Below are 57,671 nucleotides of genomic sequence, written 5' to 3'. Positions count from 1 at the left end.
TTCGCGGGCGACTACCGTTTCCAGCTCACCGCGACCCATCGCGATGGCAGCAGCCTCGAGGATACCTTTACGGTTTCGGTATCCGCCGGTGACACCGGCTCCCGGGTGCAATTGCGGGCGGATCGAGCGGTCAGCGAAGGCGCCGATTTTTCCCTGCGCCTCAATGCCAGCCAGTACGCCGGTGGCGTGAACTCCTGGCACTTTGAGCAGCTGTCCGGCCCCCAGGCAACCCTGCAGGAAGACGACTCCGGTGAGCCGGTGATTTTTGTGACGGCGCCGCGGGTAGAAGGCGGGGATCAGGTGCTGACGTTCCGGGGAACCCTGGAAACCACGGCGGGCTCCGTTACCGATATTGCCTATGTGGTGGTGCAGGATCGCCCGGAAGTGACCAGCGAATACTTCTGTGATGGCGATGGCGACTACTGCGGGAAAAGTTCGCCACTGAACAAGGTTTACAGCTACCGCGCAGACAGCCCCTACCGGGACTTTATTGGTGACTGCGTCTATTCCAATCAGCTGGGCGACGACAACCTCTGTACCCTGGGGACGCTGCCGGTGATCGGCATGCAAAGCAGCGCGCCGACGGTGGACCAGATCATGGATCACGTGGTGGTTTCCCACGACTGGATGGGGAGCAACTTCGAGCGCTTCCTTGAGCAGCTCGACCCCCACAGCGATTTTGCCAACCTGTTGCGGGCTACCACTGCCATTGTTATTTCCAGCGATGTGCGCCCGTCATTTTACTGGCAGCTCACCGGTGCCATTTACCTCGACCCGGACAGCCTGTGGCTGTCGCCGGAGCAGCGCGACGTGATCAATGAGCAGCCGGACTACCGCAGCGGTTTTGGCTCCGAGCTGAATTTTGTTACGCCCTGGCGCTACGTAAAAAACAACAACTACGCCTTCTACAACTATTACATCGCCGATCGCTACAGCCGGCCCTTCAGCGAGCTGGAAGCGGATCTGGGCTCACTGCTGTATCACGAGCTGGCGCACGCCAACGACGCTCTGTCCCAGGCAAAAATCAGCAGCGGCCTGGATCGCAACGATATTTTCTTCAACCAGGCCCAGAGTGGCTCGGTGGTGAACGAATCGGTAACCGTGGTGAACCCGATGGTTTCCAGTGAGCTGTATGCGCTGGCGGAAGTGCGTTCCCGCGGTGCCAAGGCGACCACTACCCAGAAGGCCTACACGCCCAGTGATATATCCGGGTTTTTCTTTCCGGATTCCGCCAACGATTTCTACAGCTACACCACCCCCTGGGAAGATACGGCAATGCTGTTTGAAGAGACCATGATGAGCCTGCGCTACGGCATAGAGCGCGATATCGCCGTTACTAATCGGCCGCTGGCGCCGATGTCGGCGGACGATTACAAAGTGGACCGCGGCCAGCGGGGACGTATCGGTTCCGAACGTCTTCGCGCGCGGGCCAGCACAGCGGTGCAGGGGCTTTTACCGGAAGCCTGGGCCGAGGCCGATGCACATCTGAAGAGTATTCTTCCCATGGCGTTGTGCGCGGGCGAGGGCTGGGGGCAGAACCTTAATCCCGCCTGCGAGGGCCAGTCCGGATTACTGCGCTTTGCCGCGCCGATGCCGAGCGGGGCGGTTCCCATGCCCACCGAGCGTCCGCGGAGCTTTTTACCGCCTACCCGGTTTTAACGACAGAACACAAAAAAGATTCGCGAAAAATAACGCGAAAACAGACGACGAGAGGTGTTATGAAACTATTTAAACAGCTGGCCATCGCCAGTGCCCTCCTGACCGCGAGTGCAACAGCCATGGCCAGTGATTCTGAGACCACCATTTTCATGGCCGGTGACTCCACCATGGCCATCAAGGAACTCAAGGATTACCCGGAGACCGGTTGGGGCGTGCCCTTTGCCGTGTTTTTTGACGACGCTATCAAGGTCGACAACCGGGCCATGAACGGCCGCAGCACCCGCACCTTTATCGAGGAGGAGCGCTGGGCCGGCATCATGGGCGAGCTCAAGGCCGGGGATTACGTGATCATCCAGTTCGGCCACAACGACGAGTCGGAACAGAAAAAAGACCGCTACACCAATCCGGAGCAGTACAAGGCCAATCTGTCGCGCTTTATCAACGACGTGCGCCAGGCCAAAGCCGAGCCCATTCTGATGTCACCGATCACCCGTCGTTACTTCGATGGTGAGCACACCATCCAGCACACCCACCCCTACGCGCCGCTGGTGCGGGAAGTGGCGGCAAAAGAACAGGTCGAATTCATCGATATGGAAGTGGTGACCCGGGAATACTTCCAGGCCATGGGCGACAAGGATTCCGCGCTGCGCTTTATGCATATAGCGCCGGGCCTGCACCCGAATTACCCGGTGGGTGTACGCGACGATACCCACCTGAACCACATGGGCGCCCGTGAGGTGGCTCAGCTGGTACTGGCGGAGCTGCGCAAACGCAACCACCCACTGGTCGAGTGCCTGCGCACACCGGACCCCAAGCACCTGGCACTCAAGTACTGATACGTCTGAACACTGTTTAGAAGAGGTTTGAGGAGGGCCGGGCCGGAACAGGTGTCCGGCCCGGTGAGACCGGTCAGATCAGGGGCGCAGCAGGTTGGACAGCTTGGCGTTGGGCCGGCCGGCCTTGCGGAAGATCAGCGCGATTTTGCCGATTTCCTGCACCAGCTCTGCTTTGCTCTGTGTGCACAGCTCGGTGATCAGCTCCTTGCGCACATCGCGGTCGTTGACCGCCAGTTTGACCTTGATCAGCTCGTGGTCGTTGAGAGCGCGGTTCAGTTCTTCCATCACCCCTTCAGTCAGTCCCTTGTCGGCGACCGTCACCACGGGCTTGAGGTTGTGACCGAGGGCGCGTAGTGCTTTTTTACGGTCGGTGCTTAAAGGCATACAATACTCCATCCTTAATTCGGCAGTGGCTGCCGCTGGGGGTGGGCTGGGCTACACGCTATGAGCGGGTCCATGGGAGTCTCTTTCCATGGAAGCCTCTATAGTAGTGAGCAGAGCCCGCAATCATGCGGAAGTGCGTGGTCAGCAGCAGCGATGCGATTGTCCGCCCCTGTCTAACCTAAAAGTTGGCAACCCCAACCTTCAAGCGATGTATTGTAACTGATGGGCCGATCCAAGAGCAGCCACCGCTGGCTGAGAGAACATTTTAACGACCACTACGTCAAACAATCCCAGAAAGAGGGCTACCGCTCCCGTGCCTCCTACAAACTCCAGGAGCTGCAGGAGAAGGACCGCCTGATCAAGCCGGGGATGACGGTAGTGGATCTCGGCGCCGCTCCCGGGGGCTGGTCCCAGGTAGCTGCAGAACTGGTTGGCCACAAAGGCCGGGTTATTGCATCAGACATCCTTGAGATGGATGCCCTGGCGGGGGTTGAGTTCCTGCAGGGGGATTTCACCGAGGAGTCGGTGTTCGAGCAGCTGCTGGAAATTCTCGGCGAAGAGCGCGCCGACCTTGTGATTTCCGATATGGCCCCCAATATGAGTGGAGTGCGTGCTGTGGATCAGCCGGCTTCCATGTATCTGGTGGAGCTGGCGGTGGATATGGCGCGGCAGGTGTTGAAGCCGAGCGGCGCTTTTGTAGCCAAAGTCTTCCAGGGTGAGGGCTTTGACGAACTGATCCGCGACCTGCGCAGTCAATACCAGACCGTGGTCACCCGCAAACCCGGTGCATCCCGTCCCCGCTCCCGCGAGGTCTATGTCGTTGCGCGTGGCTTCAAGGGCTGACGGCGTAACGGACCTGAAGGTTTTGGTGGCGCTGCTTCCGTGTGGTAAAACGGCAGCCTGCGTCGGCTAATTGGACGCCAAACTCCGGATATCTCGACCAGTCCTTCTGGCAGAATGACCGGAGCGACAGATTTACGATTTTCGCCGCCTATACTGGGTGGAATGGAATTACCGGCTGAAGCAATAGCTGAGGCAAAGGAAAGAGGGCAAACCCTTTGAACGATATGGCAAAGAATCTGGTGTTGTGGCTGATCATCGCTGCGGTGCTGCTGATGGTCTTTCAGAACTTCAAGCCGCAAACCCGGGATCAGTCCATCAGCTACTCCGAATTTGTGCAGGACGTGCAGTCCGGCCAAATCAAGGATGTGCTGGTAGATGGCCTGGTGATCACCGGCGAAAAAGCCGATGGCAGCCGATTCAAAACCATTCAGCCGCAGATCATCGACGACGAACTCACCAATGAAATGGTGCGCGGCGGCGTCAAGTTCAACGGCCGTGAGCCTGAATCCCCCAGCATCTGGCAGCAGCTGCTGGTTGCCAGCTTCCCGATCCTGATCATCATTGCCGTGTTCATGTTCTTCATGCGCCAGATGCAGGGCGGCGCCGGCGGCCGCTCCGGCCCCATGGCCTTCGGCAAGAGCAAGGCGCGTCTGTTAGGCGAAGACCAGATCAAAACCACCTTCGCCGACGTGGCGGGTGTGGATGAAGCCAAGGAAGACGTACAGGAGCTGGTCGAGTTCCTGCGTGACCCGTCCAAATTCCAGCGCTTGGGTGGCGCCATTCCCCGCGGCGTATTGATGGCGGGCCCTCCCGGTACCGGTAAAACCCTGCTGGCCAAGGCCATCGCTGGTGAAGCCAAGGTACCCTTCTTCTCCATCTCCGGTTCCGACTTTGTGGAAATGTTCGTGGGTGTGGGTGCGTCCCGCGTGCGCGACATGTTCGAGCAGGCCAAGAAACAGGCCCCCTGCATCATCTTTATCGACGAGATCGACGCCGTTGGCCGTCACCGCGGTGCCGGTGTGGGCGGCGGTCACGACGAGCGCGAGCAGACCCTGAACCAGCTCTTGGTAGAAATGGACGGCTTTGAAGGTAACGAAGGCGTGATCGTCATCGCCGCCACCAACCGCCCGGACGTACTCGACTCCGCACTGCTGCGTCCCGGTCGTTTCGACCGCCAGGTATTCGTTGGCCTGCCGGATATCCGCGGCCGCGAACAGATCCTGAAAGTGCATATGCGCAAGGTACCCCTGGACGAGCGTGTAGACCCGCAGACCATTGCCCGCGGTACTCCCGGCTTCTCCGGTGCCGACCTCGCCAACCTGGTGAATGAGGCCGCGCTGTTTGCCGCCCGCGCCAACCGTCGCATGGTCACCATGGATGAGTTCGAGCGCGCCCGCGACAAGATCATGATGGGTGCCGAGCGCAAATCCATGGTGATGAACGAGAAGGAAAAGACCAATACCGCCTACCACGAGGCTGGCCACGCGATTATTGGCCGCCTGGTACCGGAGCACGATCCGGTGCACAAGGTCACCATCATTCCTCGCGGCCGCGCCCTGGGTGTTACCCAGTTCCTGCCGGAAGAGGACAAATACAGCCTGTCCAAGCGCGCGCTGGAATCCCAGCTGTGCTCCCTGTTTGGTGGCCGTATTGCCGAAGAAATGACCCTGGGTATCGACGGCGTGACCACCGGTGCCTCCAACGATATCGAGCGCGCCACCGACATCGCCCGCAACATGGTGACCAAGTGGGGCCTTTCCGAGAAGCTTGGCCCGTTGCACTACGGTGAAGATGACAGCGGCCAGCCCGGCCACGGTAACCCGATTTCCGGCAAGACCTCCAACGAGATCGACGAGGAAGTGCGCCGTATCATCGACACCTGTTACGACCGCGCGCAGAAACTGCTGGAAGAAAACCGGGATATCCTGGAAGCGATGAAAGATGCGCTGATGGAATACGAGACCCTGGATGCGGAGCAGGTAGATGACCTGATGGCGCGTCGCAAAGTGCGCCCGCCCAAAGACTGGAACGACAACGACTATTCCGGCGGCAACGGCTCCATGGAAGAGGATGCCAGCGAGCCGGAAAAGCCGAAAGACAGCGACACCCCGGTGGGTGGCCCGGTTAACGGCCACTGACCGGAATGCCTGTAAGGCCAGTGGCCACGCAGGTATCTGCAGCACCGATCTAAAAGCGGGCCCCCGGGCCCGCTTTTGTTTCCAGTTCCCTAAATCCCGAGCAATCACCCTGGCGAATCAAACGGCTATGAAGTTGTACTGCGGCAAACACACCCTGGACCTCTCCCGTCCTCAGATCATGGGAATCCTCAATACAACACCGGACTCCTTTTCCGATGGCGGCAGCTACTACGAAGGCCAGCAGCTTGACCTGGACCTGGTCCTCAAGCGCGCCGAGCAGATGTGCCAGGAAGGGGCCAGTATTCTGGATATCGGCGGTGAGTCCACGCGCCCCGGCGCCGACCCTGTGACCGAAGAAGAGGAGCTGGCGCGCGTGGTACCGGTGGTCGAGGCCATCAGCCAGCGCCTGGACGTGGTCATCTCCGTGGATACCAGCACCGCGGCGGTGATCCGCGAATCCGCGGCTGTGGGTGCCGGCCTGATCAATGATGTGCGAGCACTCACTCGCCCCGGCGCGTTGGAGGCCGCAGCGGCCACCGACCTGCCGGTGTGCTTGATGCACATGCAGGGCAAGCCCGCCACTATGCAGGATGCGCCGGTGTACCAGAACGTAGTGGCGGAAGTGCGGTCTTATCTCGATGAGCGGATGCGCGCCTGCGAGGCTGCGGGCATCAGTCGTGAACGGATTATCTATGATCCGGGTTTTGGCTTTGGCAAAACCGACGAGCACCATCTCGAGATGCTGCGCCGGTTGCGGGAATTGGCTCCGGCGGATATTCCGCTACTGGTCGGCATGTCCCGCAAGTCCATGATCGGCCGCCTGCTGGACCGCCCGGTGGACCAGCGTTTGCCGGGCAGCCTGGCACTGGCTATGCTTTCGGCTCAGCGTGGCGCCAATATCATTCGCGTGCACGATGTGTCTGAGACTGCGGATGTGTTACGGCTCCAGGAACTCGTTAATAATTTCTAAGATTTAGCAAATAGTAAGAAGTATAAGATGACAAGAAAATATTTTGGCACCGACGGTATTAGGGGGCATGTAGGTGAGGGAGTAATTACTCCGGAATTCATGCTGCGCCTTGGCTATGCCGCCGGTAAAGTGCTGGGCGCGCAGCAGGGCAAAGGCCGCAGCCGCATCCTGATCGGCAAGGACACCCGGGTATCCGGCTATATGTTCGAGGCCGCCCTGGAGGCGGGCCTGATCAATGCCGGTGTGGATGTCGGCCTGCTAGGCCCCATGCCCACCCCGGCCATTGCCTATCTCACCCGCACTTTCCACGCCCAGGCGGGGATCGTCATCAGCGCGTCGCACAACCCCTATCAGGACAACGGCATCAAGTTCTTCAGTGCCGATGGCAGCAAGCTGCCGGACCAGGTCGAAGCGGATATTGAGGCCGCCCTCGATCTCCCCATGGAAACGGCCAAAGACCTGGGCAAAGCCTGGCGGATCGACGATGCGGTCGGCCGTTATATCGAATTCTGCAAGGCGAGCACCCCCTGGCGATACTCCCTTGAAGGTTTGAGCATTGTGCTCGACTGCGCCAACGGCGCCACCTACCACATTGCGCCAAAAGTGTTCCGCGAGCTGGGTGCGGAAGTGCATGCCATCGGCATCCAGCCGGACGGCCTGAATATCAATCTGGACTGCGGTTCCACCAAGCCCCAGCAACTGCAGAAAGCGGTGGTCGAGCGCGGTGCGGATCTGGGCATTGCCTTTGATGGCGACGGCGACCGCGTGATGTTTGTCGACAAGCAGGGCACCCTGATCGACGGCGACCAGCTGCTGTTCCTCATCGCCATTCACCGCCAGCAGTTCCTCGGTGGCTGCAACGGTGTGGTTGGCACCCTGATGAGCAACTACGGCTTTGAACTGGCGCTGAATGATCGCAAGATTCCCTTTATCCGCGCCAAGGTCGGCGACCGCTACGTGCTGGAGCAGATGTACAAGAATGGCTGGAGCCTGGGTGGCGAGTCTTCCGGGCACATCGTCTGTACCGATGTCACCACCACCGGCGATGGCATTATCTCCGCGCTGCAGGTACTGCGTGCCGTGAGCGATTTCGGCGAACCGCTGGACCAGCTCTGCGCGAAGATGGAGATGCTGCCCCAGCAGATGATCAACGTGCGCCTTGCCAGTCGCGACGGCGTGCTGGATCACGCCGATGTGCTGGCAGCCGTGACCACCGCAGAATCGACCCTGGCGGGCAGTGGCCGCGTACTGTTGCGTCCCTCCGGGACCGAGCCTCTGATTCGGGTCATGGTGGAGGGCAAGGACTCGGCGCTGGTAGAGCAGCTGGCCGGCGACATCGCCAAAGTGGTGGAGCGGGTGGGCAACGCCTGAGCGGACACACTTGTGAATGCTTCCGGGCTTCCGTGAACCAAGCTCCGGAAGCCATTGATAAACCAATAGAAAAACCACGAAATATCCGCAAACGCTGGTTGTATGTTACCGGCAATACCGCTAAGATTTGCGCCCCTTGGAGGAGCACCGATGCGTAAAACACTGGTAGCTGCCAACTGGAAAATGCACGGTAGCAAAGCGTTTGCCGAGCAACTGTTGGCCGAGCTGAACAGCGGACTCAAGTCCGGAGATTGCTCCGCCCAGGTGGTGATCTGTCCGCCTTTTCCCTACCTCAGCGTAGTGGCGGAAGCGGCAGACCAGCTGATTGCGGGTGCGCAGAACCTCAGCGAGCAGTCCTCCGGTGCCTTCACCGGTGAAGTCTCCGCAGAGATGCTGCTGGATTGTGGCGTTCGCTACGTGATCGTCGGTCATTCAGAGCGTCGCAGCCTGTATGGCGAGAGCAGCGAACTGGTTGCGGCCAAATTTGCCGCCGCCAAGGCCGCCGGCCTGATCCCGATCCTCTGCGTAGGCGAGTCCCTCGAGGAGCGCGAATCGGGCAAGACCCTGGATGTGGTCGCCGAGCAGATCCAGGCGGTAAGCGCGCTGGGCCTGGCCGACACCTGGAGTGATGCAGTGATTGCCTATGAGCCTGTGTGGGCCATCGGCACCGGCAAAACAGCCAGCCCGGAACAGGCGCAGGAAGTGCACCAGTTCATTCGCCAGCAGCTTGGTGAAGCAGGTGCAGGCACTCAGATCCTCTACGGCGGCAGCGTAAAAGCCGCAAACGCAGAAGAGCTGTTTGCAAAGGCAGACATTGATGGCGCACTGGTTGGTGGCGCATCTCTGAAGGCCGAAGAATTTATCAGTATCTGCAAAGCAGCTCCCTGAGCCGCATAGCAGGTCAACATTGAAATCGAGCCTCGGCTCATAAGACGAAGGGCCTGCGGCCCAACAGCAGGTTTTCTGGACAATGGAAAAACTGGTTTTAGTAGTTCACATCCTGACTGCACTGAGCATCATTGCTCTGATTCTGCTGCAGCAGGGTAAAGGTGCGGAAGCAGGTGCCTCCTTCGGTGCGGGCGCGTCCCAGACCGTTTTTGGTAGCCAGGGCAGCGGAAACTTCTTTTCCCGCTTGACTGGAATCATGGCGACTGTATTCTTCGTCACCAGCTTCGGCCTGGCCATCCTCGCCAGCGGAAAAAACGAAGCGAACGTAGATGCTGACCTGCCGCAAGTACCTGCAGCAGTAGAGCAGCGCGGCGAAGCGCCGGCAGCGGTTGAAGGCGACATCCCTGAAGTTCAGGAAGAAGCCCCGGCCGCAGACGACCTGCCCGCAGCAGAAGAAGCCCCTCAGGCGGAACTTCCGGAAGCAGGCGAAGAAGTAGAAACTGAGGAACAGCCTCAGTAAGCCGAAAGGCTAAATCAAAAACTGAAAAGTTTTTGCCCAGGTGGTGGAATTGGTAGACACGCTATCTTGAGGGGGTAGTGAGCTATGCTCGTGCGGGTTCAAGTCCCGCCCTGGGCACCATCTTAAAGTAGACGCGCTGAGAGAGGCTTACAGGCTGGCTCAGGAGCGTTTTCAGACACCCCCAAGGGAAACCTTGGGGGTGTTTTCATTTTCAGGCCCTGAAAGGTGTGACACTTCGGTGAGTATTCATCCGGAGGATCTTGTGCCTGCGCCAACCTATCTAGCTAAAGACCGTCACGGCGGTTATCTCTTCCGTATCACCATTCCTGTAAAATTGCTGAATTGTTTTTCCGGTCGGAAGTCAATCCGGAAATCTCTGCGAACCTGTCATCGGCCAACTGCATTACGACGAGCTCGTCTCTTAGCAGTAGGGATGGCCGCACTGTTTGAAGTATTGAGCATGGCAAAGAACCACAAAACGAGGGAGATGATCCTCAAGGGAAAAGTCTCCGCAGCTAAAGGAAAGCTTAATGACGCGTTCGACCAGTTATCGGTGGAGGCGCTCAAGCAATTACATGGTGATGTCTCTGATGTTGGGAGTGAGCTCCGGGAGTTCTTTGCGCTAGCGGACGAGCTAGAAGGGAAGAAGCTGACCCTAGAGTCTCAGCTAAGAGATGTCAGAGAGCGCATGCAGATTCAGGAAGAGCTGAAAGAAGCTGTTAGACGTGACCTTCTGCGCAAGGAAGAGGCTGCTGAGCTCGGCATTCCGATTATTTCGCTAGAGGCTAATAGCCGAACGCACTCAGACGAATGTACTTCGATCAGGCTCTCAGAGGCAATGACTCGTTTTTCCCGGTCCAAGCGAGAGGAAGGGGTGCGGCTCGCCGGGCATGAAAAGGGCCCGAAGGGTAGCCCTTGGGCTGGTTATACACCATACCTCCGGCTATTTTTGGCCGTGGCCGGAGATAAGGCTACGACAGATATATCTTTAAGCGATGTTAGGAAGTACAAGGAGGTTGTTCAGAGATTCCCCAATGCGAACCAACAGGGGACGGCCTCGTTACTGGAATACGATTATGAAACCTTAAAATTCAAGGTCTCTCTTGAAGTCATACTAGATAAAACAGAAGAGTCGGGATTAAAGCTGCTCAGCAGCGGTTCAATCAAAGAGTATTTTTTGCATCTGACAACCTTCCTGATTTGGTTATCAGAAGAGAATGATTATCTTTCCCGGGAGGTATCTAGTAAGGCCAAGAATATCATCAGGCCGTCAAAGGTAATGGCCAGGGCTCAAGGCAATAGGTCAGAAAGTTACAAGAAATTCAGTTCAGATCAACTGTCCGCTATATTTCGCAGTCCCTATTTTGATACCTCTAAGCTTCTATCGCCTCATCAAAATGCTAGAAGGTTGGCTCCATCGGACTTCTGGTTACCTCTCATTGCGCTTTTTACCGGAGCTCGTGGTAATGAGATTGCTCAGCTTCATGTATCCGACTTGTGTCTTGTAGAAGGTGTTTGGTGTATCAATATAAACGAAGAAGAAGACAAAAGAGTTAAGTGCCAGAGCTCTGTTAGACAGGTTCCAATTCATGAGCGTTTGATAAGGATTGGGCTGTTAGACTTCCACGCATACTGTGTTCATGCTGGCCAAGTTCATTTGTTTCCTGAATTGCATGGAGATGGTGAAAGGCGGCTTAAGCCATATAAAAAGTGGGGCCAATGGTTCCGGAGGAATATTCTCCAAAGATATGCAGGGATAGTCCCGGGGAGTGGTGAGGTATTCCATTCGTTCCGGGGAAACTTGATAACGGAGTTGTTAAGGAAAGGTGTTCAAGAGGAGTTGAGAAAGCAGTTGGCTGGTCACTCTATCGGTAATGATTCCCACTCAAAATATACGAAAGGTTGGTCCCTGGCTCAAAGGAGGGAGGCGATAAATAAAGCTACTTATGATGAGGTGGAGTTTGGTCACCTCGAGTGGGGAGCGTATAAAAGAGTTAGAATTGATTCCAGATAGAGAGCTTTAGTTGGGCTAATTTAGTAAGGTTTGCCAATCAATATGATCTACAAGGCTGTCAAATATCTCCCTGTCTAAGACTCTTTTTTTGGCTTTTAGGCGCGCTTCACAGTGGTCTACTGCGCTTCTCATAGTCTGGGCCAGATCTGGGTTGGGTGCTGATGCTGAAAACGGCTCGTCACAATAGCTGTCGGAAATTTTTATGAATCTTTTTTTTGGTGTCCGAGACTTTTTTTTGGCGTCAGTTTCCCAGTACCCACATCTGATTTTGTTCTTTCCATACTGGTAGAATCGTAAAAAGCCAATAACCTCGTTATATCGCCAATCCCCACCGAATTTTCTTCGATATTGATCTGTGGCTAAGCTATCTGACGGATGAGTATTGTTTTTCTCTAAATACTCATCCATTTGGCGATAGTATGTATCCGCATCTAACCTGTAGACAGGGATTTCAAATAGGTCTCTACATGTCAGCATGGTTGCTCTACGTTTAGTAACGGCAGTTCGTGACGACCCCCGCTGTAACGCAATTGATCTGGTTGTTGCCAGGGGAGGTCAATGGAACTACTGGAGGCGGGGGCTGGTTCATATAGTATTGCTGCATCTGCATGCCGCTTTGTTGTAGCTGCTGGCCGAACTCTCCAAGTGCTTGTAGAGCTTGGCTTGATTGCTGTTGATTAATCATTCGCTGCTGCAAAGCTATTTGCTGCTGTATTTTTCTTTGTTGCTCAGCATTCTGCGCTGTTTGCTTCAGCTGCTCCAATTTCTCTGTGTATTCTTTTAGAGCCTGCTGATAAGGCTCCTTAAACTGGTCTCTCCATGAGCAGATCTTGGTGTAAGTATTGCTGTCTAAACCTTCAATTGAATGCTTGCCGTTGCATGCCTTATAGAGGTACTCCCTTTCCACTTGCTTAGCTCTATCGATGATGGTGTTAGCTTCTGCTTGGGCTTGGAGGACAGCGTTATATTTTTGATTTACCACGTTAATATATTCTTGAGGCAATACGACTGGCTCAGGTTGCCCTTCTGTTAACTTAAAATGTCTCACTTGGCCGTTTCCATAGCGTGCGATGATGATGCCTCCCGGCTGTGTTGTTTTGGCATCAAGTGTTTCTACCAAGAAATTTGGAGCTGTGGGGTTAACAACAGGCAAAGTGGAATTGTCTGTAAACCTATATGCAATTGTGTTGTCGGTATTGACAAACACCCGTGTGGAGCTAAAAGGCGAGCTTTGGATGAAGAGGTTGTGCCCTTGATCGTCTATTTTGCCTGCTGAGTAAGAGATGCCGAAGCCATTGAGGCCATTCGTGATAGATTCTCCGTAATATATGCCCTCTGGTATTCTGTTGCCTCTGACACTGTACATAACAGAGTTGTTTACAAAGTCATATGTAACTGTAGGCGCGTTGGCGTTACTACCATCTTGGCCGTAAATTGTTATTTCTTCTGCGTGGTGAGTATCAGATATAGCGATATCTCTTCCTAAGCCGTACGCATATCCGTCTTGGCACTGGCCATCCCAATATGCGCGGAAGTTACTCCTGTTAAGCTGCTCTTGTGTTGTTACTAGCTTGCATGGCTCGCTCTTGTTCACAGGTTGTGTGAAAAGCATTTTCACGGATTTTGCAGCCGGGGTTTCTTGAGTCTCGAGTGATCGCTCAAAAGCCATGGCCTCATCAAAGGAAATCGAACGCGCAGTTGGTGAGTTCTGCCCTGAGCTCGCGCAGCCACTAAGAAGTGCGATGAGACTAAGTGCCTTCCCTATTCGAATAAGTTGCATGCTTGCTCCCCTTGTTTTTTTATTTTTGCCCATTTTTCCTGCATTCCGAACTTTCCTGTCAATAAGTCTATTGGTCGCTCGCGAGCTTTTGATCTAGTCGCTTGACTTGATTGAGGAACTAAATCCAGAGGTCAAACACTTTAATGCTTTAGCTGGATCGGGGCAAAGAAATGTCTTTCCTAACGGGTGGTTTTGTATCAATCGCGGCGGCTGGAGCTTGTCGGTCTCTTTCTTTGTATTGCCTGCTAAGGGAATCAGCGATGAGTCCAGCTTGTCCCTAGGGAGGGGCTAGGAGTAGCTCCCAATGTTTTCCCTTTGAGGTAATCCCCAAAGAGAATTATCTGGGGTTTCTATTTAGGGTTGTCTTCGTTTTTTATAGAGGGTATTCTATTAACATCTTAGAGCTTATATAGAGAATGACCGTGACAAAGTACATATACGCCCGGGTGAGTACAGACGAGCAGAATGCCGACCAGCAGGCTGCGTACCTAGCGGAGAAGTACCCTCACGACTTGGTTGTTCAAGAGAAGTTCACCGGCACCACTTTGGATAGGCCCAAGTTCAAGGCACTACTGGGCCGCCTGAAGCAGGGAGACACTCTGATCGTTAAAGAGGTCTCCAGGATCGGCCGGAACACTGCGGAAGTCCTGGGTGTGACAGAGGAGCTGAAGGCATCCGGTGTACATCTGCTCATAGACCAGCTAGGAGGCATGGATGTAACTAGTCCAGCAGGAGAGATGATCCTCACGGTGATGGCCGGGCTCGCAAAGATGGAGCGCGAGCAGCTCCGAGAACGGCAGCTCATCGGTATCGAAAGGGCAAAGGCTGAAGGCAAGTACAAGGGCCGGAAGCCTGTAGATCCTGCAACAATCCGGACAGCCAAGCTCCTAATTGAGCAAGGCCAGTCCAAAGAGAGTGTGGCGAAGCAGCTCAAGATAGGCGTGAGCACTCTCTATAAGTATTTGGCAAGCTAGGAGATTGAGCAGTGAAGAAGCTCACCCCGGAAGAAGAGGCTCGTATCGTGGCTATGAGAGAGGCCGGTTTTACCTATCCGGTGATAGCGGAGCGAACCGGACGTTCGCTGGCTAGTGTCAAGCGGGTATGCGTGCGCTTCAAGGCCTCCAGAGGGGCTATTGGAGAGGAGATTATTGCTGAAGCCCGGAGAGAGTTAAGGGCTGAGGTCAGCCAGGATGAAGCCATCCAAGCGACCGCGGCAGCAATCCTGATCGATACCCGGCTTCACTGTGAAAGGCTCCGGGAGAAGTTACATGAGGCCGCGGATAAGCTCGCGATTGACTCCCCTGAGGACGCTAGGCAAGCATTCAGAGCACTTAATTCTTACGCCAATAGCATTAAGCTCACAGCCGACGCTATGCGCAGCGCCGCCAAGATTGATACCACCGATTCTTTGGTCGAAGAAGACCTTGAGGTTCTGCCCCTCCGGGTGATGACCCATGATGACTGCCGAGCTTTGAGGGATCAGCAGAGAGCAGAGGATGCGCTACTAAGAGGGGAGGGATCTGAAGAAGAGGGCGAGGTTGTCGAGCTTCACTGATCCCAAACTGAGCCGAATAAGAGCCCATCTGTCATACCTTTAGAAATATAAGGTTTGCTTCAGGTGGGGTCGCTGTGTAATTTGTAGTCAAATTTCAGTTTCTAGATATAAGGTTGTTAATTGTGTCGTGTGAGGTTCAAGCGGCAAATTCCCGAAAAAAGGGGGCGCATAAAAAGCGCGCTAGCCAAGGGCTGCTGCGGGTTTTAGCCCACCCGGAAGCCTACCCTGTAGTTATAGGGAATCAGAGTTACAGGAAATCTCGTAAAAAACTAAAGCTTCCCGCCTGGAAGAATACCCATGAGGTTTCTAAGGCTTTTGCATCTCATCAGGCGATCCTGAACATGAGAGATAAGGGTTATATACCTGTAAAGCTCTCGATCAATCTGAACGATAAGTACACGGCAAAGCTTCACCCAATCAATCGAGGCGAGCTGAAGGACCCGCTTGGTTCTGTTCGAGATTTGATCAGAAAAGCCGTGGTTGAGCAGTTCGGTGATTGCCCGGTTTACTTCTATTTAGCTTTACATGACGTTGCAGGCTCTCCTAAGGAATTTGGCGGGAAGCCCCGCATTCGGCCGCATCTTCATGGACTTCTCGCTGTGCCCCCCCATAAGGGGACATTAACGGCTGCGATGGCCTCCCTGGAGGATGCAATTAAGCGGAAAGTTGCGAGTAAGTATCGTGAGTACGGTCGTAATCGCGCCGTCGAAGTTTCCGATAGGTGGGGGCGTCGTGGGAAAGTTCAAAAAGTGATCAACTTGGGCTGGTATGACTACATATTTTCAGGCTCAAAGAGTTACTTCATTGGACCAATTGCGACGTCTCAGGAGCTTACCCGGGAGGCTGAGCGGCTTTGGTTGGAGTGGCGGAGGCGCTAGACCAATGCTTTACCCTTCGGCATTATCCGCGTGACTTACTTATTACTACATGTCACTGCGGTGTGACACTTTGGTGGGTATCTGAAGACCTTCGGATGGTGGTGGAAACGACTAGGACGCTCTGAGACGTCCTGAGAGCCCTTCTCAGCTCGTGCGGGTTCAAGTCCCGCCCTGGGCACCACATTGAAAGCCGGACTTTTCATGAGTTCGGTATCCTTCCAAAAGCCCCGCACTGCGGGGCTTTTGTGTTTTTGACCATCCTAAATTTAAGCAGCATAGATGAGCTTTTAGTGAGCCTCTAAAAATGCAGGTTCAGTTCAGGCTTACTCTCTCGGACCTTAGCGATTTTCTTGTGCTGAAAGGTGTGAAGCTGCCTCGTCAAATGACTTTCTAACTTCTTCAAATTCCGGGTGGTTGATTTGGCTTCAAGCTCCTGGATTCTATGTTGCTCCGGGGGAGGCGCCTTGCTTGTGGGTGTCTTACCGCCGAGCTTAGCCTCCAGCTGCTTCACCTAGCGGCGAATGGAGGTTGTGCCGATATTCAGAGGACAAGCTGCATCCGATATTGAATACCTTTGCTCCACCACCAATCGGGCATCATCTAGCTTGAACTTGGAGGAAAAGGGTCGACGTTTTCCACTAATTGAACACCCCTGTCTAAGGTGGCAACCTTACCACCTAAATTGGTGTTCGGGATTAGTAGACCACTAGATATATACCCTTGGTTGAGCAATCTAAAAATTCGATGCTTTGACCACAGGTGTCAGATAGTTAGGGTTCAATCACTAGGCTGCAAAAATGGATAAAAATAAGCATAAAGTTGGACTCTATGAGTCGATCATTACTGATTCGCTTAGTCATAGTTTAGCCATTTTGGATGGCGAAGTAGTTTCTGTAAAAACCCAAAAAATTCTTCCTGCTGAAGTAGGCGATCGTTTAGCGTTGCATTTGGGGGGGTTGTAGAGAGGGCGCTACTGACTGTAAGTGAAAAAGATCGGGTCGATGTCGGCGCACATTTGGTGCGTGAGTTGGTTTCTCATGTCCAGAATGCTATTGCTAAGGCGGATGTGTTAGGCGACCGGCCGGTTGAGAGTGGCGAGTTTTTATCATCAATATTACCTTTCAATCCAGATGGCTCTGTGGCTGAAATGGGACGCCCATTAACACCACTGCTTGACACTACATTGTTGACCAATGCGCCCGGTGAACCGCGGGTAGGGCAGCAAATCCTCCATGAAATCGACTCAGCAGATCGTATCGACATTGTCATGGCCTTTATTCGGCGCAGTGGTATCCGGCCATTTATCGACAGATTGAAGAACTATTGTTTGCGGGCAAATAAGCAGCCTAGTCTGCGGGTATTGACGACAATATATACCAACTCAACTGAGTTGGAGGCTTTAGAGCAGCTGCAGGCGGCGGGGGCCGAGATTAAAGTTTCTTACGATACTACGATGGCTCGTCTGCACGCTAAGGCATGGCACTTCTACCGAAGTTCAGGTGCCTCAACGGCCTATATTGGCTCCTCTAACTTGACTCATTCAGCTCAAGTGAGTGGGATGGAGTGGAATGTACGGATCTCGGGCCTACGTAATCCTGATGTGCTTCGTAAGATGAGTTCGATGTTTGATTCTTACTGGGCGGGGGGGGACTTTCGCCCATTTGATCGCGACGAATTCATTAAGGAAACGCAGTCTACCCGGGTATCCGGTCCCACTATTATTCTAAGTCCGATTGAGCTTAGGTTAGAGCCATTTCAGGAGCGGCTCCTTGAGCTGATCACTGTTGCTCGGCGCCAAGGCCATAAACGGAATCTTTTAGTGGCTGCCACGGGTACCGGAAAAACGGTTATGGCGGCGATTGATTATTCGAGGTTAAGAGAGGCTCTACCTCGCGCCCGACTGTTATTTGTAGCCCATCGGGAAGAGATATTAGATCAAAGCATGGCGACCTTTAGGTATGCTCTGCGTGAGCCTACCTTTGGTGAGAAGTGGGTAGGTAAGAGCCGCCCGTTAAGTTTTGAGCATGTTTTTGCATCTATACAATCACTTAATGCAGTGGGCTTTTCTTATCTTGATGCTGATCATTTTGATGTTGTGATTGTTGATGAGTTCCATCACGCAGCTGCTCCTTCTTATAAGAACTTACTGTCTCATGTCGCGCCAGTAGAGCTGTTAGGTTTAACGGCGACCCCGGAGCGTTCCGACGGTCTGTCGATACTTGAATGGTTCGATGGTCGTATTGCTGCAGAGCTTCACTTGTGGGATGCCATTGATCAGCATCGCCTAGCGCCTTTCTCCTATTATGGTATTCATGATGGGTTGGACTTGAAGGATATTCCCTGGCGTAGGGGGGCAGGTTATGACATTAATGAATTGAGCAATCTCTATACATCTAATAATGCCTGGGCTCGTCTAGTAGTACAAGAAGTCACAAAGCGCGTTGATGATCCCCTTTCCATGAAGGCCTTGGGTTTCTGCGTCAGTATTAAGCACGCGCAATTTATGGCTCACCAATTTATTGAGGCAGGAATCGCCGCCGCCGCGGTATGGGGCGATACCCCAGAGGGAGATCGGCGTGATGCACTAAGAATGCTGGCGGATGGGAAAATCCAGATTCTTTTTTCAGTGGATTTGTTTAACGAGGGTGTTGACATACCCGCTGTGGATACTTTGTTACTACTACGGCCAACAGAAAGCGCCACCCTGTTTTTACAGCAGCTGGGCCGTGGATTGCGTAAAAGTAAAGATAAGTTAATCTGTACGGTGCTCGATTTTGTCGGTATGCATCGCCGAGAGTTTCGTTTCGATAAGCGCCTATCTGCTCTTTTGGGTGGTTCTAGAAAGCACGTGCAGTCACAAGTTGAAAATGGTTTCCCCTACTTGCCTGCCGGCTGCCATATGGAGTTGGATGCGGTTGCTAAAGAGATTGTATTAAAAAGTTTGAAATCATCAATGCCTAGTCGCTGGAATGATAAAGTCCAAGAGTTGCGTGCGTTAATAGCGGCTGGAAAAGCACCAGAAATGAGAGTTTATCTCGACGAAACCGGTTTAGCGCTGTCAGATATCTACGCTACAAATAAATCATGGGCAGATTTTTTAGAAGCAGTAAATGCAAATGTGCTAGATGCTGGTCCCAGCGAGAAAGCTTTGCGAAGGGCAATTGGACGCAGTCTACACATTGATGATGAGGAAAGGTTAGATTTTTATCTTAGTATTCTGAAGGCAGCGCAAACGCCAAATTTATCTGTGCTATCAGTGCGCGAACAAAGAATGATGCGCATGCTAGTGGCATCGATGTGTGATCAAATTTTAGATGGAGATGAGTCGCTTAGTCTGGGGGTTGAGTTATTGTGGAAACACCCTCAAGTATTGAGGGAGCTGCGCGAACTGTTCTCATTGCTGCGTGATGAAATCGATCATGTTCACTTGCCGGTCAGCTCGCATGGTGATGTGCCTCTCCAAATTCATGGTCGCTATACAAGAATCGAAATGTTGGCAGCTTTTGGTGTTGGAGACAATGCAAAGACGCGGCCGTGGCGGGAGGGGGTGTTGTGGGTTGATGGTGAGAAAGCGGATATCTTTGTTTTTACTCTCGACAAGTCTGAAGGAAACTTTTCTCCAACGACACGTTATCGTGATTATGCTATTAGCCGTGAGCTAATTCATTGGGAATCTCAGTCGTCAACTGCAGAGGCTAGCCCTACAGGAAGACGCTATTGTAATCATGTTGAGCTAGGAACTTCGATAATGCTCTTCGCTCGAGAAAATGCAGGTGAACGAGCGTTTTGGTTTTTGGGGCCAGCAACTTATGTTAAGCATGAGTCCGAAAAGCCGATGGGTATTACATGGAAGTTAGAGGTTGATCTTCCGGGTGATTTATATTCGACATTTGCGGCGGCTGTGGCCTAAAGAGATTAAATAAAAGCCTCTGAAAATCGTCATTTCAATCTGTTGGGAGCCTTTCAGAAATTTTTCATTCGTTATACAAAATCACACAGAGATCTTGTTGATAACGATGGGGGATGCGCATCTCAATTGACAAAGGGGTTACAGTAGTCACCTTCATCAAAACCGACAAACCCCCTTCTTCTCAAGGATGTGTTTCAGATTTGGGAGAAGCGGTATCCGGTTTTCAGATCCATCGCGAGCCGCTCGTTGTGTAGTGCACACTGAACTTGGCCACCGTATTTCTAGTACTTTTCCATTCAGAATTAGGAAAATTTTTGCAAATTGATAGCCTTGCCTACACGATCTAAAGCCACGCCGGGAGTGATTCGGAACGGGTGGGTTTGATGTTTCAACGGCTGGAGCGGCAAGGCTATTCGTTGCGACTTTAAGCAGATTTACTGTGGGTTCTCAACATTGTGATAAACCGCCTGCACATCCTCCAAATCTTCCAGCATGTCCATAAACTTCTCAAATAACGCCACATCATCCCCACTGATCTGGGTATAGGTCTGCGGCACAAACTGAATCTCGTCTACGTCAAAGTCGATATCACCAAAGGCTTCAATCAACGCCTGCTTGGCTTTGAAGTAATCAGTATGCGGTGCGAATACGGAGAGTTTGCCGTCTTCGTTTTCGATGTCGGTGACATCGACGTCGGCTTCCATCAGTGCTTCCAGTACCGCTTCTTCGTCGTCGTGCTTGAACACCAGGATCGCCAGGTGATCGAAGCTGTGGCTAACGGAGCCTTCGGTGCCGATCTTGGTTTTGGTTTTGGTGAAGGCCTGGCGCACGTCGCCGAAGGTGCGGTTGGGGTTGTCGGTCAGGCATTCGATGATGGCCATGCAGCCGCCGGGACCGAAGCCTTCGTAGCGGGCGCGCGCGAAGTCTTCGCCAGCGCCGCCCTTGGCCTTGTCGATGGCCTTTTCGATTACGTGGGTCGGGACCTGTTCTTTCTTGGCGCGCTCGATCAGGCTGCGCAGGGCCAGGTTGCCGTTGGGATCGACGCCTCCAGACTTGGCGCTCACATAGATCTCGCGGCCGTAGCGGCTGTAGACCCGAGCCTTCATGTTCGAGGTCTTGGCCATGGAATCTTTGCGGTTCTGATAGGCTCTGCCCATGGGGGGATGCTCCAAATTCATTGAGGTGGGCGATTTTACTGGCAGGTAGAGGGAAATTGAAGCCGTTCGCTGTCCGGGGATGTGACGCTGGCTGGCTTTGCAGTCAGCTTGCTTGTTCAATGGATCGGGCCAAAAAAAAGACCGGCCAGAGGCCGGTCAAAAAGACAGGGTAGGTGTTAGTACCCCTTGTGAACGCGGTTGAGCGGGCTGATTGCGTGACTATCAGCCCGCCTGCTGTTTGATTCCGATCGCCTGGCCCGTTTGTGGCTCCTGCGCCTGTAATGCCTTCAACTGGTTCCACTGCAAACCGCGGCGGGTGGCTTTACTGCTATCAGCCCTCTCGCCTGTGCGGTGTTCGGCTACCAGCGTGATCATTTCCGCACTGATGGAAACGGCCACTTCCATGGGACGTTTGCCGGGCACGTCTGAGCGCCCCACCGGGCAGCGGATATTACGGATCTCTTCCTCGCTGAAGCCGCGCTGTTGCAATCGCTGCTGAAAGCGCACCGCCTTGGTCTGGGAGCCGATCAGGCCGATGGAGGCCGGTACCTGTCCTTGGTCCAGTCCCTGGTCCTGTCGATGCTGTTCCAGCAGTTTCCAGCACAGGTCGAAGTCCAGCGCGTGGTTGTGGGTCAGGATCAGCGCGTGGGCGCCGCGACAGAGTTCCGGGGCGTCGCCCGCCGGGTCGTCGGTGTGGTGCACCGTGACATTGGCGGGTACCTGCTGCGGAAAGGTTTCCGCGCGGGAATCCACCCAGGTGATCTGCCAGGGCAGTTGCCCGACGACGGTCATCAGTGCCTGAGCTACGTGGCCGGCACCGAACACCACTAAATGCGCTTCGCTGCCGCCGTGGGCTTCCAGTAGCACAGCGACGCTGCCGCCGCAGCACTGGCCGAGGCTGGCGCCCAGTGGGAAGTGCGCCAGGTCGAAGCCGTATTCCCGGGCGTCGAGGCGCGCGCGGGCACGCTCGATGACCTTGTATTCCAGGTGTCCGCCGCCGATGGTGTCGTAGGTGTCGCTGCCGGTGATCACCATTTTGCTGGCGGGCTCCCGCGGTACAGAGCCGGTTACGCCGAGTACGGTGACCAGTACGTAGGGTTCGCCACGGTTTTCACAGTCGGCTACGGCTTTGTGCCACGGGAGTTGCTGCATCATGCGGGCTCGCCCTCCTGCGCTTTTTGCGCAGCCTGCTCTGTGGATAACTCTGCCGCCCGGTTCTCCACCCACTGCTGGGTACGGGTGATGGCGCCGAGCACCCGCTCCGGGGTGGCCGGGGTGTCCAGCGGGGTGCTGTGGCGGTAGTCGGCAATACTGGCGATGGCATCGCGCAGGGCCGACCAGACCGCCATGCCGAGCATGAAGGGCGGTTCGCCCACGGCTTTGGAGCGGAACACGGTGGCCTCTTTGTTGGGATTGTTTTCCAGCAGCTCCACCCGGAAATCCAGCGGCGCGTCGGATACCGCGGGAATCTTGTAGGTGGCGGGGCCGTTACTGAGCAGGCGGCCGTCGTCGGCGTAAACCAGTTCTTCGGTGGTCAGCCAGCCCGCGCCCTGTACAAACGCGCCTTCGATCTGGCCGATGTCGATGGCCGGGTTCAGGGACTGGCCCACGTCGTGGAGGATGTCTGTGCGCAGTATCCGGTATTCCCCGGTGAGTGTGTCGACGATCACTTCCGAGCAGGCGGCGCCGTTGGCGTAGTAATAGAAGGGACGGCCGCTACCGGTGTTGCGGTCGTAGTGGATTTTCGGGGTCTGGTAATAGCCGCTGGAAAACAGCGGGATACGCGCGGTGTAGGCGCCCTGTACAAACTCGGCCCAATCCACTGCCTGCTCGCCGGCGATTACCTGGTTGTTGGCGAAGCGCACTTCGCTCTCGGCCACATTGAATTTCTTCGCGGCGTACTCGGTCAGGTTGGCTTTGATTTTTTCGCAGGCATCCAGCGCCGCCATGCCGTTCAGGTCGGAACCGGAAGAGGCGGCGGTGGGGGAGGTGTTGGGTACCTTGTCGGTGCGGGTGGAGGTGACCTTGATCTTGTCGAGGTCCACCTGGAAGGCGGCCGCCACTACCTGTGCCACCTTGATGTAGAGGCCCTGGCCCATCTCGGTGCCGCCGTGGTTCACCAGGATGCTGCCATCGGTGTAGATATGCACCAGGGCACCGGCTTGGTTGAGGTGTTGTACGGTAAAGGAAATACCGAATTTCACCGGCGTGAGGGAGATACCGCGCTTTAGTACCGGGTTGTCACTATTGAAGCGTTTGATTTCCTCGCGGCGCTCGCGGTAATCGGCGCTCGCTTCCAGCTTTTCAATCAGGTCGCCCAGCACGTGCTGTTCGACGACCTGTCCGTAGTGGGTGGAATCGCGACCGGGGCGATAGAGGTTGCGTTTGCGCACATCCAGCGGGTCCAGGTTGAGATGGCGGGCGATGTCGTCCATGGCCATTTCAATGGTCATCATCCCCTGGGGGCCGCCGAAACCGCGAAAAGCGGTGTTGGATACCGTGTGGGTTTTGCAGCGGTGACCAACCACTCGGGCCGGGCCGAGACTGTAGGCATTGTCCGAGTGGAACATGGCGCGGTCGACAATGGCATCGGACAGGTCCGGTGAATAACCACAGCGACCGGCGACCATGATGTCCGCGCCCTGCAACACGCCGTCGTCGTCAAAGCCGAGGTCGTAGGTGTTGTAAAAATCGTGCCGCTTGCCGGTCTGCACCATGTCGTCGTAACGGGCGAGGCGGTATTTCACCGCGCGTCCGGTGTGGCGGGCGAGCAGGGCGGCAACGCAGGCCAGCGGTGCCGCCTGGGTTTCCTTGCCGCCGAAGCCGCCACCCATGCGGCGCACTTCTACGGTGACTTCGTGAATCGGCAGGTTCAGTACTTCGGCGACCAGGGTCTGCACTTCCGAGGGATGCTGGCTGGAGGTGTGCACATGCACGCCGGCATCTTCGGTGGGTTCTACCAGGCATGCCTGTCCCTCGAGATAAAAGTGCTCCTGACCGCCCACATTGATTTCGCCCTGGAGGCGATGGGGTGCTTCGTTCAGGGCTTTTTCGTAGTCGCCACGCTGCTGGGTGTGGTCCGGGCGCACAAAAATCTGTTTCTTCAATGCGTCGTGCACAGTAACCGCGTGATCCAGTGGTTCGTATTCCACTTTTGCCAGACGCGCGGCCTGGCGCGCTGCGCGCAGGCTGGTGGCGGCGACCGCAAACAATGGTTGGCCCACGTGCTCCACCAGGCCATTGGCGAGCACCGGGTCGCCGGGGAACACCGGGCCTATATCGATATGCCCGGGCACGTCGTCGACGGTGAGCACGGCGACCACACCGGGATAGGCGCGTACCGCGGACAGGTCCATGGATTTGATGTTGGCGTGGGCGTGACTGCTCTGGCCCACCGCTGCGTGCAGCAAGCCCTCCGGTTCCGGCAGGTCGTCGATATAGCGCGCTTCACCGCGCACGTGTTTCCAGGCGCTGTCGTGCATGGCGGAATTGCCGGCGACGCCGCGGGCGGAATTGGTTCGATCTTTTGCGCTGTCTTCGGTGTTGGAAACGTCTGGGAGTTTACGCATATTCGCTCACCATCAATGGTTTGTGATTATTGTCCGCGTGGTGTTTGACGGGTTTGAAGTCGCTGCGGGCGGAATCCAAAAGAGCGCGGCGGATCAGGTTGCCGGCCACTTGCTGGCGGTATTCCGCAGAGGCGCGCACATCGGTCATGGGGGAGAAGTCCTCGGCGAGGGCGCTCACGGCGCGCGCGACAGCGCTTAAATTCCAGGGCTTTCCGCGCAGTTCCAACTCGGCGTTCAGTGCGCGCTTGGGAATGGCGGCCATGCCGCCAAAGGCCAGGCGGCAGTCTTCCACAATGGCACCGTCGAGCTTGAACCAGAAGGCGCCCAGCACCGCAGAAATATCGTCGTCCAGGCGTTTGGAAATTTTGTAGATCAGCAGTTGCTCGTCGGCCTGGGATTCCGGAATCCATACACCGCGAATGAATTCATTCGCGCGCAGGTCGGTTTTTTTGTAATCGTGGAAAAAGTCCTCGATCGGCAGTCGGCGCACGCCGTCTGCGCTATCCAGTTCCAGCTCGGCGCCGAGGGCGATCAGTGCCGGTGGCATATCGCCGATGGGGGAGGCGTTGCCGATGTTGCCGCCGAGGGTGCCGCGGTTGCGGATCTGTTTTGAACCGAGACGCTCGAGCATGGTGTGGAAATGTGGCCAGCGACTTGCCAGCGCCTGCTCAACAGCGCGGTAACTGGCGGCGGCGCCCAGGTAGAGGCCGTCGGCTTCTTCACGGATTTCCTGTAGCTCTGGAATATTGTTGATAGCGATGACGTGGTCGAGGTCGCGCAGGAACTGGGTGATTTCCAGGGACAGATCGGTACCGCCGGCAATCAGGCGCGCCTGGGGGTGTTCCGCGCGCAGTTGGCGCAGTTGCTCGAGGCTGGCGGGTGCGTCGTAGCGACGACCGGAATCGGTGCTTATCGATATGGAGTTGTCCTGCACCCGCTTGAGCTCGGCGATCATTTCCGGGTTTTGCAGCCAGGCCGGGCCGCGCAGGTCGATTTCGTTTTGCGTGGAATCCTGCCCGGTCCCATCGACAGGCTCCCAGGATTGCACCGCTGCCTTGCGGCCGGCCTCGACGATCGGGCGGTAACCGGTACAGCGGCAGAGGTTGCCGCCGAGGGATTCCATCAGTGCTGCGTCATCCGCAGTGATGCCGGCGGCGCGGCTTTCGGTGTGCAGCGCAAACAGCGACATGATGATGCCCGGGGTGCAGAAGCCGCACTGGGCGCCATGGCATTCCACCACTTCTTTCTGTACCGGGTGCGCGGGCTCGCTCTGCAGGCCGTCCACGGTAATCAGGTGCTTGCCGTGCAGGCTGCCCACCAGCGCGATACAACTGTTGACGCTGTCGTAGCGCAGCCGATCACCACGGCTTGCTGATTCTTGGTTGGATGGCTCGATGGAGCCGATAGCCACGGTACAGGCGCCACAGTCGCCGGAGGCACAGCCTTCTTTGGTACCGGTGAGACGCGCTTTGGTGCGCAGCCATTCCAGCACGGTGAGGTTGGGGTCGACGCTCGCCAGCTGCTGATGCCGACCATTCAGATAGAACTCGATCACTGTTTTCCCCGCATTTTCTTGGATTGCTTATTGATTTTGCGATGGTGGTTTCCGGGCCTGTGGATAACAGGCACCGGCGGTTTTCTCTCTTCACACGCGTTTCACGCCGTCGCCCGGTTATGGCTCCCATCAACCTGGCGAGTATTTGTTTTACAATTTCCTGACCAGGTGGACAAGTAAAAATTTTGTTTGAATGGTCAGGTTTTTATCAGGGTACACTGCCAAGCGGCATGAAACCTGATCATCCGGTCGAAAAATATTTGGCGACCAGAATGCGGCTATGGGTGTTCGTATCTTCCGCAGGTGTCGGCGGAGGGAGGCAAGGCGAGAAGACGCGGTGTGGCAATGCAGGTGATTAGAGGCGGGTGATGAGAGGCACCAGCCGGCGGCCAGTGGTGGGGATATTGTTGGAAATCGGCAGGTATCCACCGGATGAGGCCAGCTCACCGCGGGTTTTGCCTGACTCTGGCTGTTAAGCTATTGTCGAACGCTTGTCGAAAACGATCTCACCAAAACAATCACAAGAATCTTATGCCCCGCCAGAAATCCACCGAAACCGACGATCTCGCCCGCGCCCTGGAAATGGCCCCCGAGGCTGAAGGCGCCAGTAAACCCGGTCGAAAAAAACGCCCGGGCAAGATTCGCGTCCGCAACCGCGAGCTGATTCTGTCCGCGGCGGAGGAAGAGTTCGCCCAGAATGGCTTCCGCGGTACCACCATCCAGCGCATTGCCGAGCGCGCTGAGCTTCCCAAGTCGAACGTGCTTTACTACTTCAGTAACAAGGAGCGTATCTACACCGCGCTGTTCGACACCATCACCGGGCGCTGGAACGCGATGCTGGAGTCGATCAAACCGGAAGATGACCCGGCCATGACCCTGGCGCGATTTATCAAGGCCAAGGTGGAAATGTCGCGTACCCATCCCCTGGCATCGCGCCTGTTTGCGATGGAGGTGATTCAGGGAGCACCGGTGCTGAAGGAGCACCTGCGCACCAGTATGCGCGACTGGGTGCGGGACCGTTCCGGGGTAATGCAGCAATGGATCGACGAGGGGCGTATGGCGCCGGTGGACCCGGTGCAGCTGATTCTGCTGATCTGGTCTTCTACCCAGCACTACGCGGATTTCCAGACCCAGATCCTGATGATCGAAAACAAGGCGGAATACACCCGCGAGGACTTTGATCACGCGGCGAAGTTTTTGATCGAGGTGGTCTTGCGGGGATGCGGGCTGGAGGTGCCTGACTTTGACTCGGTGGTTGTGGATCTGGACCTCGATCCGTAGTTTTCTGACCATATGATCAGGTTTTTGTTGACGCCACCGGTGTCACTGGTTTAATTTTTTCCGGCCTGCGGAGGGGAGAGACCGTGGGCGACGATAAAATAATTGCCAGATGAGAGTTACCATGTCCCAACGCAAAGCCTTCCGATCCGCCATTCTCCACAGCATCGCCGACCCGCGGGAGGTCGGGATCGAGGCTTCCTACGAATACTTTGATGACGGCCTGCTGGTGGTCGAGGAGGGCAAAGTCCTCGAAGTTGGCCCCGCAGAGCAGCTCCTGGGCAGGTTCCCGGATGCGGCGCTGACCGAATACACCGACACCCTGATTACCTCCGGCTTTATCGATACCCATATTCATTATCCCCAGGTCGATATCATTGGCGCCTACGGGGAACAACTGCTGCAATGGCTGGAAACCTATACCTTTCCCGCGGAGCGCAAATTCGAAGATCCGGCGCACGCCAGCAGTCGCGCGCAACTGTTCCTCAGTGAGCTGTTGCGCAACGGCACCACCACGGCGCTGGTATTCGGTACCGTGCACAAGCAATCCATTGACGCCTTCTTCACCGAAGCGGAAAAGCTCAACCTGCGCATGATTGCCGGTAAGGTGATGATGGATCGCAATGCGCCGGAATACCTCTGCGATACCCCGGAAACGGCCTACAGCGACAGCAAAGAGCTGATCGAACGTTGGCACGGCAAGGGCCGCCTGCACTATGCCGTTACCCCGCGCTTTGCACCCACCAGCACCCCCGAGCAGCTGGCCCTGGCAGGCAAGCTGTTACAGGAGTATCCCGGCCTCTACATGCATACCCACATCTCCGAGAACAAACAGGAGATCGAGTGGGTGCGGGAGCTGTTCCCCGAGCGCAAGGGTTACCTCGACGTGTACGACCACCACGGCCTCATCGGCGAGCGCTCGGTGTTCGCCCACGGTGTGCATCTGTGCGACGAGGAGTGCCGGCGCCTGGGTGAGACCGGCTCCGCGGTTTCCTTCTGCCCCACCTCAAACCTGTTTCTCGGCAGCGGCCTGCTGGATCTGGACAAGCTCGAAGAGCACGGTGTGCGCGTTGGCTTGGGCACCGATGTGGGGGCGGGGACCAGCTTCTCGCAGCTGCAGAGCCTGAACGAGGCGTACAAAGTACTGCAGCTGCAGGGCAAAAAACTCGATCCCTTCAAGGCGCTGTATCTCGCCACACTAGGTGGCGCACGCTCACTGTATCTGGATGACCGTATTGGTAACCTGCAGCCGGGCAAGGACGCGGATTTTGTGGTGCTGGATTACAACGCCACACCACTGATCGGCCATCGCATCGGCCAGGCCAGCAGCCTGATGGAAAAGCTGTTTGCGCTGATGATCCTCGGTGACGATCGCGCGGTGAAGGCAACCTACGCCGCGGGTGTTTGCCGGCATCAGAAATGATTTTTAAGTCACTTGTTTAACGTTTTGTTGTTCATGTCCGGGGGCCTTGTGCCCCCTTTTTTGTATTCTCTTTTTCTGCTCTCTATTTTGTGCCCCGGGCATTTGCCGGGCGGCGAGCCTTTGGTTTGGCGCCTGATTTTCCTTACCGTCGGTTTTATGTGTCGACTATCTCGGCAACCCCTCTATCTTACGAGTGGTGGTTGAAATTTGACCGCATTATTTCGAGATGGTCATCCCAGTAAATTCTGGTAACTGGTGACACTCTTATTGAAAAACCATAAGTTAAATTATGGTTGTTCCGATTCTGACAGGCTGATGTACCCTTTCTGAAAATGTTGTTGCAATCGTTGTATACAAGATTATTATCAATTCAGGCCTTGCTTCTTGACCTTTAAGTCAAAATTTTTTGTTTAAAAATGGCAGAAAGGCATAAAGAAGGCGCAGGAAAGGCGGGCCAAGCCAGCACCTACCTGAGACAGAAGTTCGCTCTCTGGTAATAAACAACAATAATGAGAGGATCACCTGTGGAAACACTAAAACAGGATCAGCATGTACTCCGTGAAACGGAGTCTTCAGTGACTCCAGAGAGCACCGGTCTAATGGACCGGATTTTCAAACTGAGCGAACACAAAACCACGGTAAAGACTGAGCTGGTCGCCGGTCTTACAACCTTCTTTACCATGGCGTATGTGATTTTCGTAAACCCCAACATCATGGCCGCGGCCGGTGTGGATCACGGGGCGGCATTTGTTGCTACCTGTATCGGCGCTGCGCTGGCGTGTTTCCTGATGGGGCTCTACGCCAACTGGCCGGTGGGACTGGCTCCGGGCATGGGGCTCAATGCGTTTTTCACCTACACCGTTGTCGGTGAAATGGGATACAGCTGGCAGATAGCGCTGGGCGCCGTATTTATCTCCGGTGTGCTGTTTATGATCATGAGTCTGTCGCGGATCCGTGAGTGGCTGCTGAACAGTATCCCTCTCAGCCTGCGCTTCGCCATGGGTGCCGGTGTGGGCCTCTTCCTGGGGCTGATCGGCCTGAAAACTGCGGGCATCGTGGTTGCCAACCCGGCCACCCTGCTGTCCATGGGCAGTTTCAGTAACCCTTCTGCACTGCTCGCTGCACTCTGCTTTCTGCTGATTGCGATTCTCAGCTACCGCAAAATGTTCGGCGCCATCCTGTTCAGCATGCTGGGTGTGACCGCGTTGGGCTGGATGTTTGGCCTGGTGGAATATCAGGGGCTGGTTTCAGCGCCGCCGAGCCTGGCGCCCACCTGGATGGCAATGGATATTGCCGGCGCCCTGAATGTCGGCATGATCAGCGTGATCCTCGCCTTCCTGTTTGTGAATATGTTCGATACCGCCGGCACCCTGATGGGGGTGGCGCACCGCGCCCACCTTGTCGATGACGATGGCCGTATCAAAAATCTTTCGCGCGCCCTTAAGGCCGATTCTTCCTCCAGCGTAATGGGTGCCTTTTTCGGCTGCCCACCGGTGACCAGCTACGTGGAAAGTGCATCCGGCGTTGCCGCCGGCGGTCGCACCGGACTGACAGCCGTTACCGTCGGTGCGCTGTTTCTGCTGGCCATGTTCTTCGCGCCGCTGGCGGGAATGATTCCGGCGTACGCCACCGCAGGTGCGCTGATCTATGTGGCCATGTTGATGATGGGTGGCATGGCGCATATCAACTGGAAAGATCACACCGATACCATCCCGGCCATCGTTACCGTGGTGATGATGCCGCTGACCTTCTCCATTGCCAATGGCATCGCACTGGGCTTCCTGACCTACACCGCCATGAAGCTGTTTACCGGCCAGCACGAAAAAGTGTCCGTGAGCCTGTATGTGCTGAGCGCCATTTTTATCGCCAAGTTTGCGTTCCTGTAAGCCGCATTTCTCCAAGGCGAAACGCTAAGCAAAAAATTGCGATCCAGAAATGACTCACCGCCGGGGTGCTGATTACGCACCCCGGTCCGGGTGAGGTGTGTCTGGGAAATGCGCATTCAAGGGCCGTGAAGAGCCTGCCCCAAGGGTTGTTGGAAGTTTGTGGTCGACAGCCAGGCAAACGAAGCACGCGCTGCGTGCACAATAAAAATAACCTGAGAGAATGAGTTGTGAAATCAATCAATAAAATCCTGATGACTTCCGCCCTGGCTGCGGCCATCGCGCCCGCCGCTCATGCGGAGCGTTTTTTCGGCTCCTCCAGTGTGTCTGTTCTGCACAGTGGCCAGTATGAAACCTTTGGCGACCGACAGGAGGATGCCACCGTTTTCACTTTTGAAAATGTGGCAGCGAACAACTGGGGCGACAGTTTCTTCTTTCTAGATCGCTACCAGGTGGAAGATGAAGACACCGGCGCTAACGATACTTACGGCGAATTTGCACCGCGGGTAAGCCTGGGATGGTTGACCGGCAACGAGCTGAAGCTTGGACCGGTAAAAGATATTTTGCTGGCGGGAACTTACGAATTCGGCGGCGGTGCCGATGCGGATAACTATCTTGCGGGCGTTGGTGTCAGTTGGGATCTTCCCGGTGTCCAGTATTTCAATACCAACTTCTACTATGTGGATAACAACACGGCGTTTGACAACCCGAATGACTGGCAGATGACGGTAACCTGGGGCGCGCCCTTTGAAATTGGTTCGGCCAAGTTCCTGTTTGACGGTTTCGCGGACTACTCCTCCGGTGTCGGTGGTGCCCAGGCCGCGGAAACCCATATCAATCCGCAGCTGACACTGGACATTGGTAGCCTGACGGATAACCCTGGCGTTATGTACGCGGGTATTGAGTATTCCTACTGGCGCAACAAATTTGGTACCCGTGCCATTGATACCGAGAATGCGGTGAGTGCATTGGTCAAGTTCTACTTCTAACTTCTGAGTTCACGCGATTAAAAATGCCCGGGCAGTGATGCTCGGGCATTTTTATTTTTTGTACTCCGTGGTACACACGAATCTGGCTCTGTGGCGGTCAAGCACTGGGTATCGGTTTTCAAAACCACTGTGAACCCATCCATGGGCGTTGCGGCGGCGACGTCCTGTCGCCGACGCTTTTGAAAACCGATCCCCAGCGCTCGCCCTTCGCGTTGGACTATTGAGCTCTGTCCACCAGTCGTAAGCGTGCAATCTTGTTGATCTGCTCGATTGCGGTTTTGCGCTCTTCTTCAATGCTGTTTTTCAGGCGTACTTCGAACGCATCGAGAATCAGGAAGCGGTTGCTGCCTTTCACCGCCATGATAAAGGGGAACTGGAAGCGGTCTTTGTAGGCATTGTTCAGTTGTTCGAAACGCGCCAGCTCTTCTGGTGTGCACTGGTCCAGGCCTACACCGGCCTGTTCCTTGTTGGAGTCGTCGGTCAGCTCGCCGGCCAACGCCGCCTTACCTGCCAAATCCGGGTGAGCACAGATCACGCCCATCTGCTCTTCTTCTGTGGCCCCCCAAAGCTCCTGCGCCATCGCCTCCGCCAAAACCAGCGGATCGGAGTGATCTTCTGAAAGCCCTTTGTCCCACGCTCTCTGCGCAATCCAGGGGGAGTGTTCGTAGATATCCCCAAACCGCGCAACAAAATCCTCACGGCTCTGAGTGGCCGGCGCTGGCGCCAGGCGATTTGCAGTAATGGTTGCGGTCATCGTTCTCTCTCCTGATCCTGCTAGATTAATGTATTCATTTATAAAAGCAAATTGTATACATAAAGTGTTTGAATATGTATCCATATTTGGTGTAAAAATAAATCCACAACATACAGGAGCACTCGGAGTCCTCTTTATAGACCGGGTGCCGAAAGAATCTGCGAGATTGGAAGAACACAGGAGAAAACGATGGGACGTCTCACTACCCACGTGCTGGATACCGCCCTGGGATTGCCGGGGCAGGGGATTCGGGTGGAGGTCTACCGGCTGAACGGCGGCAACCGCACCTGGATCAAGGAAGTGGTTACCAATGATGACGGCCGTTGCGATGGCCCGATTCTGGAAGGTGATGACTTCGCCATCGGCGAATACGAGCTGGTTTTCCACGCCGGTGACTACCTGCGCCGCCAGGGCAACAAAAATGGCGAGCCGCGTTTTTTGGATGTGATTCCGCTGCGCTTTGGGGTGGCCGATGCCTCGCAGCATTACCACGTGCCGCTGCTGGTATCGCCTTACAGCTATTCCACTTACCGGGGAAGCTGATCTTACGGTAATTAACATCTGAGGTTGCTCGGAGTCAGGCCTCAGATGCGAAGGGAGGGAACCGGGTGCGGCTTTTCAGGAGCGTCGCAAACAGGATGTTTGCGCCGCAGCGCCCAGGGATGGGTTCACAGCGGTCCTGAAAAGCCGTACCCGGTTCCCTCCCGCCACAGGACCCGCTGATACGGAGAAAGGTGGGCCCGCGAGGTGGGAGAATTATTTTTCCTGCTTCGAAAAACAATAAGTGAAAAAGAGAACGGGCTATGGAATCTTTTATCCTGGAATTTGCAAACTTTATGCTGCGCTGGCTGCACGTGATTGCCGCCATCGCCTGGATTGGCGAATCAATTTATTTCGTCATGCTCGACAACGGACTGAAAAAGCCGGAAAACGAAGCCTGCCGTAAAAAAGGCGTCTTCGGCGAAATGTGGGCCGTTCACGGCGGCGGTTTCTATCACAACCAGAAATACGCAAACAGCCCGGAAAAACTGCCAGATGACCTCCACTGGTCCTTCTGGAAATCCTATACCACCTGGCTCTCCGGCTTCGCCCTGTTCATATTGCTCTATATGACCAACCCAGCCTTCTACCTTATCAACACCCAAAGCGACTGGGCTTGGGCCGCGGGCCTCACCGGCTGGCAAGCCAACATCGTCGCCGTCGGCTTCCTCCTCTCCGGTTGGGTGATCTACAACGAACTTTGCAAACGCATCAGCCCCAACATGGAGCGCGACGGCATTCTGAGTATCGCCGTCGGCATATTGATGGTGGTCGTCGCCTACGTCAGTACCCAACTGTTTGCCGGCCGCGCCGCCTTCCTGATGACCGGTGCCGTCATGGCCACTGCCATGTCCGCCAACGTCTTCTTCTGGATCATCCCCGGCCAGCGCCGCATGGTAAATGCCATGAAAGAAGGCAAAGAACCCAACCCCCTGGATGGCAAGCGCGGTAAACAGCGTTCAGTACACAACACCTACTTCACCCTTCCGGTAGTACTGCTGATGATCAGCAACCACTACGCCTTTACCTACACCCACAGTCACGCCTGGATCATCATGGCCCTGTTCATTTTTGCCGGTGCCCTGATTCGTCAGTTCTTCGTGCTGATGCACGCCGGCCAGATCAAGCCGGGCTACCCCGCGGCCGGTGTGGCTCTGATCATGGTCGCTTTCTGGATTGTTTCACCGCAGGCGGCACCTAACCTGGCCGCACCAGTAGCGCAGGCGGAGGTGGTTGAAGAGTCGGCGGCTGCAGTCGAAGCACAACTGCAGGGGCAGGGTGAAAAAACCACTGAAACCGAACTGGCTGCCGAAGAGGCTGATACTGATGCGGTGGCGGAAGTACGGGAATCCAGCGAAGTCACAGCAGCGGTGGATAGCGCGGCGACTGAGTCCACACAGGCGGAACTTTATACCGTGATGGAGCGCCACTGTACGGCCTGCCACTCTCAGTCCCCGACTCAGCCCGGATTCTCTGCGCCCCCTGCCGGTTTTGCCTTCGATAGCCACGAGCAAATCCAGCAGACCAAAGCCAAAATCCAGGCAGCGGTCGCCAGTGGCTATATGCCTCTGGGTAACATGACAGGAATGAGCGATGAAGAGCGGGCGGTGATTGCGGCCTGGTCCGAGTAGCGTTCGTCAATTTTGGGGCGGTCTTGCACTGACCTGTTAGCCATCTCGGTTTACATTGGTTTTCCCCACCGGTGTTTGTATACAATAGGCGGTTTCCAAATCCACAAACGCCAATACAAGCAAGCACAGGAACTAACGGGGAATGCCTGAAGTCACCGCGGACACCGCACCAGCCACCAAGCGCAAACGCCAGGAAGGCACCGAACGCGAGGATGCAATCTACCAGTCCATCAGTGACGCCGTGGTCGAACATCGCCTCAAGCCGGGCTCCCGCCTGCGCGAAGATGCCTTGTCCGAGGTGTTCGGCGTAAGCCGCACGGGCATTCGCAAAGTATTGCAGCGCCTGGCCATGGAACAGCTGGTGACCATTGCTCCGCGGCGTGGTGCCAGTGTTGCGCGGCCTTCGGCGGATGAAGCCCGCGAGGTGTTTGCCGCACGCCAGATGATCGAGTGCGGCCTGATGCCGGAGGTGGCGAGCCGGGTAACCAAGTCCGAGATTGCGGAGCTGCGTATGCTGGCGAAACGCGAGGTGGATGCGTTGCGGGATGGTAATAACAGCGTTGCGATTCGTACGTCTTCCGAATTTCACGAGCGGCTGGCACAGATGTCGGGCAATAAAACTCTGGCGGAATTCGTCGGTCGCCTGTGTTCCCGATCCTCCCTGATTCTCGCGGTTTACGGCAATTCGGCGAGCGACCATATGGGATGCGAGTCCCATGATCACGATGAGCTGGTGCGCTTGCTGGAAGCCGGCGACGGCGCAGGTGCATCTCAATTTATGCTGGATCACCTGAAAGCCGTTGAGGGCTCCCTGTCTATTGTGGAGGGCGCTGAAGAGGTGCCGGATCTTTACAGTATTTTCGGTAACTGATTCTTTTCTACGGGCCTGAAGTCCTTTCGGGCCCTTCTTGATCTTCCTTTTCTTAATCTTCCCTCTCTTACATATCCCGTTCTTTCTCTGACTTTTCCCGTCTGATGCTGCGGCCTTTGTCGTAGCTAGTCGCGCGCGCGTAAAAAACTTCACTTAACGCCAATCCAGTGATTGCAAATCCAGTGAACACAATATATCGTTGTCTTGTATACAAAAAGTGTCTACACAAAATAAGTTAATCGTGTATGCACTTGGTTGCCGGAGCGCACTTCGGAAAAACCAGTTGCCAGCGGTAAATAGCAACAGAAAGGAATAACAACCTTGAATTCACTGGATCAGGATCAGTACCCCCGCGACCTCATTGGTTACGGCCGCAAGCAGCCCCAGGCCAATTGGCCCGAGCGCGCCAGGATCGCCGTGCAGTTCGTGCTGAACTACGAAGAGGGTGGGGAGAATTGTGTGCTGCACGGGGACAGCCACTCGGAGCGCTTCCTGTCAGAAATCGTCGGCGCAGAAGCCTATGCCGATCGCCATATGAGCATGGAGTCCATTTACGAATACGGCTCACGTGCCGGGGTGTGGCGCATCCTCAACGAATTCGAAAAGCGCGGCCTGCCACTCACCGTGTTTGGTGTCGCCATGGCACTGGAGCGCCACCCGGAACTGGCGCTGGCCTTTAAAGAGCTCGGTCATGAAATCGCCTGTCACGGCCTGCGATGGATTCACTATCAGGGCGTGCCGGAAAACATCGAGCGCGAGCATATGCGTCGCGCCATCGAAATCTTCCAGAAGCTGTACGGTGAAAAACCCCTCGGCTGGTACACCGGGCGCGACAGCCCCAATACCCGCCGCTTGCTGCTGGACGAAGGTTGCTTCCTCTACGACAGCGACAACTATGGCGACGATCTGCCGTTCTGGTCGCAATCCCAGGACAGTAGCGGTGAATCCCACAGCCATTTAGTCGTGCCCTACACCCTGGATACCAACGACATGCGTTTTGCCACGCCCCAGGGATTCAACACCGGCGAACATTTCTTTGACTATCTGCGTGACGCTTTTGATGTGCTCTACGCCGAGGGCGAAGACGCACCAAAAATGCTGAGTGTGGGTTTGCACTGCCGGCTGATCGGGCGCCCGGGGCGTTTCCGCGCGCTGCAAAAATTTCTCGATCACATCGAGCAACACGACCGGGTTTGGGTCACCCGCCGTGTGGACATTGCCCGTCACTGGGTAAAACAGCACCCGGCGCCAGGCCCGTCACAGTGGGCAAGTAAGAAACTGGTTTGTAGCAGTTTGGACACAGAGCTAGAAAAATCATGAGCAATTCGAAATTTCCAATGCACACCTACTACGCACCTAAAGGTGGACATCCGCCGCAGACGCAACTGTTGTCAGATCGCGCGGTATTTACCGATGCTTACGCGGTCATTCCCAAGGGCGTAATGCGCGATATCGTCACCAGTTACCTGCCGTTCTGGGAGAAGACCCGCCTGTGGGTGTTGTCCCGTCCGCTGTCTGGATTTGCCGAGACCTTTTCCCAATACATCATGGAAGTGCAGTCCGGTGGCGGTAGCGAAAAGCCGGAATCCGATCCCAATGCTGAGGGTGTTCTGTTCGTGGTGGAAGGGGAGCTGACGCTGACCCTGAACGGCGAGCGCTACCGGATGGAAGAGGGGGGGTACGCCTTTATTCCGCCGGGCAGTGATTGGCAGGTACGCAATGAATGTGCCTCTACCCTGCGCTTCCACTGGGTGCGCAAATACTACGAGTGCGTCGATGGCATTGATGTGCCGGAAGCCTTCGTCACCAATGAAAAAGATGTTACGCCCATCGAAATGCCGGAAACCGAAGGTTGCTGGGCAACCACGCGCTTCGTGGATATTGAAGATATTCGCCACGATATGCACGTGAACATCGTTACCTTCCAGCCCGGCGGTGTTATCCCGTTTGCGGAGACCCATGTAATGGAGCACGGCCTCTACGTACTCCAGGGCAAGGCCGCCTACCTGCTGAATAAAGATTGGGTCGAAGTAGAGGCTGGCGATTACATGTGGCTGCGCGCCTTCTGCCCGCAAGCCTGCTACGCCGGTGGCCCGGGTCCTTTCCGTTACCTGCTGTACAAAGATGTAAACCGCCAAATGAAACTGGGCGGATTCGGCGCGCGTTAACGGATTGTCATTACGGGGCCAAAACTCTGGTGACCTAATTATGGTGAGTACAGGGACGTAGGCACCACCCGTTTCAAAATAAAAAATGGAGGAAACCACCATGCTCGAAACTGTACTCGAACTCAAGGCACAACCACTGACCGCAGAAGCCTTCGCGCCCTACGGCGATGTGATCGACAGCCGTACTGCGGATTCGTTTTCGATTAACGGTGGGCGCGCACAGCGCTATCACGACCTGGTGCAAATCGAAACCCTCGGTGAAGAGGCGCGCCCGCTGGTGAGTATTTTTATCAGTGAGCCCGTGGAGCTCCCGCTACATCTGACCTATCTCGAGCGTCACCCACTGGGCAGCCAGGCCTTTATCCCCATGCACGAAGAGCGCTTCATCATCGTGGTGGCACCCAAGGGGGAAACCATTGATCCGAAGGAAGTGCGTGCATTTATTACTGACGGCCGCCAGGGCGTGAATTACCGCGCAGGGCTGTGGCACGGCGTGCAGTCAGTGATCGAGCGCAAGGGCGAGTTTGTGGTGGTGGATCGCGGTGGCAAGGGAAATAACTGCGAGGAATACCCGATGGATGTAACGGTGATTGTTGAAGACGTCGTCGTTGGCGAAGAAGCGCTGGCAACGGTCTGATCTAACCAGTACCCGATTATGGAAATGCCGGCACCGCCGGTTCAGGAAGAAAGAATAACCAAGCAATTTCTGAAGTAGCGACTTCAGTGGGAGAAAACTATGGCTCGCATGACAGCTGCCGAAGCCGCGGTTCACGTTTTGAGAAAAGAAGGCATTGATGTTGCCTTCGGCGTGCCCGGTGCCGCAATCAACCCTTTCTACTCCGCCATGCGCAAAGTGGGCGGTATTGACCACACTCTGGCGCGTCACGTGGAAGGCGCCTCGCATATGGCCGAGGGTTACACCCGTACCAAGGCCGGCAACATTGGTGTGTGTATCGGTACCTCCGGCCCGGCGGGCACCGACATGATTACCGGCCTCTACTCTGCCAGTGCGGACTCCATTCCGATCCTGTGCATTACCGGCCAGGCGCCGGTAGCCAAGTTGCACAAAGAAGATTTCCAGGCGGTAGACATCAAGGCCATCGCCGGCCCCGTTACCAAATGGGCGATCACCGTACTGGAGGCGGCCCAGGTGCCCCGCGCATTCCAGCAGGCATTTCACCTGATGCGCAGCGCCCGTCCGGGCCCGGTTCTGATCGACCTGCCCATCGATGTACAGATGACCGAAATTGAATTCGATCCAGATACCTACGAGCCGCTGCCCGCCTACAAGCCCAGCGCCAGTCGCGCCCAGGCGGAAAAAGCGCTGGCCATGCTCAATGCTGCGGACAAGCCGCTGCTGGTTGCCGGCGGAGGTGTCATCAATGCGGACGCCAGCCACCTGCTGACAGAGTTTGCGGAAATCACCGGCGTGCCTGTTATTCCCACGCTGATGGGCTGGGGCACCATTCCCGATGATCACCCGCTGATGGCGGGCATGGTGGGCCTGCAGACTTCCCACCGGTATGGCAACGCCACCATGCTGGCTTCCGATTTTGTGATGGGGATCGGCAACCGCTGGGCCAACCGCCACACCGGCAATGTCGACACCTACACCAAGGGCCGCAAGTTCGTTCACGTGGATATCGAGCCAACGCAGATCGGTCGTATTTTTGGCCCGGATTACGGCATTGTCTCCGACGCCAAAGCCGCGCTGGAACTGTTTATCGAAATCGCCAGTGAGTGGAAAGCCGCCGGTCGCCTGAAAGATCGCTCTGCCTGGGCGGAAGAGTGTCAGGAACGCAAACGCACGCTGTTGCGCAAGACCCACTTCGATAATGTGCCGGTGAAACCGCAGCGCGTGTACGAAGAAATGAACAAGGTGTTTGGTAAAAACGCCCGCTACGTTTCCACCATCGGCCTTTCACAGATTGCCGGTGCCCAGTTCCTGCACGTGTACAAGCCGCGCCACTGGATCAACTGTGGTCAGGCTGGCCCACTGGGCTGGACAGTGCCCGCGGCACTGGGTGTGGCCAAGGCGGACCCGACTGCCGAGGTTGTTGCACTTTCCGGCGACTACGACTTCCAGTTCATGGTGGAAGAGCTCGCGGCCGGTGCCCAGTTCAAGCTGCCGTACATCCACGTACTGGTAAACAACTCTTATCTCGGTCTTATTCGTCAGGCCCAGCGCGGTTTTGATATGGATTACTGCGTGCAGTTGAGTTTTGAAAATATCAACTGTCCGGAAATTAACGATTACGGTGTGGATCACGTTTCCGTGGTTGAAGGCCTTGGCTGTAAAGCCATCCGGGTTACCCACCCGGACGACATAGCCCCGGCACTGGAGCAGGCGCGCGAGCTGATGAAGCAACACAGCGTACCGGTTGTGGTTGAGGTAATCCTGGAGCGTGTGACCAATATCGCCATGGGCGTAGACCTGGACGGCGTCAATGAATTTGAGGCGCTGGCGGAAGAGGGCGGCGACGCACCCACCTCCATTGCAGCACTGACCTGAGAAGCTACAGAACTGGATTAATTACAGGAGAAGCAAAATGCCAAAATTTACTGCCAACCTGAGTATGTTGTTTACCGAAGTCGATTTTCTCGACCGGTTTAAAGCGGCGGCGGACGCGGGCTTTAAAGGCGTGGAATATCTGTTTCCTTACGATTACAGCGCGCAGGAAATCAAGCAGCGCCTGGACGAAAACGGTTTGACCCAGGTGCTACACAACTTGCCCGCGGGTGACTGGGCAGCGGGCGAGCGCGGTATCGCCTGTCACCCGGATCGGGTGGAAGAGTTCCGTGCGGGTGTCGCCAAGGCAATTGAGTACGCCACGGCGCTGGGTTGCAAACAGGTCAACTGCCTCGCGGGTATCGTACCTGCCGGCGTTTCCAAAGAAGAGGCGCGCCAGACACTTATCCAGAATCTGCGTTTTGCTGCAGACAACCTGGAAGCCGCAGGAATCCTGTTGATCGCAGAGCCGATTAATACCCGCGATATCCCCGGGTTTTTCCTCAACGGCACCGAGCAGGCGCTGGAAATCTTCGACGAGGTCGGCAGCCACAATCTCAAGTTGCAATACGATATTTACCACATGCAGATCATGGAGGGCGACCTCGCGCCCACTATCGAAAAGCATATCGACAGCATCGCGCACGTGCAGCTCGCGGATAACCCCGGCCGCCACGAGCCGGGTACCGGTGAAATCAACTATCCCTTCCTGTTCCAACATCTGGACAAGCTGGGCTACCAGGGCTGGATCGGTTGTGAATACAAACCGAAAACCACCACGCTGGAAGGTTTGGGATGGCTGGATAGCGCGCTTTCGTGAAGTTACAGGTTCTGTGCGGGGTTGGTGGCGAGGTGGCTTCCCGGGACACGCCGTAAACCCATCCCTGGGGGCTCGGCTGCGGCCGTCCTGGCCGCAGACGGTCCCGGAAAGCCGCCTCGCCACCAACCTGCAAACTGCAGTGGTAACCCAGAAGAATAAACTGAGAAAATTTGGAGAGAGAAAATGAGCAAGATCGGATTTATCGGACTCGGCATCATGGGCCGCCCAATGGCTGGCCACCTGCTGGACGCGGGGCACGAACTGTTCACCAACGACCGCGGTCGCGCGCTGGATACCACCCTGGCCGACAAAGGCATGCAGGTTGTGGCCAGCCCCAAAGCGGTGGCGGAGAACTGCGAAATCATCATCACCATGGTGCCGGATACCCCGGACGTAGAAGCCGTACTGTTCGGTGAAAATGGTGTGGTCGAAGGTCTGCAGCCCGGTGCCCTGGTCATCGACATGAGCTCCATTGCCCCGGTGCCAACTCAGGAATTTGCCAAGCGCATTGCCAAAGCCGGTGGTGAATTTGTGGATGCGCCGGTATCCGGTGGTGAAGGTGGCGCGATCAACGCCGCACTGACCATCATGGTCGGCGCCACCGAAGAAGGCTTCGTCCGCGCGCAGCCGATCCTGGAAGTAATGGGTAAAACCATTACCCACATTGGCCCGCAGGGTGCCGGTCAGACCTGTAAAGTCGCCAACCAGATCATTGTGGCTCTCACCATTGAAGCCGTATCCGAAGGCCTGCTGTTCGCCTCCCGCGCCGGCGCCGATGTAGCCAAGGTACGCGAAGCCCTGCTGGGTGGCCTGGCCTCGTCCAAAATCCTGGATGTACACGGCGAGCGCATGATCAATCGCACCTTCGATCCGGGCTTCCGCATCCGTTTGCACCAGAAAGACCTCAACCTGGCCCTGGAAAGCGCACGCGCCTTCAACCTCAGCCTACCGGGTACCGCCAACGCCCAGCAATTGTTCCAGGCCTGTGCTGCCAACGGCGGCGCCGACTGGGACCACGCCGGCATCGTCCGCGCACTGGAAAAACTGGCGGACCACGAGATCGGCCAGTAACCGTTACCGATAGCTAACGAACCCAGTGTTTCCGCTGGCAATGGAGAATCGCCGTTGCCAGCGGCTTTTTCCGGAACTGTTTTTGCATTGCTTCTTCCTGACGCGTGCAAAACAGGCTGGATAAGGGAGGCGTGTCCACGGACTCCCCAGTAAGGCTCTTCTCCGTGAGCCACACTGTCGGACACGTTTCCCTTATCCGGCTTGTGCCAACTTCAATGCGGTCGGCACTACACTGTTCTGATGTATTGCCTTACGTATTTCCTTACGTAGTATCGATTTAGGAATTGAAGGCTTGGTGCTGGATGAAAGGTTTCAGGAGCGTCGCAAACAGGATGTTTGCGCCGCAGCGCCCAGGGATGGGTTCACAGCGGTCCTGAAACCTTTTACCCAGTACCGGGCCGCCACAGCGCTCTGAAAGAAGGGGCGGGGCCTGAACCAGGCACCAGTGCGGGGTGCAGGAAATAACAATGACGAGGATTTCGCCGATGAACAAACTGCCCGAACTTCAGTCCCTCAATCGCCCGGCGGACTACACGGCCTGGTTGCGTGGCCTGGCTGAAATGGCCATCTCCAGCGTCCACCCGGAAACCCTGCTGCCCTCACGCCTGCCCGAACCGCCCACCGGCCGCACCATCGTCATCGGTGCCGGCAAAGCCGCCGCCGCCATGGCCGCCGCCCTCGAAAAAGCATGGGCCAAAAAATACATGCGCTCGGAGATCGAAGGCCTCGTCGTCACCCGCTACGAACACGGCGCCAACTGCAAAAAAATCGAAGTCCTCGAAGCCTCCCATCCCATGCCCGACAACATGGGAGAAATTGCCGCCAAACGGATGCTCGCCGCCGTCAAAGACCTCGGCAAAAACGACCTCGTCATCGCGCTCATATCCGGTGGTGGCTCCGCGCTGATGACACTGCCGGCACCGGGCCTGACCCTCGCCCAGAAGCAGGCCATCAACAAAGCCCTGTTGCGCTGTGGCGCGCCGATTCGGGAAATCAATACCGTGCGCCGGCACCTCTCCGCGATCAAGGGCGGCCGACTTGCCGCTGCTGCACACCCCGCGCGCGTCGTCACCTACCTGATTTCCGACGTGCCCGGCGACGACCCGACCCTGATCGCCTCAGGGCCGACATTGCCCGACACCTCCACTCCGGAAGATGCTCTGGAAATCCTGCAGCGTTACAACATCGAAATTGATGACGCCGTGCGCGCGCATCTGAAAAGCGGGAAGAAAGCCCCCAAGCTGGGCGACAAGGATTTCTCCCGTGACACCGCCCGCGTACTGGCCAAGGCCAGTGACGCACTGGACGCCGCCAGCGATGCGGCCATCAGCGCCGGTGTCGATGTACGTGTACTCGGCGACAACCTCGAAGGTGAGGCGCGGGAGCTGGGGCGTGAGCACGCGCAGCTGGCACTGCGTGCACAGCGGGAAATTACCCATCCATTGCTGATACTGTCTGGCGGGGAAACCAGCGTTACCGTTACCGGTAATGGCCGTGGTGGACGCAATGTGGAGTATTTACTGGGCCTGTTTACAGCCCTCGGCGGTACCTCGGGTATTTACGGCCTCGCGATCGATACCGACGGAATCGATGGCTCCGAAGACAATGCCGGCGCTATATTCTCTCCGGACGACTGGGCGAAGATGCAGGCGCAGGGGTTGACCCCGCGGGAGTACCTGGCCAACAACGATGCCTATAGTTTCTTTGCAGAACTGGAAAACCTGATCGTGACAGGTCCCACGCGCACCAATGTGAATGATTTCCGTGCCATTCTGGTTTTGCCGTCCGCCAAATAAAAAATTGAAGTATCCATAGCGAGGTCTCCATGAGCCAGATTCCAGCCAGCCAGCGCACCGCCAATCCCATCCGGCGAACCAAAATCGTCGCCACCCTGGGCCCCGCCAGCGACAAAACCGGGGTGTTGGAAAAAATGCTCAAGGCCGGCGTGGATGTGGTGCGGCTGAATTTTTCCCACGGCACTGCGGAAGACCACCGTCGTCGCCTGCAGCAGGTGCGCGAAATTGCGGATCGCCTCGGGAAAACCGTGGCTGCCCTGGGGGATCTGCAGGGGCCAAAAATTCGTATTGCCCGCTTTCGCGACAATGCCGTCAACCTGCAGGAAGGTCAGCCCTTCGTGCTGGATATGGCACTGGACACCAATGACGGCGATGAAAAGCGGGTGGGATGTGACTACAAAGAACTGATCCACGATGTCTCCGCAGGAGACATGCTGTTGCTGGATGACGGCCGTGTGGTGCTGCAGGTGCAAGAGGTGACCGATAGCGAGGTGCACACCACAGTCACGGTTGGCGGCCGCCTGTCCAACAACAAAGGTATCAACAAGCAGGGCGGCGGCCTTTCCGCCGCGGCGCTGACCGACAAAGACAAAACCGACCTGAAAACGGCAATCGAAATCGGTGTGGATTATCTCGCCGTCTCTTTCCCGCGCAGCGCCGAAGATATGCGTGAAGCGCGGGCACTGCTCGGTGAAGCCGGCAAGCACATAGGCCTGGTGGCCAAGGTCGAGCGCGCCGAGGCGGTCGAAAATGAGCAGGTACTGGATGAAATCATCGAGGCCTCGGAAGCGGTGATGGTGGCCCGTGGAGACCTCGGTGTGGAGATTGGCGATGCCGCACTGATCGGCGTGCAGAAGCGTATGATCAAGCGCGCCCGCCAGCTCAATCGTGCGGTCATCACCGCCACCCAGATGTTGGAAACCATGATTACCGCGCCACTACCCACCCGGGCGGAAGTATTCGATGTGGCCAACGCGGTACTGGACGGGACCGATGCGGTAATGCTGTCTGCGGAAACGGCGGCCGGTGATTTCCCGGTGGAAGCGGTGGAGGCCATGCACCGGCTGTGCCTGGGCGCAGAACGGGAGCGCTCGGCACAGGAGTCCGGTCACCGTATGCACCAGGGGTTCACCCGCATTGACGAGACCATCTCCCTGTCGGCCATGTACGCCGCCAACCACCTGGCAGGCGTGACCGCGATCGCCTGCATGACCCAGACCGGTTACACGCCATTAATCGCATCGCGCATCCGTTCCGGCCTGCCCATTGTCGGCCTGGCCCACGATCCAATAGCGCAGCGGCGCATGGCGTTGTATCGCGGAGTTATTTCGGTACTGTTTGAACCCGGTGATCAGGGTGACAGAGAACTGAATCAGCGCGCTTTGGACGTATTGAAGGACCGGGGTATCGCGCAGGCCGGGGATCAGGTAATTCTGATTCGCGGCGACCTGATGCAGTCCCACGGCGGCACCAATACCCTGAAAATCCTGGAAGTCGCCGGTTGATGGCGCGCCCCAGCGTATTTCGTATACACTAGCTGGCGACACAAAATAACAATGAATTAACCGCCACCAGAACAAAGCGCGGCGGTTTTAGACGTTTGCAGTGCCGGTCATGGTATCGGCGGCAAAATGGCAGCGGGAAGAGATGCATGAGCAAGTCCTGGCAGCAGGAAGTGCTGGCGGAGGTCAAGGCGGGCGGCCGCGTGACCGATCAGCAGATTGTGGACAAGATCCGCAAGGCGGTATTGACCCAGCGTCTGCCGCCGAATACCCGTCTGCCAGAGGTGGCACTGGGGGAGATCTTTGGTGTTAGCCGCTCGGTCATCCGCAAGGCGCTGACCCGGCTGGATGCCGATCACGTCATCACCCAGGCACCGAATCAGGTAGCGCGGGTGCGAGCGCCCTCGATTGAGGAGACGCGCGAGACCTTTGCGGCCCGTCGCCTGGTGGAAGGAGAGGTGTGTTCACTGCTGGCGGGCAATATGAAGCCGGTGCAGCTGAAGGCGCTGGAGAAGCTGGTCCAGGCAGAGTCCGATGCCCACGCCGATGGCGACGAGCCGTCCCGGATCGAACACTCCCTGGCAATCCACCATATGGTGGCGGACCTGTCGCCGAATCGGGTGTTGGGTAACTTCCTGACGGACCTGATCTTGCGCACCTCTATCGTGATTGCGCTGTACAAACGGGAGGGACTAGCGTCCTGTTACCTGAAAGGCGACCATACGCGCCTGCTGAAAAATTTGCGTTCCGGTGACGGAGAAGGCGCCTGCAAGGCCATCGTCGATCATCTGAACAGCCTGGAAAAATTAATGGACCTCAGTTCCCGGGATAGCAGCATCGATTTGATGGCTATTCTTGGACAGAGGGTAGGTTGATCTAACTTTGGTGCGAAAAACGCGTTAGTTGTAAACAAATTAAATACACCGAGCCACTAGTTCTAAGTCATCAGATAAGAGCGTGTGGCCGCAGGCAGAAGTTCTGTCCGCCAGGGTCGCGAGGGAAACCGAACGGCCTCCCGCATTTGGAAAGGTGATGAGTAAACAAGACATACTGCAAGACGGCCACGGCCGTCGCTTCTACTATCTGCGCCTGTCAGTGACAGACGTCTGCAACTTCCGTTGCGACTACTGCCTGCCTGACGGCTACAAGGCCACGCACCAGCAGCCCGACCTCAGCGTCGCGGAAGCCCGCACGGTCATGGGCGCATTTGCACAACTGGGCACCCGCAAGGTACGCCTCAGTGGTGGTGAACCCTCCCTGCGCAAAGACCTCCCCGAGATCATTGGCGCCGCAAAAACCACCCCGGGCATTCGCCGCGTCGCGGTAACCAGCAACGGCTACAAACTCCCGAGCGTCATCGACACCTGGCACCAAAACGGCCTCGACCAGCTGAACATCAGCATCGACAGCCTCGACGCCAGCGAATTCGCCCAGGTCACCGGCCACGACTGCCTCCCCAAAATCCTCACCGGCATCGACCGCGCACTGGAACTTGGAGTCCAGACCAAAGTAAACGCCGTGCTATTAAGTGACGGCGCGCAAACCCGACTGCAACAATTCCTGCACTGGCTGAAAACCACCCCCGTCACCCTGCGCTTTATCGAACTGATGCAGACCGGCGACAACCGCAACTACTTCGCCAGCAACCACCTGCGGGGCTCGGAAATAGAGCAACAGCTGATTGAAAATGGCTGGCAGCTGCTGCCAAGAGCCATTGACGCAGGCCCTGCACGGGAATATGTACACCCGGAGTACGCCGGTCGCATCGGTTTGATTACCCCCTACAGCAAAGACTTCTGCAACAGCTGCAACCGTTTGCGGGTTTCCGCACAGGGCAAACTACACCTGTGTTTATTTTCCGATGCCGGACTTGATCTCAGAGACACCATCCGCACCGGCGATGCCGACGCGCTGGCAGGGAAAGTCCGCACTCTGATCGGCAATAAAGAAGTCAGCCACTACCTGCAGCAGGGGAATACCGGCGGCACTCAAAACCTGTCGATCATCGGTGGCTGATCTTCTTCAGCTTACGCAGTACAAATATTTAAATTGAAGCTGGAGTGATAGGGGGCAGCTTTTCAGGATCGTCGGCAACAGGGATGTTGCCGACGAAGCGTACAGGGATGTATTCACAGCGGTCCTGAAAAGCTGCCCCCTAGCGCTCCAGCGCCACAAAACTGGAACAGAGCACCTGATAAAGGAAGCTACGGAGCACAATCCCATGGCACACGAGCCGATAGATAAAAGCCAAAAACTCAATATCGCCATCCTCACCGTTTCCGACACCAGAACCGAAGAAAACGATACCTCCGGTAAATACCTGGTAGAAGCGCTCAAGGAAGACGGCCACACCCTCGCCGACAAAGCCATCGTCATCGACGACAAATACCTCCTGCGCGCCAAAGTCTCCGCCTGGATCGCCGACCCCGAAATCCACGTCATCATCACCACCGGCGGCACCGGCTTCGCCGGGCGCGACTCCACCCCCGAAGCCCTCGCCCCCCTGCTCGACAAACACATCGACGGCTTTGGCGAAATGTTCCGCTCTATCAGCTTCGAAGAAATCGGCTCCTCCACCATCCAGTCCCGCGCACTGGCCGGACTCGCCAACAAAACCCTCGTCGCCTGCCTGCCCGGCTCCACCGGTGCCTGCCGAACCGGCTGGACCAAACTACTCAAAGAGCAACTGACCGCATCCCACATGCCCTGCAACTTCGTCGGCTACCTGACCAAGTAGGTTGGCCAAGTAAGTTAGCCAAGTAAGTTGGCCAGGTATGTCGACCAGATAAATGGCCCAAAACCGCGCAACGAGAATAGAAAGACCAGGAAGACTATGACCCTCACCCACCTGAACCAGCAGGGCGAAGCCAGCATGGTGGATGTCACCGACAAAGACATCACCGATCGCAGTGCCCGTGCCCAATCCGCCGTTGCCATGACTGTGGAAGCCTTCCAGCAATTAACAGCGGGCAACAACAAAAAAGGCGATGTGCTTGCCACCGCGCGTATCGCCGGGATCCAGGCCGCCAAGAAAACGGCCGACCTGATACCGCTGTGTCATCCCCTGGCGCTCACCAAAGTCCAGGTGGATTTCGAGCTCGATGAGTCGGCCAATACCGTGAACATTGCCAGCTACTGCCGTCTGGCCGGCCGCACCGGTGTCGAGATGGAGGCGCTCACCGCTGCCAGTGTGGCGGCGCTCACCATCTACGATATGTGCAAGGCCGTAGACCCTTCCATGATCATCGGTCCGACAAAGCTGCAGGAAAAAACCGGTGGCAAGCGCGGACATTGGATCGCGGTAAAGAGCGGGGCTGGAGAGGGGTAACAAAAAATGATCAAAGTACTGTTTTTTGCCAGCCTGCGTGAGCAGCTCGGGTGTGATGCCCTGGAGGCCGACGCCACAGGCGTAACCAACCTTGATGCGCTGCGTAAAAAATTGAGTGAAAAGGATCCAGCCTGGCAAACGGCACTGGCCAATGAGCAGTTGCAGGTCGCGCTCAATCAGCAGCTTTCCACCATGGATGCGGCGGTCAAGGACGGCGACGAAGTTGCTTTTTTTCCACCGGTCACCGGCGGTTAACGCAGGCCGAGAGAGGTAGTTCAGAATGGCTGCAGAGATTTTCGTCTCGGTACAGGCGGAGGGTTTTGACCCCGGTGCTGAATATAACCGCCTCCGCAGTGGGAATTATTCCGACGGCGCAACGGCCATGTTTGTGGGCAATGTGCGGGACTTTTCACCCGATAAAGCATCGCCGGAGGAGTCTGGCCGGAAAAAGCGTGTCAGTGTGCTGGAGTTGGAGCACTACCCCGGCATGGCGGAGTCAGCACTCACCGACATCGCACGCGAGGCTGCGGTACGCTGGTCACTGGGTCGTGTGCGGGTTATCCATCGCTACGGCGCCCTGAATGCCGGGGACGAGATTGTGTTTGTAGGTACCAGCTCCGCGCATCGCCAGGCCGCGCTGGATGCCTGTGCCTTTATCATGGACTACTTGAAAAGCCGTGCACCTTTCTGGAAAAAAGAACTGGGTGAGGGCAGTGGTCAGAATGAACGCGATAAAGGTCACTGGGTTGAGGCGCGAGACAGCGACGAGCAGGCCCTGAAAAAATGGTAGGGCACGCTGACCGCTAAAGTAAGTGCTTGCTTCTCTTGTGGCCTCCGGATTTTCAGGTGACGACAGCCGAGCAAAAAGAAAATCAGATACAGTTCCGTCAATCTCTGCAAAACCGTGAACCAGGTCACCCGTGAGCAGTGAATAAGTGTCGTGAAACCTGTCACATTATCGAGCTTTTTTCTCTTGTGCTTTGAATTTTAAGAAAAAATTCTTCTCTAACTCTCTGCGCGAGTTTTGAAGCGCCTCACATATCCCATATCCCTCCTTGCCCTACAATCGCAGCGCTAGTCGTTCGCGACAGATTTTTGCGGGCGACCCGAATCCGGGGTGGGGTCTGAGGTTTAAGGGATATGTGCAGAATTCTGATTACTCTGGCAACAGCGTGTTTGCTGTCGCTGTCTGTTGTGGCGAATGCCCAGAACGTTAGCCGTGAGGAAATTCGCGGGCTCGACGAGCAGATTCAGGACGTCAAAAAAGATGTAATCAGTCTGACGTCTGAGTTGAACCGCCTGGAAGAGAAGCTGCTCTTTCCTTCCAATACCCAGGCCGCCTTCTTTGTGTCTCTCGCCACAGGCGAAGAGTTCAGTCTTGAGTCTGTTGAGGTAACCCTCGACAACCAGATCGTCGCTCACCATCTTTATACCTACCGTGAAATTGAAGCCCTGCAGCAGGGCGGTGTTCAGCGTATCCATACCGCCAACGTGCAGACCGGTGCTCACCCTCTGGTGGTCAGCTATATCGGTAAATCCAAATCCGGCAAGGAATATCGCGGAACCGCCAGTGTTAGTGTGGAAAAGGCGGTAGGCCCCAAGTTTGTTGAAATCCAGATCGCCGGAACCCAGTCAGCCATCAACTTCAAGGACTGGTAAGCATGTTCCCCCGTCTGGCCTGCGCAATAGCCGGTGCTGCGCTGTCGGCACTGTCGACGCTGCACAGTATTCCTGTGCAGGCCAAAGCGCCTGTCGATCCCACCGCCCTTGAAACCAAAGAGCTCAAAGACCTGTTCTTTGGTGAAGCACTGTTCGATGCTTATCAGGATAACTACTTCGACGCGATTGTCGGGCTGGACACCGAGCTGAAGCAATTTCGACTGTTGGATGATCCCGAGCTGGATCCTTTCAGTGTGCACTTTGGCCAGGCAGAGTTCGCTGTAGGCGACCTGGAGCTATCCTATCGCATGCACCGGGAAGCCGGGCGCGCAATTGAGGCGGTGCTGAAAGGCAATGTAGCGCAGCCGGTAAAAAATGAAGCAGCCTACCGGCTGGCAAAAATTCACTATCACAAGCAGCAGTTCAGTAATGCCCTGCAGGCCCTGGAGATGATCGAGGGTCGTGTGCCGGAACGAGTGCGCGCGGAAGAGCAGTTTCTGCGCGCGCGCGTCTACATGCAGCTTGGGCGTTTTACCGAAGCGGTGGACTTGCTGCGGGACCTGAAAGGCGAAAAGTCACTGGGTGGCTTTGTAGAGTACAACCTGGGTATCGCCCTGCTGAAAGCCGGCGAAACCGAAAGGGGTGTTCTGGAGCTGGATGGTCTGGGGCGCAATGCCGGCAGTGGCAATGCCAAGCAGGCGCTGCAAGACAAGACCAACCTGTTACTCGGCTACCAGTTGATGGAAGCCAAAGAATACGAGCGTGCGCGCACATATTTTGACCGTGTGCAGCTCTCAGGTCCCTTCTCCAATCAGGCACTGTTGGGCGCCGGCTGGGTGGAAGCCAACGCGGGCCGTTACGACCGCGCGCTGGTGCCCTGGCAGTTACTGAAGGAGCGCCAGCCCACCAATGCCGCAGTGCATGAATCCATGATGGCGGTGCCCTTTGCCTACGGCAAGCTGGACGTACACAGTACCGCGGCGGTGAACTATGGGCAGGCGCTGGACCTGTTCGGCGAACAGGTGGATGTACTGAGCCGATCCATCGACAGTATTCGCGAAGGCAAATTACTGGAGGCGCTGCGCCGCAAAGAGGCGAGCCAGGTAAAAAACTGGGTGGTGGAACTGCGCAAGCTGCCCGATGCTCCGGAAACGCACTATCTGCTGGACCTGATGGCGTCCAATGACTATCAAGAGTTCCTGCGGAATTACCAGGACCTGAATGACCTGTTCGAGCGCAACAAAGACTGGTTGCAGAGCTTGTCGGCATTCGAGGAAATCATCGCCCTGCGCCGCAGCTATTACGAGCCGATCTTGCCAGGTCTGGACGTACAGTTCCGTCAGATCGATGCGCGTATCAAAATGCGCATGGAGCAGCGCCAGCGGCTTGCTGCCCGTATCGACAACCTACTGGTCAACCGCCGCCCGGAACTGCTGGCCAAAAGTGATGAAACTGAATCGCGGCTGATTCTGGAAAATATCCGCGAGATTCTTGCCTATAACCCCAGCCTCAACAGCGAAGAGACCGAGGCCCGCGTGGCGCGTCTTGAGGGCGTGTTGAAGTTCCGTCTCTCCCGCGAGTTTGATGACCGTCTCACCAAGGCTTACAAACGATTGCAGGCACTGGACAAGGACATTGCGACGCTGCAGGAAACCTACCAGCGCTACGTGCGCAGTCGCCAGGCCGCTACCCACAGTTATGAAGGTTACAACGATCAGATCGTCAGCCTGCGCGCGGGTATCGAGCAATCCCAGGAGCGTATCGACCAGTTAATGGCGCGCCAGGGGCGCATGCTGGAGCAGCTGGCCATTCACGAACTGGATCAGCGCCGCGCGCAACTGGAGAGCTATCAGATCAAGGCGCGCTTCGCGCTGGCCGATAGCTATGACCGCGCCAATGAACTTCAGGAGCGCCGCGCAGACGAGCAGAAAGTCGAGCAATACCAGATTCAGATGGAACAAATGAAGCAGGCGGAACCCGCAGCGAACCCGGATGGTGAGCCGCTGCCTACCGATAACCCGCCCGAACTGGAGCCTCAGCGGGGGCAAGAGCCTCAGCGGGAGCAAGAGCCTCAGTCAGATAAAGAAGCCGCACAAGACGCTGCCCCGGCAGATTCTGCAGATGGGGAGGTCGTTGGTAATGCATAAGAAATTACTCTGCGCCCGTTTCAATACGCTGGGTTTGGTTACCGCGGCCTCTACCGTATTGCTGCTTAGCGCCTGCGCCAGTAACAGTGGAAAAACCATCGGCAGCCTGCAGAAGGTTGATATCAAGATTCAGGAAACCCGCATCGACGGCAGCCTGGAAAAGGCGCTGGCGAGCTACCAGAAGTACCTGCAGGAAACCCCCGAAACGGCGCTCACGCCAGAGGCCATTCGCCGTATTGCCGACCTGAAGATCAAGCAGGCACATCGGGCAGAAGAGGGTGCCTACCGGGTCTCGCAGGAAACGCGCATTCTGTCGGAAGATGAGGTGGCGGCCGCAGTTGATACAGCGGCGAAAAAATCTGCCACCGGGCAGGTAAATCTGGCTGCGCCGAAAGCGGCAGGCGTTTCCGCGAATGGTGCTCGGAGTGATCTGGCACTGGATAGCGTCGCCAATACTCGCGGCGAAAGTCAGGCTGATTTTGAAAACCGGGCCAGTAGCACGCTCGATATCGCCGGTGCATCCAGCAGTTCTGGTGATCTTGGTGAAAGCCTGCCGGGTGACAATGCCGACGCTTTACTGGCCGCCAATGCCCGTGAAGCCATCGCCCTCTACAAGAAGCTACTGGTTCAGTACCCCCTGTACGACCGCAACGATCAGGTGATGTACCAGCTCTCCCGCGCCTATGAGGAAACTGGTGAGGTCGACGAGGCGGTGAATATCCTGCGGCAGCTGGTGGCGAAATTTCCCGCTTCCCGACATGTGGATGAAGCCTACTTCCGCCTCGGTGAATACTATTTCACCCGCAAGAAGTATCTGGACGCGGAAGAATCCTATGGCCGTGTTATCGGTATGGGTGTCACATCAAGTTTTTACGAGCTGGCGCTCTACAAACGTGGCTGGGCCCTGTTCAAGCAGGACATGTACGAAATGGCGCTGGACGATTTCGTGCGCATGCTGGATTACAAAGTGGAGCAGGGCTATGACTTTGAGCAGCAGACCAACGAAACAGAGCGCAAGCATATTGAAGACACCTTCCGTGTTGTCAGCCTGAGCTTTTCCTATCTCGGTGGTGCGGACTCCATTGTCGATTACTTTACCCGCAAGGGTGCGCGCGACTACGAGTCCTACGTCTACAGTCATCTGGGTGAATACTACCTGGACAAGCGCCGCTATCAGGATGCCGCAAAAGCCTATACCGCCTTTGTGGAGCGTAATCCGCTGCACAAGGTTGCACCGGACTTTTCCATTCGCGTGATCGAGATCTACCAGAAAGGTGGCTTCCCGCGGTTGGTGCTGGATGCGAAGAAAGACTTCGCCAACACCTATGCGCTGGATGCCAATTACTGGACCGTATTCGATATCCAGGAATACGCCACGGTGGTGGAGTTCCTGCAAACCAACCTGATCGATCTGGCGAGCCACTACCACGCGGCGTACCAGAACGTGAAACCCAAGGATAAAGAGTTCCAGCAGAAGCGAAGCGAGAACTACGCCGAGGCGATTCACTGGTATCGCCGTTATCTCAAATCCTTCTCCGATCAACCCAAGGCCCCGGGTATCAACTACCAGCTGGCCGGTTTGATGCTGGAAAACCGCGACTTCCTGAATGCGGCGCAGGAATACGAGCGCACCGCCTACCAATACGCTGCGCATAAGGATGCCAGCGAGGCGGGTTATGCGGCGGTCTTCGCTTATCGCGAACACCTGAAAAATGACCTGGCCAAAGGCTCCACTGCACAGAGAACCGCGATCCAGAAAGAAGTGATCCGCTCCTCGCTGTCGTTTGCGGAAACCTTCCCGCAGCACGGCAAAGCACCGCAAATCCTGCTTGGTGCCGTGGACGACCTGTACAAGTTGAAGAGCTTTGCCGAAACCATTCAGAACGGCCACCTGCTGCTGGAGAAATTCCCGGCCGCAGAGCAGGACATTCGTCGCTCTGCCTGGCTGTTGGTGGCTCACGCTTCATTTGATACGGCGGCCTACGTAGAGGCGGAAGCGGGCTATCGCCAGGCGCTGTCGCTGACTGCGGCCGATGCCAAAGATCGCCCGGACCTGATCGACAACCTTGCAGGTGCCATTTACCAGCAGGGTGATGTGGCGCGCAAGGCGGAAGATCACCTGGTGGCCGCCGAACACTTCCTGCGTATTCGCAGCGCCGCGCCCGGTGCCAGTATCCTGGCCACGGCGGAATACGATGCGGCAGCTTCCCTGATCCAGCTGGAAAACTGGGTGCGCGCGGCCGACGTGCTCAAGGCATTCCGTGCGAACCATCCCCAGCACAAGCTGCAGAAAGAGGTCACCAAGAAGCTCGCGGTGGTCTATCAGGAGAGTGGTCAGCTATTGCTCGCGGGTGCAGAGTTTGAGCGCATCGAAAAAGAGTCGGAGGATGACGATGTCCGCCGCGAAGCGCTCACTCAGGCCGCCGATCTTTACAGTGCCGCGAAAAGTTATGACCGGGCGCTGGGTGTGCTTAACCGCTACGTCAAGTTGTTCCCAAGCCCGATGGAACCTGCGTTGGAAACGCGACAGAAAATTGCGGATATCTACAGCAACAGCGGCAACCGCCAGGCCTACTTCAAAACCCTCGAAGACATGGTGCGCATCGAGCTGCGAGGCGGCAACGAGCGCAATGACCGTACCCGTTATCTGGGTGGTAACGCCGCGCTGCAGTTGGCGGAGCCCAGTTATGAGGCCTTCCGCGAGATCGCCCTGGTCGCGCCACTGGAGCGCAACCTCAATAACAAGCGTGCCCGTATGAAGTCGGCGGTCAATGCTTTCTCTGATCTGATCGATTACAACGTGGCCGACGTTACCGCAGCAGCGACTTTCTACCTCGGTGAAATTTACCTGCACTTCAGTCGTGCCCTCAAAGATTCCGAGCGCCCGACCAACCTCAATGCCATGGAGTTGGAAGAGTACGAACTGGCTTTGGAAGAGCAGATCTACCCGTTTGAAGAGCGTGGTATCTCGGTCCACGAGAAAAACATCGAGCTGATGGCCGCCGGCATCTACAACAAGTGGGTGGCGAAAACCATTGAACAGCTCGCCCTTCTGGTACCGGCTACCTATGCCCGGGAAGAAGACGCCGGCAATATCATCACCAGCATAGTCCCGATTCCGGTCGTGGAGGAGGAGACTGTGCAGGAAGCTGCTGTTCAGGAAAGTGCTGATGAAGAGGCAGCACCGGAAGACGCTGCACCTATCCCGGTAATCGCCGAGACCGAAGTTCAGGAGGATCAGGGCTAATGCAAACGTCCAGAATCTTCACCTGCGTACTGTGTGTCTTTGTTCTGCTGCTCAGCGCCTGTGCCAGTGGTCCGCAAAGATCCAGCCGCCCGGTGGATCAGAGCAGTGTGAAAGTTTCCGGCGGAGTCACCCGCGACTTTGATCGCGCGGTGGAATACCTGCAGGGTGAACGTTACCCAGAAGCCGTCGAACTATTGCAGGACGTTGTTGCCCGCGAACAGCGTTTGTCTGCGCCTTACGTCAACCTGGGTATTGCCTACTACCGCACCGGCGACGAGAAGCATGCGGAGGAAGCCTTTCTTGAAGCCCTGCGCGCGGCTCCGCTCGACCCGCTGGCCAGCAATGAGCTGGCGGTACTCTATCGCCGCCAGGGGCGCTTCGATGAAGCGCGCAAAACATACAGCGATGCGCTGCAGGTCCATCCGGATAACCTGCCGCTGATCAAGAATCTCGGCATTCTCTGTGACCTCTACCTTCAGGATGTGAATTGTGCACTCGCACAATTCGACCAGTACCTGAAATATCAGCCTGAAGATGCCAAAGTCTCTCTCTGGGTAACCGACCTGAAACGGAGGGCCAATTAATGCGTTCAATGTATTCAAGAGTGCTGGCCGCTGCGGCGTTGATCCTGTTCATGCCGGCGGTGTTTGCCCAGGATGAGCAGAAAGAAAGTAAGAAAGACAGTGGCAGCAAGGTGGACAACGAAGTCAAGGAGCTTTCCGGTATCTCCATTATCGGTAACAAAGAAGCACCCAAGTCGCTCTACATTGTGCCGTGGAAAAGCTCAGAGGTTGGTGTTGAGAGCGGACTGAATTCCAGCCTGCTCGACCCGACACTACAGCCGCTGGATAAAGAAGTATTTATGCGTGAACTGGAATTTTACCAGCTGAGCCAGTCGGAAGAATAAAGCGGTTCAAACGCAGAATATGTCTGGTTGATTGCCAGGAAACCTGAATTTTTTAACCAAAAAGACCATATCCGGTCATTACTGGGGAAAGCGGAATCCAACCGCAGAACCGAGAAAGAAAACCAAGAGGGCAAATGATGGATTTCTTGAACAGCGTAGTCGCTTTTTTTCAGACTGGTGGTGCTTTCATGTACCCCATTCTGGTGGTGTTCGCGCTCGGCGCTGCGGTAGCCATTGAGCGGTATGTCCGTCTGGTGTACGAGCGTCACACCAACCGTGCTGCCTGGGAGAAACTCCAGCCGGTATTGAACACCGGGGATTTTGATCGCGCGCGTAACCTCGTCAAAGAAGACAACACCGGTGTGGGTCGTCTCCTCGCCATGGGGCTCGAGCGTCAGGGGGCGGTTCGCCGTCGCGAAGACATCGAGATCGCCATGGAAGAAAGCATCATGGAGACGATTCCGCAGCTGGAAAAGCGCACTCCCTACGTCGCGCTGGGCTCCAACATCGCCACACTTCTCGGCCTGCTCGGTACCATTATGGGCCTGATTGAAGCCTTTACCGCGGTTGCCAACGCCAACCCCGCAGAGAAAGCCGACCTGCTGTCTGCCAGTATCTCCGTGGCCATGAACACCACCGCCTTCGGCCTGATGGTTGGTATCGCACTACTGATCGTGCACGCCTTCCTGAACTCCCTGACCGGCCAGATCGTTGACAGCCTGGAAATGGTGTCCGTAAAAGCGCTGAACATCATGTCTTCCGGCACCCGTCGTCGCAGTGACGCCGCTCAGGAAGAAAAAGCCCCGGAAGCCAAGGGTGACAAAAAGCCGGTAAATCGTGACGTGCAACAGACACAGGAAGCGCAGCAGAAAGCCGTTGCCGCTACCGATGAAGCGACTGATAACACATCCAAGCCGGAATCTGTGTGATGAGAAGCAGGCGTCACGGCAGAACAAAAGAAGCCCCGGAGTTGGACATTACCGCCTTCCTTAACCTGATGGTGGTGCTGGTGCCTTTCCTGCTGGTTTCCGCAGTGTTTTCCCGGGTCACCATCCTTGAGCTCAATATGCCCACCGGTGCCGGCGGCGGAGCGGAAGATCCGGGCGTAACCCTGGAAGTGG

The 57,671-nt window shown here is 56.2% G+C and carries 50 protein-coding genes, 1 tRNA gene and 1 riboswitch (2 of these 52 only partly in view); of the genes, 43 read left to right on the top strand and 8 right to left on the bottom strand.

The features are described 5' to 3' along the window. Nucleotides 1-1,659: the 3' portion of a hypothetical protein gene (locus M0G74_RS02465; protein WP_248213899.1), read on the top strand. It extends 330 nt beyond the left edge of the window; the window shows 1,659 of its 1,989 coding nt (coding positions 331-1,989); its start codon lies off the left edge, out of view; the stop codon is at nucleotides 1,657-1,659. A 59-nt stretch (nucleotides 1,660-1,718) separates the two neighbouring features. Then, nucleotides 1,719-2,495, top strand: coding sequence for a rhamnogalacturonan acetylesterase (locus tag M0G74_RS02460; RefSeq protein WP_248213896.1), 777 nt, complete (start codon nucleotides 1,719-1,721; stop codon nucleotides 2,493-2,495). Between the two features lie 78 nt (nucleotides 2,496-2,573). On the opposite strand, the gene M0G74_RS02455 is transcribed toward M0G74_RS02460, so the two are convergent. Continuing rightward, a complete protein-coding gene (locus M0G74_RS02455; protein ID WP_248213894.1) occupies nucleotides 2,574-2,879 on the bottom strand; it encodes a YhbY family RNA-binding protein in 306 nt (101 codons plus the stop codon). A gap of 222 nt (nucleotides 2,880-3,101) precedes the next feature. Between M0G74_RS02455 and rlmE the strand changes: the two genes are divergently transcribed. From rlmE to M0G74_RS02415, 8 genes are all read left to right on the top strand, one after another. Continuing rightward, on the top strand, nucleotides 3,102-3,722 hold the full coding sequence (gene rlmE / locus M0G74_RS02450) for a 23S rRNA (uridine(2552)-2'-O)-methyltransferase RlmE (RefSeq protein WP_248213893.1): 621 nt from the start codon (nucleotides 3,102-3,104) through the stop codon (nucleotides 3,720-3,722). A 224-nt stretch (nucleotides 3,723-3,946) separates the two neighbouring features. Then, a complete protein-coding gene (gene ftsH, locus M0G74_RS02445) occupies nucleotides 3,947-5,860 on the top strand; it encodes an ATP-dependent zinc metalloprotease FtsH (RefSeq protein WP_160154857.1) in 1,914 nt (637 codons plus the stop codon). Nucleotides 5,861-5,987: 127 nt separating this feature from the next. After that, nucleotides 5,988-6,830 carry a dihydropteroate synthase gene (gene folP, locus M0G74_RS02440; protein ID WP_248213891.1) on the top strand — a complete coding sequence of 281 codons (843 nt, stop codon included), beginning with the start codon at nucleotides 5,988-5,990 and terminating at the stop codon, nucleotides 6,828-6,830. Nucleotides 6,831-6,857: 27 nt separating this feature from the next. Next, complete coding sequence (gene glmM, locus M0G74_RS02435; protein ID WP_248213883.1) at nucleotides 6,858-8,201, top strand: phosphoglucosamine mutase; 1,344 nt, start codon at nucleotides 6,858-6,860, stop codon at nucleotides 8,199-8,201. Nucleotides 8,202-8,351: 150 nt separating this feature from the next. Next, complete coding sequence (gene tpiA, locus M0G74_RS02430) at nucleotides 8,352-9,089, top strand: triose-phosphate isomerase (protein ID WP_160152628.1); 738 nt, start codon at nucleotides 8,352-8,354, stop codon at nucleotides 9,087-9,089. A gap of 82 nt (nucleotides 9,090-9,171) precedes the next feature. Then, on the top strand, nucleotides 9,172-9,609 hold the full coding sequence (gene secG, locus M0G74_RS02425; protein WP_248213881.1) for a preprotein translocase subunit SecG: 438 nt from the start codon (nucleotides 9,172-9,174) through the stop codon (nucleotides 9,607-9,609). A 34-nt stretch (nucleotides 9,610-9,643) separates the two neighbouring features. Beyond that, a tRNA-Leu gene (locus M0G74_RS02420) sits at nucleotides 9,644-9,729 on the top strand. 79 nt (nucleotides 9,730-9,808) lie between these two features. Beyond that, the gene (locus M0G74_RS02415; protein ID WP_348983678.1) at nucleotides 9,809-11,623 is read left to right on the top strand and encodes a site-specific integrase; all 1,815 of its coding nucleotides are present in this window, start codon (nucleotides 9,809-9,811) and stop codon (nucleotides 11,621-11,623) included. A gap of 15 nt (nucleotides 11,624-11,638) precedes the next feature. Here M0G74_RS02415 and M0G74_RS02410 read toward each other — a convergent pair whose 3' ends face one another. Together M0G74_RS02410 and M0G74_RS02405 are read right to left on the bottom strand one after the other, a co-directional pair. Then, nucleotides 11,639-12,031, bottom strand: coding sequence for a hypothetical protein (locus M0G74_RS02410; protein WP_248213877.1), 393 nt, complete (start codon nucleotides 12,029-12,031; stop codon nucleotides 11,639-11,641). A gap of 82 nt (nucleotides 12,032-12,113) precedes the next feature. After that, nucleotides 12,114-13,436, bottom strand: coding sequence for a hypothetical protein (locus M0G74_RS02405; RefSeq protein WP_248213875.1), 1,323 nt, complete (start codon nucleotides 13,434-13,436; stop codon nucleotides 12,114-12,116). Nucleotides 13,437-13,825: 389 nt separating this feature from the next. On the opposite strand from M0G74_RS02405, the gene M0G74_RS02400 reads away from it, so the two are divergent. The 5 genes from M0G74_RS02400 (at nucleotide 13,826) to M0G74_RS02380 (ending at nucleotide 19,746) form a co-directional block, all read left to right on the top strand. Beyond that, nucleotides 13,826-14,377 carry a recombinase family protein gene (locus M0G74_RS02400; RefSeq protein WP_248213874.1) on the top strand — a complete coding sequence of 184 codons (552 nt, stop codon included), beginning with the start codon at nucleotides 13,826-13,828 and terminating at the stop codon, nucleotides 14,375-14,377. Nucleotides 14,378-14,388: 11 nt separating this feature from the next. Next, nucleotides 14,389-14,958, top strand: coding sequence for a hypothetical protein (locus tag M0G74_RS02395; protein ID WP_248213872.1), 570 nt, complete (start codon nucleotides 14,389-14,391; stop codon nucleotides 14,956-14,958). 113 nt (nucleotides 14,959-15,071) lie between these two features. Beyond that, nucleotides 15,072-15,836, top strand: coding sequence for a hypothetical protein (locus M0G74_RS02390; protein ID WP_248213869.1), 765 nt, complete (start codon nucleotides 15,072-15,074; stop codon nucleotides 15,834-15,836). 797 nt (nucleotides 15,837-16,633) lie between these two features. Beyond that, nucleotides 16,634-16,798, top strand: a complete 165-nt coding sequence (locus M0G74_RS02385; protein WP_248213868.1) for a hypothetical protein — start codon at nucleotides 16,634-16,636, stop codon at nucleotides 16,796-16,798. 56 nt (nucleotides 16,799-16,854) lie between these two features. After that, nucleotides 16,855-19,746 (top strand): DUF3427 domain-containing protein, encoded by a 2,892-nt coding sequence (locus M0G74_RS02380; RefSeq protein WP_248213866.1) that lies wholly within the window; start codon nucleotides 16,855-16,857, stop codon nucleotides 19,744-19,746. Nucleotides 19,747-20,180: 434 nt separating this feature from the next. On the opposite strand, the gene M0G74_RS02375 is transcribed toward M0G74_RS02380, so the two are convergent. The 4 genes from M0G74_RS02375 to xdhA all read right to left on the bottom strand — a co-directional run bounded on the left by M0G74_RS02375 (nucleotide 20,181) and on the right by xdhA (nucleotide 26,027). Continuing rightward, nucleotides 20,181-20,903, bottom strand: coding sequence for a YebC/PmpR family DNA-binding transcriptional regulator (locus tag M0G74_RS02375; protein ID WP_248213863.1), 723 nt, complete (start codon nucleotides 20,901-20,903; stop codon nucleotides 20,181-20,183). A 222-nt stretch (nucleotides 20,904-21,125) separates the two neighbouring features. Next, nucleotides 21,126-22,058 (bottom strand): xanthine dehydrogenase accessory protein XdhC, encoded by a 933-nt coding sequence (xdhC, locus tag M0G74_RS02370; protein WP_248213861.1) that lies wholly within the window; start codon nucleotides 22,056-22,058, stop codon nucleotides 21,126-21,128. Continuing rightward, nucleotides 22,055-24,472 (bottom strand): xanthine dehydrogenase molybdopterin binding subunit, encoded by a 2,418-nt coding sequence (xdhB, locus tag M0G74_RS02365; protein ID WP_248213859.1) that lies wholly within the window; start codon nucleotides 24,470-24,472, stop codon nucleotides 22,055-22,057. Before xdhB ends, xdhC begins: the two co-directional genes overlap by 4 nt. Further along, complete coding sequence (gene xdhA, locus M0G74_RS02360; RefSeq protein ID WP_248213858.1) at nucleotides 24,465-26,027, bottom strand: xanthine dehydrogenase small subunit; 1,563 nt, start codon at nucleotides 26,025-26,027, stop codon at nucleotides 24,465-24,467. The genes xdhB and xdhA overlap by 8 nt, the downstream gene beginning before the upstream one ends. Before the next feature lie 531 nt (nucleotides 26,028-26,558). On the opposite strand from xdhA, the gene M0G74_RS02355 reads away from it, so the two are divergent. From M0G74_RS02355 to M0G74_RS02340, 4 genes are all read left to right on the top strand, one after another. Beyond that, a complete protein-coding gene (locus tag M0G74_RS02355) occupies nucleotides 26,559-27,308 on the top strand; it encodes a TetR/AcrR family transcriptional regulator (RefSeq protein WP_248213857.1) in 750 nt (249 codons plus the stop codon). A 121-nt stretch (nucleotides 27,309-27,429) separates the two neighbouring features. Further along, complete coding sequence (gene guaD, locus M0G74_RS02350; protein WP_248213854.1) at nucleotides 27,430-28,728, top strand: guanine deaminase; 1,299 nt, start codon at nucleotides 27,430-27,432, stop codon at nucleotides 28,726-28,728. A gap of 599 nt (nucleotides 28,729-29,327) precedes the next feature. Then, nucleotides 29,328-30,614 (top strand): NCS2 family permease, encoded by a 1,287-nt coding sequence (locus M0G74_RS02345; protein WP_201276977.1) that lies wholly within the window; start codon nucleotides 29,328-29,330, stop codon nucleotides 30,612-30,614. A gap of 227 nt (nucleotides 30,615-30,841) precedes the next feature. Beyond that, a complete protein-coding gene (locus M0G74_RS02340; RefSeq protein WP_248213852.1) occupies nucleotides 30,842-31,600 on the top strand; it encodes an outer membrane protein OmpK in 759 nt (252 codons plus the stop codon). 217 nt (nucleotides 31,601-31,817) lie between these two features. On the opposite strand, the gene uraD is transcribed toward M0G74_RS02340, so the two are convergent. Further along, nucleotides 31,818-32,354 (bottom strand): 2-oxo-4-hydroxy-4-carboxy-5-ureidoimidazoline decarboxylase, encoded by a 537-nt coding sequence (gene uraD / locus M0G74_RS02335; protein ID WP_248213851.1) that lies wholly within the window; start codon nucleotides 32,352-32,354, stop codon nucleotides 31,818-31,820. 189 nt (nucleotides 32,355-32,543) lie between these two features. Between uraD and uraH the strand changes: the two genes are divergently transcribed. The 24 genes from uraH to M0G74_RS02215 form a co-directional block, all read left to right on the top strand. Then, nucleotides 32,544-32,897: a hydroxyisourate hydrolase gene (uraH, locus tag M0G74_RS02330; RefSeq protein ID WP_248213848.1), complete on the top strand. Its 354-nt coding sequence runs from the start codon at nucleotides 32,544-32,546 to the stop codon at nucleotides 32,895-32,897. 260 nt (nucleotides 32,898-33,157) lie between these two features. Next, nucleotides 33,158-34,525 carry a urate hydroxylase PuuD gene (locus M0G74_RS02325; protein WP_248213846.1) on the top strand — a complete coding sequence of 456 codons (1,368 nt, stop codon included), beginning with the start codon at nucleotides 33,158-33,160 and terminating at the stop codon, nucleotides 34,523-34,525. Between the two features lie 142 nt (nucleotides 34,526-34,667). Continuing rightward, nucleotides 34,668-35,396, top strand: coding sequence for a GntR family transcriptional regulator (locus tag M0G74_RS02320; RefSeq protein ID WP_248213844.1), 729 nt, complete (start codon nucleotides 34,668-34,670; stop codon nucleotides 35,394-35,396). A gap of 321 nt (nucleotides 35,397-35,717) precedes the next feature. Further along, nucleotides 35,718-36,716, top strand: coding sequence for an allantoinase PuuE (puuE, locus tag M0G74_RS02315; protein WP_248213842.1), 999 nt, complete (start codon nucleotides 35,718-35,720; stop codon nucleotides 36,714-36,716). Continuing rightward, nucleotides 36,713-37,564 carry a bifunctional allantoicase/(S)-ureidoglycine aminohydrolase gene (locus M0G74_RS02310; protein WP_248213837.1) on the top strand — a complete coding sequence of 284 codons (852 nt, stop codon included), beginning with the start codon at nucleotides 36,713-36,715 and terminating at the stop codon, nucleotides 37,562-37,564. Before puuE ends, M0G74_RS02310 begins: the two co-directional genes overlap by 4 nt. 100 nt (nucleotides 37,565-37,664) lie before the next feature. Continuing rightward, nucleotides 37,665-38,201: an ureidoglycolate lyase gene (locus tag M0G74_RS02305; RefSeq protein ID WP_160152647.1), complete on the top strand. Its 537-nt coding sequence runs from the start codon at nucleotides 37,665-37,667 to the stop codon at nucleotides 38,199-38,201. Nucleotides 38,202-38,300: 99 nt separating this feature from the next. Then, nucleotides 38,301-40,076 carry a glyoxylate carboligase gene (gene gcl / locus M0G74_RS02300; RefSeq protein WP_248213835.1) on the top strand — a complete coding sequence of 592 codons (1,776 nt, stop codon included), beginning with the start codon at nucleotides 38,301-38,303 and terminating at the stop codon, nucleotides 40,074-40,076. Between the two features lie 37 nt (nucleotides 40,077-40,113). Beyond that, nucleotides 40,114-40,893, top strand: coding sequence for a hydroxypyruvate isomerase (hyi, locus tag M0G74_RS02295; protein ID WP_248213833.1), 780 nt, complete (start codon nucleotides 40,114-40,116; stop codon nucleotides 40,891-40,893). 183 nt (nucleotides 40,894-41,076) lie between these two features. Next, nucleotides 41,077-41,964: a 2-hydroxy-3-oxopropionate reductase gene (locus M0G74_RS02290; protein WP_248213831.1), complete on the top strand. Its 888-nt coding sequence runs from the start codon at nucleotides 41,077-41,079 to the stop codon at nucleotides 41,962-41,964. 467 nt (nucleotides 41,965-42,431) lie between these two features. Then, nucleotides 42,432-43,760 carry a glycerate kinase gene (locus M0G74_RS02285; RefSeq protein ID WP_248213823.1) on the top strand — a complete coding sequence of 443 codons (1,329 nt, stop codon included), beginning with the start codon at nucleotides 42,432-42,434 and terminating at the stop codon, nucleotides 43,758-43,760. Nucleotides 43,761-43,789: 29 nt separating this feature from the next. Next, on the top strand, nucleotides 43,790-45,265 hold the full coding sequence (gene pyk / locus M0G74_RS02280) for a pyruvate kinase (protein WP_248213821.1): 1,476 nt from the start codon (nucleotides 43,790-43,792) through the stop codon (nucleotides 45,263-45,265). A 146-nt stretch (nucleotides 45,266-45,411) separates the two neighbouring features. Continuing rightward, nucleotides 45,412-46,137: a GntR family transcriptional regulator gene (locus M0G74_RS02275; RefSeq protein WP_248213819.1), complete on the top strand. Its 726-nt coding sequence runs from the start codon at nucleotides 45,412-45,414 to the stop codon at nucleotides 46,135-46,137. A 34-nt stretch (nucleotides 46,138-46,171) separates the two neighbouring features. Beyond that, nucleotides 46,172-46,310, top strand: a riboswitch (molybdenum cofactor riboswitch). Next, on the top strand, nucleotides 46,295-47,278 hold the full coding sequence (gene moaA, locus M0G74_RS02270) for a GTP 3',8-cyclase MoaA (protein ID WP_248213815.1): 984 nt from the start codon (nucleotides 46,295-46,297) through the stop codon (nucleotides 47,276-47,278). (Overlaps the previous riboswitch by 16 nt.) Nucleotides 47,279-47,483: 205 nt before the next feature. Then, complete coding sequence (gene moaB, locus M0G74_RS02265) at nucleotides 47,484-47,999, top strand: molybdenum cofactor biosynthesis protein B (protein ID WP_248213813.1); 516 nt, start codon at nucleotides 47,484-47,486, stop codon at nucleotides 47,997-47,999. Between the two features lie 96 nt (nucleotides 48,000-48,095). Next, nucleotides 48,096-48,590 carry a cyclic pyranopterin monophosphate synthase MoaC gene (moaC, locus tag M0G74_RS02260; protein WP_248213811.1) on the top strand — a complete coding sequence of 165 codons (495 nt, stop codon included), beginning with the start codon at nucleotides 48,096-48,098 and terminating at the stop codon, nucleotides 48,588-48,590. Nucleotides 48,591-48,596: 6 nt separating this feature from the next. Further along, entirely contained in the window at nucleotides 48,597-48,845 is a 249-nt protein-coding gene (gene moaD, locus M0G74_RS02255; protein ID WP_160152656.1) for a molybdopterin synthase sulfur carrier subunit, read from the top strand. A gap of 25 nt (nucleotides 48,846-48,870) precedes the next feature. Then, nucleotides 48,871-49,380 (top strand): molybdenum cofactor biosynthesis protein MoaE, encoded by a 510-nt coding sequence (locus tag M0G74_RS02250; RefSeq protein ID WP_248213809.1) that lies wholly within the window; start codon nucleotides 48,871-48,873, stop codon nucleotides 49,378-49,380. 350 nt (nucleotides 49,381-49,730) lie between these two features. Continuing rightward, complete coding sequence (locus tag M0G74_RS02245) at nucleotides 49,731-50,249, top strand: hypothetical protein (protein ID WP_248213807.1); 519 nt, start codon at nucleotides 49,731-49,733, stop codon at nucleotides 50,247-50,249. A gap of 2 nt (nucleotides 50,250-50,251) precedes the next feature. After that, nucleotides 50,252-52,396 (top strand): tetratricopeptide repeat protein, encoded by a 2,145-nt coding sequence (locus tag M0G74_RS02240; RefSeq protein WP_248213805.1) that lies wholly within the window; start codon nucleotides 50,252-50,254, stop codon nucleotides 52,394-52,396. Continuing rightward, nucleotides 52,389-55,643, top strand: coding sequence for a tetratricopeptide repeat protein (locus M0G74_RS02235; protein ID WP_248213803.1), 3,255 nt, complete (start codon nucleotides 52,389-52,391; stop codon nucleotides 55,641-55,643). The genes M0G74_RS02240 and M0G74_RS02235 overlap by 8 nt, the downstream gene beginning before the upstream one ends. Further along, nucleotides 55,643-56,227: a tetratricopeptide repeat protein gene (locus tag M0G74_RS02230; RefSeq protein ID WP_248213797.1), complete on the top strand. Its 585-nt coding sequence runs from the start codon at nucleotides 55,643-55,645 to the stop codon at nucleotides 56,225-56,227. Before M0G74_RS02235 ends, M0G74_RS02230 begins: the two co-directional genes overlap by 1 nt. Next, nucleotides 56,227-56,550, top strand: coding sequence for a hypothetical protein (locus M0G74_RS02225; protein ID WP_248213796.1), 324 nt, complete (start codon nucleotides 56,227-56,229; stop codon nucleotides 56,548-56,550). The genes M0G74_RS02230 and M0G74_RS02225 overlap by 1 nt, the downstream gene beginning before the upstream one ends. A 134-nt stretch (nucleotides 56,551-56,684) precedes the next feature. Continuing rightward, nucleotides 56,685-57,479, top strand: coding sequence for a MotA/TolQ/ExbB proton channel family protein (locus M0G74_RS02220; protein ID WP_248213793.1), 795 nt, complete (start codon nucleotides 56,685-56,687; stop codon nucleotides 57,477-57,479). Further along, nucleotides 57,479-57,671, top strand: partial view of a biopolymer transporter ExbD gene (locus M0G74_RS02215; RefSeq protein ID WP_248215294.1) — the start only. Its footprint extends 419 nt past the window's final position; the window shows 193 of its 612 coding nt (coding positions 1-193); it begins with the start codon at nucleotides 57,479-57,481; its stop codon lies off the right edge, out of view. Before M0G74_RS02220 ends, M0G74_RS02215 begins: the two co-directional genes overlap by 1 nt.

It is taken from the genome of Microbulbifer sp. CAU 1566 (assembly GCF_023156515.1).
Taxonomy (GTDB): domain Bacteria; phylum Pseudomonadota; class Gammaproteobacteria; order Pseudomonadales; family Cellvibrionaceae; genus Microbulbifer.
The sequence above is the reverse complement of the archived record's forward strand: the minus strand, read 5'-3'. Positions and strand labels throughout refer to the sequence as shown.

Coding starts and splice junctions, on each gene's coding strand:
- M0G74_RS02460 (WP_248213896.1), top strand. CDS start 1,719: ATGAAACTATTTAAACAGCTGGCCATCGCCAGTGCCCTCCTGACCGCG.
- M0G74_RS02455 (WP_248213894.1), bottom strand. CDS start 2,879: ATGCCTTTAAGCACCGACCGTAAAAAAGCACTACGCGCCCTCGGTCAC.
- rlmE (WP_248213893.1), top strand. CDS start 3,102: ATGGGCCGATCCAAGAGCAGCCACCGCTGGCTGAGAGAACATTTTAAC.
- ftsH (WP_160154857.1), top strand. CDS start 3,947: ATGGCAAAGAATCTGGTGTTGTGGCTGATCATCGCTGCGGTGCTGCTG.
- folP (WP_248213891.1), top strand. CDS start 5,988: ATGAAGTTGTACTGCGGCAAACACACCCTGGACCTCTCCCGTCCTCAG.
- glmM (WP_248213883.1), top strand. CDS start 6,858: ATGACAAGAAAATATTTTGGCACCGACGGTATTAGGGGGCATGTAGGT.
- tpiA (WP_160152628.1), top strand. CDS start 8,352: ATGCGTAAAACACTGGTAGCTGCCAACTGGAAAATGCACGGTAGCAAA.
- secG (WP_248213881.1), top strand. CDS start 9,172: ATGGAAAAACTGGTTTTAGTAGTTCACATCCTGACTGCACTGAGCATC.
- M0G74_RS02410 (WP_248213877.1), bottom strand. CDS start 12,031: ATGGATGAGTATTTAGAGAAAAACAATACTCATCCGTCAGATAGCTTA.
- M0G74_RS02405 (WP_248213875.1), bottom strand. CDS start 13,436: ATGGGCAAAAATAAAAAAACAAGGGGAGCAAGCATGCAACTTATTCGA.
- M0G74_RS02385 (WP_248213868.1), top strand. CDS start 16,634: ATGGATAAAAATAAGCATAAAGTTGGACTCTATGAGTCGATCATTACT.
- M0G74_RS02375 (WP_248213863.1), bottom strand. CDS start 20,903: ATGGGCAGAGCCTATCAGAACCGCAAAGATTCCATGGCCAAGACCTCG.
- xdhC (WP_248213861.1), bottom strand. CDS start 22,058: ATGATGCAGCAACTCCCGTGGCACAAAGCCGTAGCCGACTGTGAAAAC.
- xdhB (WP_248213859.1), bottom strand. CDS start 24,472: ATGCGTAAACTCCCAGACGTTTCCAACACCGAAGACAGCGCAAAAGAT.
- M0G74_RS02355 (WP_248213857.1), top strand. CDS start 26,559: ATGCCCCGCCAGAAATCCACCGAAACCGACGATCTCGCCCGCGCCCTG.
- guaD (WP_248213854.1), top strand. CDS start 27,430: ATGTCCCAACGCAAAGCCTTCCGATCCGCCATTCTCCACAGCATCGCC.
- M0G74_RS02345 (WP_201276977.1), top strand. CDS start 29,328: ATGGACCGGATTTTCAAACTGAGCGAACACAAAACCACGGTAAAGACT.
- uraD (WP_248213851.1), bottom strand. CDS start 32,354: ATGACCGCAACCATTACTGCAAATCGCCTGGCGCCAGCGCCGGCCACT.
- uraH (WP_248213848.1), top strand. CDS start 32,544: ATGGGACGTCTCACTACCCACGTGCTGGATACCGCCCTGGGATTGCCG.
- M0G74_RS02325 (WP_248213846.1), top strand. CDS start 33,158: ATGGAATCTTTTATCCTGGAATTTGCAAACTTTATGCTGCGCTGGCTG.
- M0G74_RS02320 (WP_248213844.1), top strand. CDS start 34,668: ATGCCTGAAGTCACCGCGGACACCGCACCAGCCACCAAGCGCAAACGC.
- M0G74_RS02310 (WP_248213837.1), top strand. CDS start 36,713: ATGAGCAATTCGAAATTTCCAATGCACACCTACTACGCACCTAAAGGT.
- M0G74_RS02305 (WP_160152647.1), top strand. CDS start 37,665: ATGCTCGAAACTGTACTCGAACTCAAGGCACAACCACTGACCGCAGAA.
- gcl (WP_248213835.1), top strand. CDS start 38,301: ATGGCTCGCATGACAGCTGCCGAAGCCGCGGTTCACGTTTTGAGAAAA.
- hyi (WP_248213833.1), top strand. CDS start 40,114: ATGCCAAAATTTACTGCCAACCTGAGTATGTTGTTTACCGAAGTCGAT.
- M0G74_RS02290 (WP_248213831.1), top strand. CDS start 41,077: ATGAGCAAGATCGGATTTATCGGACTCGGCATCATGGGCCGCCCAATG.
- M0G74_RS02285 (WP_248213823.1), top strand. CDS start 42,432: ATGACGAGGATTTCGCCGATGAACAAACTGCCCGAACTTCAGTCCCTC.
- pyk (WP_248213821.1), top strand. CDS start 43,790: ATGAGCCAGATTCCAGCCAGCCAGCGCACCGCCAATCCCATCCGGCGA.
- M0G74_RS02275 (WP_248213819.1), top strand. CDS start 45,412: ATGAGCAAGTCCTGGCAGCAGGAAGTGCTGGCGGAGGTCAAGGCGGGC.
- moaA (WP_248213815.1), top strand. CDS start 46,295: ATGAGTAAACAAGACATACTGCAAGACGGCCACGGCCGTCGCTTCTAC.
- moaB (WP_248213813.1), top strand. CDS start 47,484: ATGGCACACGAGCCGATAGATAAAAGCCAAAAACTCAATATCGCCATC.
- moaC (WP_248213811.1), top strand. CDS start 48,096: ATGACCCTCACCCACCTGAACCAGCAGGGCGAAGCCAGCATGGTGGAT.
- moaD (WP_160152656.1), top strand. CDS start 48,597: ATGATCAAAGTACTGTTTTTTGCCAGCCTGCGTGAGCAGCTCGGGTGT.
- M0G74_RS02250 (WP_248213809.1), top strand. CDS start 48,871: ATGGCTGCAGAGATTTTCGTCTCGGTACAGGCGGAGGGTTTTGACCCC.
- M0G74_RS02245 (WP_248213807.1), top strand. CDS start 49,731: ATGTGCAGAATTCTGATTACTCTGGCAACAGCGTGTTTGCTGTCGCTG.
- M0G74_RS02240 (WP_248213805.1), top strand. CDS start 50,252: ATGTTCCCCCGTCTGGCCTGCGCAATAGCCGGTGCTGCGCTGTCGGCA.
- M0G74_RS02235 (WP_248213803.1), top strand. CDS start 52,389: ATGCATAAGAAATTACTCTGCGCCCGTTTCAATACGCTGGGTTTGGTT.
- M0G74_RS02230 (WP_248213797.1), top strand. CDS start 55,643: ATGCAAACGTCCAGAATCTTCACCTGCGTACTGTGTGTCTTTGTTCTG.
- M0G74_RS02225 (WP_248213796.1), top strand. CDS start 56,227: ATGCGTTCAATGTATTCAAGAGTGCTGGCCGCTGCGGCGTTGATCCTG.
- M0G74_RS02220 (WP_248213793.1), top strand. CDS start 56,685: ATGATGGATTTCTTGAACAGCGTAGTCGCTTTTTTTCAGACTGGTGGT.